At 68.4% G+C, this 57,671-nt stretch carries 29 protein-coding genes and 2 pseudogenes (2 of these 31 cut by a window edge); 14 read left to right on the plus strand and 17 right to left on the minus strand.

All coding sequences use genetic code 11. The features are described from left to right. Positions 1 to 109 carry the 3' end of a glycosyltransferase family 9 protein gene (locus tag PGN37_RS06150; RefSeq protein WP_335330141.1) on the plus strand. The gene continues 842 nt to the left of window position 1, outside the view, so only the last 109 of its 951 coding nucleotides appear in the window; its start codon lies beyond the left edge, outside the window; the stop codon is at positions 107 to 109. Continuing rightward, a complete protein-coding gene (locus PGN37_RS06155) occupies positions 106 to 1,407 on the plus strand; it encodes a UDP-glucose dehydrogenase family protein (protein WP_335330142.1) in 1,302 nt (433 codons plus the stop codon). The genes PGN37_RS06150 and PGN37_RS06155 overlap by 4 nt, the downstream gene beginning before the upstream one ends. A gap of 11 nt (positions 1,408 to 1,418) precedes the next feature. Here the strand turns inward: PGN37_RS06155 and phoU are convergent, their stop codons facing one another. Further along, positions 1,419 to 2,084, minus strand: coding sequence for a phosphate signaling complex protein PhoU (gene phoU, locus PGN37_RS06160; protein WP_335330143.1), 666 nt, complete (start codon positions 2,082 to 2,084; stop codon positions 1,419 to 1,421). 236 nt (positions 2,085 to 2,320) lie between these two features. On the opposite strand from phoU, the gene PGN37_RS06165 reads away from it, so the two are divergent. Next, positions 2,321 to 4,123 (plus strand): CheR family methyltransferase, encoded by a 1,803-nt coding sequence (locus tag PGN37_RS06165; protein WP_442932870.1) that lies wholly within the window; start codon positions 2,321 to 2,323, stop codon positions 4,121 to 4,123. Here PGN37_RS06165 and PGN37_RS06170 read toward each other — a convergent pair. Both PGN37_RS06170 and PGN37_RS06175 read right to left on the minus strand, forming a co-directional pair. Then, on the minus strand, positions 4,120 to 5,229 hold the full coding sequence (locus tag PGN37_RS06170; RefSeq protein WP_335330145.1) for an Rv2629 family ribosome hibernation factor: 1,110 nt from the start codon (positions 5,227 to 5,229) through the stop codon (positions 4,120 to 4,122). The genes PGN37_RS06165 and PGN37_RS06170 overlap by 4 nt on opposite strands. A 36-nt stretch (positions 5,230 to 5,265) precedes the next feature. Further along, complete coding sequence (locus PGN37_RS06175) at positions 5,266 to 5,925, minus strand: UdgX family uracil-DNA binding protein (RefSeq protein WP_335330146.1); 660 nt, start codon at positions 5,923 to 5,925, stop codon at positions 5,266 to 5,268. A 241-nt stretch (positions 5,926 to 6,166) separates the two neighbouring features. Here PGN37_RS06175 and PGN37_RS06180 point away from each other — a divergent pair, with 241 nt between their 5' ends. Together PGN37_RS06180 and PGN37_RS06185 are read left to right on the plus strand one after the other, a co-directional pair. Then, positions 6,167 to 6,955 carry a SigB/SigF/SigG family RNA polymerase sigma factor gene (locus PGN37_RS06180; RefSeq protein WP_335330147.1) on the plus strand — a complete coding sequence of 263 codons (789 nt, stop codon included), beginning with the start codon at positions 6,167 to 6,169 and terminating at the stop codon, positions 6,953 to 6,955. A 62-nt stretch (positions 6,956 to 7,017) separates the two neighbouring features. Beyond that, positions 7,018 to 9,369: a Tex family protein gene (locus PGN37_RS06185; RefSeq protein ID WP_335330148.1), complete on the plus strand. Its 2,352-nt coding sequence runs from the start codon at positions 7,018 to 7,020 to the stop codon at positions 9,367 to 9,369. A gap of 25 nt (positions 9,370 to 9,394) precedes the next feature. Here PGN37_RS06185 and PGN37_RS06190 read toward each other — a convergent pair whose 3' ends face one another. Further along, entirely contained in the window at positions 9,395 to 10,060 is a 666-nt protein-coding gene (locus tag PGN37_RS06190) for a hypothetical protein (RefSeq protein WP_335330149.1), read from the minus strand. A 240-nt stretch (positions 10,061 to 10,300) separates the two neighbouring features. Here PGN37_RS06190 and PGN37_RS06195 point away from each other — a divergent pair, with 240 nt between their 5' ends. Both PGN37_RS06195 and PGN37_RS06200 read left to right on the plus strand, forming a co-directional pair. Further along, positions 10,301 to 11,329: a hypothetical protein gene (locus PGN37_RS06195; RefSeq protein ID WP_335330150.1), complete on the plus strand. Its 1,029-nt coding sequence runs from the start codon at positions 10,301 to 10,303 to the stop codon at positions 11,327 to 11,329. Between the two features lie 36 nt (positions 11,330 to 11,365). Further along, positions 11,366 to 12,535: an acyl-CoA dehydrogenase family protein gene (locus PGN37_RS06200; protein ID WP_442932871.1), complete on the plus strand. Its 1,170-nt coding sequence runs from the start codon at positions 11,366 to 11,368 to the stop codon at positions 12,533 to 12,535. A gap of 11 nt (positions 12,536 to 12,546) precedes the next feature. Here PGN37_RS06200 and PGN37_RS06205 read toward each other — a convergent pair. After that, positions 12,547 to 13,805, minus strand: a pseudogene (locus PGN37_RS06205) (DUF222 domain-containing protein). 172 nt (positions 13,806 to 13,977) lie between these two features. Here PGN37_RS06205 and PGN37_RS06210 point away from each other — a divergent pair. Then, on the plus strand, positions 13,978 to 14,844 hold the full coding sequence (locus tag PGN37_RS06210; RefSeq protein WP_335330152.1) for an EamA family transporter: 867 nt from the start codon (positions 13,978 to 13,980) through the stop codon (positions 14,842 to 14,844). A gap of 18 nt (positions 14,845 to 14,862) precedes the next feature. Beyond that, entirely contained in the window at positions 14,863 to 15,219 is a 357-nt protein-coding gene (locus PGN37_RS06215) for a hypothetical protein (RefSeq protein WP_335330153.1), read from the plus strand. Positions 15,220 to 15,221: 2 nt separating this feature from the next. Here the strand turns inward: PGN37_RS06215 and PGN37_RS06220 are convergent, their stop codons facing one another. From PGN37_RS06220 to PGN37_RS06235, 4 genes are all read right to left on the minus strand, one after another. After that, complete coding sequence (locus PGN37_RS06220; protein WP_335330154.1) at positions 15,222 to 16,079, minus strand: ABC transporter permease; 858 nt, start codon at positions 16,077 to 16,079, stop codon at positions 15,222 to 15,224. Next, the gene (locus PGN37_RS06225; protein WP_335330155.1) at positions 16,076 to 16,951 is read right to left on the minus strand and encodes an ABC transporter permease; all 876 of its coding nucleotides are present in this window, start codon (positions 16,949 to 16,951) and stop codon (positions 16,076 to 16,078) included. Before PGN37_RS06225 ends, PGN37_RS06220 begins: the two co-directional genes overlap by 4 nt. 4 nt (positions 16,952 to 16,955) lie before the next feature. Then, the gene (locus PGN37_RS06230; RefSeq protein ID WP_335330156.1) at positions 16,956 to 18,140 is read right to left on the minus strand and encodes a polyamine ABC transporter substrate-binding protein; all 1,185 of its coding nucleotides are present in this window, start codon (positions 18,138 to 18,140) and stop codon (positions 16,956 to 16,958) included. A gap of 71 nt (positions 18,141 to 18,211) precedes the next feature. Next, positions 18,212 to 19,333, minus strand: coding sequence for an ABC transporter ATP-binding protein (locus tag PGN37_RS06235; protein WP_335330157.1), 1,122 nt, complete (start codon positions 19,331 to 19,333; stop codon positions 18,212 to 18,214). A 370-nt stretch (positions 19,334 to 19,703) separates the two neighbouring features. Here PGN37_RS06235 and PGN37_RS06240 point away from each other — a divergent pair, with 370 nt between their 5' ends. Then, the gene (locus PGN37_RS06240) at positions 19,704 to 20,144 is read left to right on the plus strand and encodes a type II toxin-antitoxin system Rv0910 family toxin (RefSeq protein WP_335330158.1); all 441 of its coding nucleotides are present in this window, start codon (positions 19,704 to 19,706) and stop codon (positions 20,142 to 20,144) included. A gap of 23 nt (positions 20,145 to 20,167) precedes the next feature. On the opposite strand, the gene PGN37_RS06245 is transcribed toward PGN37_RS06240, so the two are convergent. Beyond that, positions 20,168 to 21,595, minus strand: a complete 1,428-nt coding sequence (locus PGN37_RS06245; RefSeq protein WP_335330159.1) for an MFS transporter — start codon at positions 21,593 to 21,595, stop codon at positions 20,168 to 20,170. 111 nt (positions 21,596 to 21,706) lie between these two features. Between PGN37_RS06245 and PGN37_RS06250 the strand changes: the two genes are divergently transcribed. Together PGN37_RS06250 and PGN37_RS06255 are read left to right on the plus strand one after the other, a co-directional pair. Beyond that, positions 21,707 to 23,116 carry a purine-cytosine permease family protein gene (locus PGN37_RS06250; protein WP_335330160.1) on the plus strand — a complete coding sequence of 470 codons (1,410 nt, stop codon included), beginning with the start codon at positions 21,707 to 21,709 and terminating at the stop codon, positions 23,114 to 23,116. Positions 23,117 to 23,155: 39 nt separating this feature from the next. Continuing rightward, the gene (locus PGN37_RS06255; RefSeq protein WP_335330161.1) at positions 23,156 to 23,635 is read left to right on the plus strand and encodes a TspO/MBR family protein; all 480 of its coding nucleotides are present in this window, start codon (positions 23,156 to 23,158) and stop codon (positions 23,633 to 23,635) included. Here the strand turns inward: PGN37_RS06255 and PGN37_RS06260 are convergent. Together PGN37_RS06260 and panD are read right to left on the minus strand one after the other, a co-directional pair. After that, on the minus strand, positions 23,632 to 24,939 hold the full coding sequence (locus PGN37_RS06260) for a lysine N(6)-hydroxylase/L-ornithine N(5)-oxygenase family protein (RefSeq protein ID WP_335330162.1): 1,308 nt from the start codon (positions 24,937 to 24,939) through the stop codon (positions 23,632 to 23,634). The genes PGN37_RS06255 and PGN37_RS06260 overlap by 4 nt on opposite strands. Continuing rightward, complete coding sequence (gene panD, locus PGN37_RS06265) at positions 24,939 to 25,346, minus strand: aspartate 1-decarboxylase (RefSeq protein WP_335330163.1); 408 nt, start codon at positions 25,344 to 25,346, stop codon at positions 24,939 to 24,941. Before panD ends, PGN37_RS06260 begins: the two co-directional genes overlap by 1 nt. A gap of 215 nt (positions 25,347 to 25,561) precedes the next feature. Here panD and PGN37_RS06270 point away from each other — a divergent pair, with 215 nt between their 5' ends. Continuing rightward, positions 25,562 to 26,554, plus strand: a complete 993-nt coding sequence (locus PGN37_RS06270; RefSeq protein ID WP_335330164.1) for an iron-siderophore ABC transporter substrate-binding protein — start codon at positions 25,562 to 25,564, stop codon at positions 26,552 to 26,554. 50 nt (positions 26,555 to 26,604) lie between these two features. Here the strand turns inward: PGN37_RS06270 and PGN37_RS06275 are convergent. The 4 genes and pseudogenes from PGN37_RS06275 to PGN37_RS06290 form a co-directional block, all read right to left on the minus strand. Further along, positions 26,605 to 52,242 (minus strand): annotated as a pseudogene (locus tag PGN37_RS06275) (non-ribosomal peptide synthase/polyketide synthase); the annotation flags it as partial. Positions 52,243 to 52,308: 66 nt separating this feature from the next. After that, the gene (locus tag PGN37_RS06280; RefSeq protein WP_335330166.1) at positions 52,309 to 54,081 is read right to left on the minus strand and encodes an ABC transporter ATP-binding protein; all 1,773 of its coding nucleotides are present in this window, start codon (positions 54,079 to 54,081) and stop codon (positions 52,309 to 52,311) included. Next, positions 54,078 to 55,793 (minus strand): ABC transporter ATP-binding protein, encoded by a 1,716-nt coding sequence (locus PGN37_RS06285; protein WP_335330167.1) that lies wholly within the window; start codon positions 55,791 to 55,793, stop codon positions 54,078 to 54,080. Before PGN37_RS06285 ends, PGN37_RS06280 begins: the two co-directional genes overlap by 4 nt. Then, entirely contained in the window at positions 55,790 to 56,029 is a 240-nt protein-coding gene (locus PGN37_RS06290; protein ID WP_335330168.1) for an MbtH family protein, read from the minus strand. The genes PGN37_RS06285 and PGN37_RS06290 overlap by 4 nt, the downstream gene beginning before the upstream one ends. A 130-nt stretch (positions 56,030 to 56,159) precedes the next feature. On the opposite strand from PGN37_RS06290, the gene PGN37_RS06295 reads away from it, so the two are divergent. Further along, the gene (locus tag PGN37_RS06295) at positions 56,160 to 57,104 is read left to right on the plus strand and encodes a methionyl-tRNA formyltransferase (protein WP_335330169.1); all 945 of its coding nucleotides are present in this window, start codon (positions 56,160 to 56,162) and stop codon (positions 57,102 to 57,104) included. Here the strand turns inward: PGN37_RS06295 and PGN37_RS06300 are convergent. Then, positions 57,088 to 57,671, minus strand: partial view of an ABC transporter ATP-binding protein gene (locus PGN37_RS06300; protein WP_335330170.1) — the 3' portion only. The gene runs 223 nt beyond the window's last position; the window shows 584 of its 807 coding nt (coding positions 224-807); the start codon falls outside the window, past its right edge; it ends in the stop codon at positions 57,088 to 57,090. The genes PGN37_RS06295 and PGN37_RS06300 overlap by 17 nt on opposite strands.

Consider the following 57,671-nt stretch of genomic DNA (forward strand, 5'->3'; position numbering starts at 1 on the left):
CGGTGATCGCGGCGACCCGCACAGCGACGTGCCCGACGCGGGCCTGCTGCTGCTGACGGTGCCGCGGGTGCTCGACGCCGCCCGAGCCGCCCTGGTGGCCTGCCGGTGACCACCTCGTTGCGCATCGGTGTGGTCGGCGTCGGCTACGTCGGCCTCACCACAGCGGTCTGCCTGGCCCGCCACCACGACGTCGTCGCCGTCGACATCGACGAGCGCAAGGTGGCGACCCTCGCGTCGGGCGTTCCGATCATCGACGAGGCCGACCTGCCTGCACTGCTGACTCGCATGCTGGACTCCGGCCGCCTCGCCTTCAGCACCGATCACGAGGCGCTGGCGGACCGCGACGTCGTGTTCGTCTGCGTCTCGACCCCCAGCGGCCCCGACGGCGCCGCCGATCTCCACGCGCTCGACGCTGCCACCACACAGCTTGCCGACGTCATGCGGTCAGGGGCCGTCGTCACCGTGAAATCCACCGTTCCGGTGGGCACCACACGGCGAATCGCCTCGCGCCTGCGTCGCCGCGGGATCGGCGTGGTGACGAGCCCCGAGTTCCTGCGGGAAGGCCGCGCGATCGCCGACTTCACCCACCCCGACCGCGTGGTCGTGGGAGCGGACTCCGACTCCGATGCCGCGGCGGTGTGCGCCGCCTACGGTGCCGACCCCGCCACGGTGCTGCGCATGAGCCCGGAAAGCGCCGAACTGGCCAAGTACGCGAGCAACGCCTTCCTGGCTGTCAAGCTGTCCTACACCAATTCCCTTGCCCAGCTCTGCCACTCCTTCGGCGCCGACGTCGGCGACGTGACCGCCTGCATGGGCGCCGACGCGCGCATCGGCGCCGGCTTCCTGCAGCCCGGACCCGGCTGGGGTGGCTCCTGCCTGCCCAAAGACACAGCAGCGCTGGTGCATTCGGCACGCGAACGCGGAATCGCCGTGGCCGAAGTGGAAGCGGCGCGCCACACCAACGCCGCTCAGCCCGCCCGTATCCTCGCCGCTCTGCAGCAGGCGATGCCGTGTGCGGTCGACGGTTCCCGGATCACCCTGCTGGGGCTGACATTCAAGGCGGCGACCAGCGACACCCGCGACTCGCCCGCGCTGGCGGTCAGCGCCCACCTCGCTGCCGCCGGCGCCCACGTCTACGGTCACGACCCGCAACTGCATGCCATCGATCCGGCGGTGCTCGACGCCGCAGGAGTCACCGGCGTCGACGATCCGTACCGGGCGGCGAAGGAGGCCGACGCCGTCGTCGTGCTGACCGAATGGCCCCAGTTCCGGGACCTGGACTGGACGGCGATCGCCGACGGCGCGCCCGCCGCAGTGGTGGCCGACACCCGCAACCTGCTCGACCCCTCGGCCGTCACTGCGGCGGGGCTGCGCTACCTGGGCAACGGCCGGGCCGACGGTTTCTAGGCCGACGGTCTCTAGGCCGGGCGCGCCGGATCCGCTTCCATCGCCACGCCGGTGGACTGGAAGTAGACGCGTCGGGCGATCTCGACGGCGTGGTCGGCGAAGCGTTCGTAGAACCGGCCCAGCAGCACCATGTCTGCCGCGACCATCGGCCCGTGCCGCCACTGCGGTGCCGCGACCCGCCCGAACAGCTCACGGTGCAGCGCGTCCATCCGTTCGTCGTCCGCGCAGATCCGTTCGGCCAGCGCCGCGTCGAGCGAACGGACCGCGTCGCGTGCCTCGTCGGCCATCCGCACCGCCGTCGCGCCCATCTCGGTGAACAGATCGGCGATCTCCGCGGGCGTCGCACGCTCCGGGTGATTCCGCGCCGCGGCACGGCCGACATGCGACGCCAACGCGCCCATTCGGTCGGCGTCGGCGCCGATGTGCAGGGCCGCCACCACGGTCCGCAGATCCCGTGCCACGGGCGCCTGTAGGGCCAACAGTCGCAGGGCGCGGTCGTTGACCGACGCCCCGAGCGACGTCAAGTCACGAAGATCCCCACGTAACCGCTGCGCCCGGGCGGCGTCAGCGTCGAGCAGCGCGACCGTGGCCGACTGCATCATGGCCGAGGCGCGATCGCACATCTCGGCGAGATCGCTCACCAGAGAGTCCAGTGTGTCGTGGAATTCGTTGCGCATGGGCACCTCGAGATCGACCGATGCGCGACCATTACCCGAACGAGTCGACGCCAAACCTCCTTTCGATGCGAGTAAATTCCTCCGTGTCGAACGGCTCCGACTGAAGATTGGTACCCGCGGATGTTCCGGCTAGGTGATGTGTGAGCGATAGCAACGGCAGCAATGGCAACGGCGGCGATACCACCGGCAGCGATCCCAATAACGAAGCCGAGACTTTCGAAGATCTTCTCCGCTATCTGCGCGACGCACGCGGGTTCGACTTCACCGGATACAAGCGCACCTCGCTGATGCGGCGCGTGCGACACCGCATGGAACAAGCCGGCTACAGCACTTTCGAGGAGTACCTCGACGCTCTGCAGGCCAGCGCCGACGAGTTCTCGGCACTGTTCAACACGATCCTGATCAACGTGACGAGCTTCTTCCGCGACATGGAGGCGTGGGACTACGTCCGCGACGAGGTGATTCCGGCGATGCTGGCGCAGCGCGGTCCCGGTGACCCGATCCGCATCTGGAGCGCCGGCTGCGCATCAGGCCAGGAGGCGTACACGCTCGCGATGCTGCTGGCCGAGGCGATGGGAGTCGACGACTTCCGCCAACGCGTCAAGATCTACGCCACCGACGTCGACGAGGAGGCGCTGACCGAGGCACGGATGGCCTCCTACGACGCGCGCGCGGTGGAATCGGTGCCGCCGCCGCTGCTCGAACGGTATTTCGATCCGGTCAACGGGCGTCACGTGCTGCGCAAAGATCTGCGCCGCTCGGTGATCTTCGGCCGCAACGATCTGGTCAACGACGCCCCGATCTCCCGGGTCGACCTGCTCGTGTGCCGTAACACGTTGATGTACTTCAACGCCGACACCCAGGCCAACGTGCTCAGCAGGCTGCACTTTTCCCTCGCCCCGCGCGGCGTGCTGTTTCTCGGGCACGCCGAGATGCTGCTCAGCCACACCGATCGCTTCACCCCGATCAACCTCAAGCACCGCTTCTTCCGGAAGTCGCCGTCATCGGTCGACGCGGTCGCGTCCTACCGGTCACCCGCGTTCGGCGATCGCCGCTACGAGGTGTCGGCGCTGGACTCGATCCGCGACCTCGCCTTCCACGCCAGCCCGGTGGCGCAGATCGTCGTCACGGGGGACGACACCGTGGCAATGGTCAACCAGCAGGCCGAGGCCACGTTCGGGCTGTCGGGCCGCGACATCGGTCGGCTCCTGCGCGACCTCGAGGTGTCCTACCGTCCGGTCGAGCTACGCGGCTACGTCGAGCAGGCGAAGGTGGAACGACGGTCGGCCCGCATCCCCGACGTCACCTGGCAGCGTCCCGGCACCGACGACATCTGGTTCGAGATCCACGTCAACCCTCTGGTCGACGGGCAGAACGGGCTGGTCGGCATCTCGATCGTGTTCTTCGACGTGACCGCAACCCGCGCGCTGCTCGACAAGGTGGTCCTCACCAACAGCCGGCTCGAAACCGCCTACGAGGAGCTGCAGTCGACCAACGAGGAACTCGAGACCACCAACGAAGAGCTGCAGTCGACGGTCGAGGAACTCGAGACCACCAACGAAGAGCTGCAGTCCACCAACGAAGAGCTCGAGACCATGAACGAGGAGCTGCAGTCCACCAACGACGAGTTGCACACGATCAACGATGCGCTGCGCGAGAGCAGCCTCGAACTCGACGAGACCACAGCGTTTCTCGACTCGCTGATCACCTCCGTACGGTTCGGTCTGACGGTGGTGGACCGGCAGACCCAGGTGCTGGTGTGGAACCGTGGCTGCGAGGAACTGTGGGGGCTGCGCGCCGACGAGGTGATCGGCCGGCCGTTCGCAGATCTCGACGTCGGGCTCCCCATCGAGGCGCTGAAGCCGCTGATCGGGCAGGTCTTCGTCGATCCCGACGTACTCGAGGAGACGACCGTCGACGCCGTCACCCGGCGCGGACGCGACGCGCGAGTGCTCGTGTCGTGCTCGGCATTTCGATCCGCCGACGGCGCGGTCAACGGGGCGCTGCTGCTGATGCGGGTGACCGAGCAGAACGACTAGGAGGCCGGTGTGCGCGGGGCGTAGCGCAGGATCGCGGCGACGCCCTCCCGCGGGCTCAGCCGCTCATCCATGCCGATGAGATCGGCGTCGATGGCCACCGCGGCGAAGGGGAGTGCCTCGTCGGCGCGCACCGTGGTCCTCGCTGCAGTGCCCAGCTCGGAGAGCACCTCCGGGGTAGGGGCGACGGTCAACGCCGATTCCCCGATGACCACGGTGGATTCGCCGAGATCCCCGATGATCAAGGTCTCGACCGCACCCTCGCGCAGGGCCGCGCACACCCCGGCGAGGCCTTCGGTGGCAAGCCCGGATTCGCGGTTGATCTCTCCTGAAAAGCGTTGTGCTGCGGTATCGATGAGCTCGACCCGGCGCAAGCGTAACCGGGTGTCGATGTCGTGGGCCAGAGCGTCGACGTCGACGCTGCCCCGCGCTCCGGCGTTCACCTCGACCGCCCTCTCGGCAACCCGCTGCGGCAGGACGGCCAGCAGATCGGCTCGGGAGCGTATCTCGCCGACGACGAACACAAAGTCCGGATCGGCGTCGTCGACGGCCGCAGTCACCTCGTCGGCGACCTCTTGAACGTTCTTCGTGCGGGCGCCCTCGGCTGTCCTCTGCGGGTCACCGTAGCCTGCGTTCTCGGCTCCCGCGGCCTTGTGCACCGGATAGCGGTCGCCGTCGACGGTCGTCGCGTGGGTGCGCCCGGCCCGGTGGACGGTGATGTCGGCCCCGGCGTGGTCGACGGCCACCGTCAGATACGGCGGGTCGTCGACGCCGTGCACGACGATGGGCACCAGGTAGGGCAGGGGTGACAGCCGCACGATCGTCGCATCTGGCGGTCTGATGAGCCGCTGATCGAGATGGACTGCGGCGCGCGTGGCGATCACCGCGCGGCCGCCGCGGCCCACCGTGACCGGCGCGCCGGTGAGAGTGGTGCGGACCGTGCCGACCAATGCGTCGTCCGCGCCTTGGCTCATGAGGTCCTCCTCGATGGCGCGCCAGCGCAATTCGGCCTGCTTGGCGGCGTCAGCGGTGTTGTGACTGTCCTCGACGCAGACGGAAGCGAAGGGCCCCGGTGCGTCGATCAAGGTACGAAATCTGGTGGGCTGCATATCGGCGGGATGCCCGGCGCACACCGGCACAAACGATCACCTGCGCAGCTGACCCGCGGCGACCCGGAGATCGGAGACCAGCGACGCCAGAGAGTCCTCCCGCGCCTCCGCGGGGCCGCGCAGTACGGCCGACGGATGCAGGGTCGCGACGACGGCGGGATCGTTTCTCGCGCTGACGTCGCCCGGAAGCCGCAACACCTCACCGCGGTGGGCGGTGAGTCTGAAATCGTTGCCCAGCAATGACTTCGCCGCCGTCGCGCCGAGGCACACGATCACCTCCGGGGCCACCGCATCCAGTTCGGCGAGCAGCCACGGCCGGCACGAGACCACCTCGGTGCGACTGGGCGTCTTGTGGATGCGGCGGGTGCCGCGTTCGGCGGGCACGAACTTGAAGTGCTTGACGGCGTTGGTCACATAGAGCGGTTCGCGGTCGATACCCGCTTCGCGCAGCGCCGTGTCGAGCAACCGCCCGGCAGGACCGACGAAAGGTTCACCGCTGCGATCCTCCTGATCGCCGGGCTGTTCACCGACGAGCATCATCCGCGCCCCGGCCGGTCCTTCACCGAAAACGGTCTGGGTGGCGTCGGAGAACAGATCGCAGCCGCGACAGGCACCTGCCGCGGCTGCGAGATCGTCGAGGTCGGTGCTCGACGGCAGGAAGTCGGCGGCGGTGACCGTGGGCGCACGGGAGGGCATGCCGTCGGGGTACCCACCGCGCGGAGGACATCACGAGAAGTCCGTCCTACGAAGCGTTCCCCGCCGCGTGGGGGATCCTGCGACGTCGTCGGGGCCACTTTGCGAAGTCGTCACCATCGCCCGAGCGAAGTCACGCAAACAGGACATACTTGTCCGAGGAGGGTCCTCGGCCCTTCGCGCGGATGGTTCAACACCGAAGCCGCCCGCCTCTGACGACGTACTGCACAGGAGGCGCCCGAGAATGACACACGACCCCGACACCGCGACTCTGCACGACCTCTTCATCGCTCTGCATGGACTCCCGGATGATTCGCCGCAGCGGGAGCGGCTGCGCACCCGCATCATCGAGCAGTGCCTGCCCATCGCCGAACGCATCGCCCGCCGCTACGACCGGCGCGGCGAAACGCACGACGACCTCGTCCAGGTGGCGCGCGTCGGATTGATGAACGCGGTGAACCGGTTCGATCCCACAGCCGGCCCCGAGTTTCTCTCCTACGCCATTCCCACCATGATGGGTGAGGTCAAACGCTATTTTCGCGATTGCAGCTGGTCGGTGAACGTGCCGCGCCGCCTCAAAGACCTCTATCCGGCGATCGGCCCGCTCACCGCTGAGCTGACCCAGCGGCTGGGGCGGGCCCCGACGGCACGAGAGCTCGCTGACGCGCTCGGGGTCGATCACCAGGAAGTCGTCGAAACACTCACCGCTGCAGCGGGTTTCAAGCCGCGGTCGTTGGACTACACCACATCGCGCGACGAGGACGACGGGCCCACGTTGGCCGACCGGCTCGGCCAGCCCGATCCCGGGATCAGCTTCGTCGAGGACCGCGACGCGCTGCGCGCACAGCTCGAGTTGCTGCCTGCCCGGGAGAACCGGATCATCGTGCTGCGCTTCTTCGAGTCGCTGACACAGAGCGAGATCGCCGAACAGATGGGTATCTCGCAGATGCACGTGTCCCGGCTGCTCAGCCAGTCACTGCGTCGGCTTCGCGACGGCATGCTCGATGATCGCCCGCAGACGAAGGTGGCCTGACCGAAGAACACGCGCCCGTGTGCGGCGCGGTGTTGTCGGGTCGGTTCGGTAGGGTCTGCGCCGTGACAACGAGCTCTGCAACGATTCGCCGCCCGAAATCCGTAACCGCCCGTCTCGCTGCAGAACTGGAGGTCGCCGAAGGGCAGGTCAGCGCCGCGGTTCGATTGCTGGACGAGGGCGCGACCGTGCCGTTCATCGCCCGCTACCGCAAAGAAGTCACCGGCAGTCTCGACGACGGTCAACTGCGCACCCTCGCCGATCGGCTGACCTACCTGCGCGAGCTCGACGAACGCCGCGACGCGGTGATCACCTCGATCCGCGAGCAGGGCAAGCTGACAGACGCTCTCGCCGACGCGCTGATGGCCGCCGACACCAAGGCCCGCGTCGAGGACATCTATCTTCCCTATAAGCCCAAGCGCAGGACCAAAGCGCAGATCGCGCGCGAAGCCGGGCTCGAACCACTGGCCGATCGGTTGCTCGCCGATCCCACGCTGGCTCCCGAGCAGGTCGCCGCGGAGTTCGTCGGGGCCGCGGTGTCAGACGCCGCCGCAGCGCTCGACGGAGCCCGGCACATCCTCGTCGAGCGGGCCGCCGAGAACGCCGAACTGGTCGGCCAGGTGCGCGAGCAGTTCTGGCAGCACGGCACGGTGCGCACGCGCGCTGCCTCCGACGCCGTTGCGGCGACGCCGAAGGCGCAGAAATTCTCCGACTACTTCGACTTCGCCGAGCCGCTGACCGCGATGCCGTCACACCGGGTGCTCGCGGTTCTGCGCGGCGAGAAAGAAGAGGTGCTCGCACTGACCGTCGACGGCGGCGACGAGGCCGAGTACCAGGCCATGATCGCCCGCGCCCTCGATGTGGACCTGACCGCGGGCTCTGCCGCCACCTCGTGGCTGGCCGGCGTCGTCGGGTTCGCCTGGCGTACGCGGCTGTCGGTGTCGGCATCGGTGGACGCGCGGGTCCGGTTGCGTCTGCGTGCCGAAGCAGACGCGGTCACGGTGTTCGCCCGCAACTTGAAGGACCTGCTGCTCGCCGCCCCGGCCGGCAACCGCACCACACTCGGTCTTGACCCCGGTTTCCGGACGGGGGTCAAGGTGGCCGTCGTCGACGGTACCGGCAAGGTGCTCGAGACCTGCGCCGTGTTCCCGCACCAGCCGCAGAAACAGTGGGACACCGCCAAGGCTTCTCTGGCCGCATTGGTCGCGCGGCACGGTGTCGAGCTGATCGCCATCGGCAACGGCACCGCATCCCGCGAAACCGATGCGCTCGCAACCGAATTGATCGCCGACATCCGGGCAGCCGGTGCGGCGGCACCCACCAAGGCCGTCGTCAGCGAAGCAGGCGCCTCGGTGTACTCGGCGTCGGCCTACGCCGCACACGAGCTGCCCGAACTCGACGTCACGCTGCGCGGAGCGGTGTCCATCGCGCGGCGGCTTCAGGATCCGCTGGCTGAGCTGGTCAAGATCGAACCCAAGTCCATCGGTGTCGGCCAGTACCAGCACGACGTGACCCCCGGCATCCTGGCCCGCAGTCTTGGCGCCGTGGTCGAGGACGCCGTGAACGCGGTCGGCGTGGACGTGAACACGGCCTCGGTACCCCTGCTGGCCCGGGTGTCCGGTATCACCGAGACGCTCGCCGAGTCGATCGTCTCGCACCGGGACCGCACCGGTCCCTTCCGTAGCCGTCGCGCGCTACTGGAGGTTCCGCGTCTCGGCCCCAAAGCGTTCGAGCAGTGCGCCGGCTTCCTCCGGATCCGCGACGGTGAGGATCCGCTCGACAGCTCCGGCGTGCACCCGGAGTCCTACCCGGTGGTGCACCGCATTCTCGATCGGGCAGGGGTGAGTCTGGCCGAGATCATCGGCAATCAGCGTGCGCTGCAATCGGTTCGGCCCACCGAGATCGCCGACGAGCGGTTCGGCGTGCCCACCGTGACCGATATCCTCGCCGAACTCGAGAAGCCCGGCCGCGACCCCCGGCCCGAGTTCACCACGGCGAGTTTCGCCGCGGGCGTGGAGAAGGTGGCCGACCTCAAAGAGGGGATGATCCTCGAAGGTGTGGTGACCAACGTCGCCGCGTTCGGTGCCTTCGTCGATGTCGGAGTGCACCAGGACGGACTGGTCCACGTCTCCGCCATGTCCGATCGCTATGTGTCGGACCCGCACGAGGTGGTGCGCTCGGGCCAGGTGGTCAAGGTGAAGGTGGTCTCCGTCGACGTGGAGCGTCAGCGGATCGGGTTGACTTTGCGGCTCGACGAGAAGACCCGTGCGCCGCGCAAGGAGTCGGGTCCGCGGCAGGCACCGCGGCGTGGGTCCGAGCAGCGGCCGCGACGCGAAGCGGGAACCCAGAAGAAGGGAAGCAGCAGCGCGGGTGGGTCCATGGCGGACGCTCTACGCGCCGCCGGCTTCGGGCGGTGACACCCGCCCGGCTCACTCCGCTCGCTCAGCCGAGATAGACGGGGCCGGCGGGATAGCCGCCGCCCAGCGTGGCGATGTGCACGTGGTTGTAGTGGTTGGCGTTGTCGGAGCCGAGATCGGTCATGCCATGCGGGGCGCCGTGCGTCGGATACATCGTCTGCCGCCAGATCACGTGCGCCACCCCGAGCCGGTCGGCGTTGCTCAACGCGAACGCCACGATGGAGTCGCCGAGAGCGATGCCTTCGGGGGAGCTGTAATCGGGGATCATCACGTCGACCGCCAGGCCGTCGGGATGCCAGCGCAGCGAGTCGGGGCGCACCCCGCCGATGCTCTGGATCTCCGGGAAGATCGCGCTGACTGCTCGGGCCACCAAGATGGTCTTCACCTGCATGCCCGCCTCGGAGCCAACGGTGCCGGGCAGCGCAGCGTCGAGAGTGCGGTGCATCGACCGCGAGCTGGCGAGCCGCAGGCCCTCGTCGGCGGGGATGCTGCGGTACTCCGCGATCGGCGACGCGAGAGCGATGACCGAGGCGCAGCACGGCGCCGTCGCGAGGGGCTCGACGGTGGTTGATTGCGGGGTGCGGATCGAATCCGCGCCGGAGCAGAGCAACGCCAGCGCGGGCACAGCGACGGCAGCCGACGACGCCGCCCACCGAGGACGGCGCTTAGTAGCTAAGCGGTGTCTGCCCACGGGCCTGCACCTTACCGCGCCATCGGGGGTGTCCAGCAAATTCGGCACAGCGCCCGCTCGTCACGGCCGGCGAGCCCGATAGCCGTAAGGGGGCGCGAAATCCCTGGTCACGCGCTCGGCGCGCGAGATCTCGCCGTCGGCGTTAGGCTCCTCGTCGGCGCCTCCTGTGGCCGGTGTAACACCGGTTATGAGTCGCCCGATGAACCACAGACACCGGCTTCGACACCCGAAGGAGATGCCGTGGGCGCAGTTCTGGGGTTGTCGTTGACCAGCACCGAGGTGACCTGGGCGCTGGTGGATGAAGCCGACCGTACTGTCGTCGATCACGACTCACTGGAGCTCGACGCGGGCCCCGATGCCGAGTTCGACACCGATACTGACATCGCGCGCCTCGCCGCCCGCGGTGGCCACGGACTGGCCCGGGCGTGCGGGCTCGACGTCGATCGCCTCCGTCTGGTCTGGACCCCCGATGCAGAAGCGTGCGGGCGGCGGTTGCGCGCCGACCTCAGCACACTCGGGGTGACCGTCGACGCCGTGCCGCTGACGTGCGCGACCCGCGTGCTCATCGCTCCCGACGACAGCGACATGCCGCCCCTGGTGGCACTGGCCTACGGCGCGGCGCTCGCCGACGTCGACCCCGCCGAGGCGATCACCGTCGCGCTGCCCCGGGCGGTCCCGCGCAGGAAGCGACCCACGCGTGTGCTCGCCGCCGCGATGGGGGTGGCTGCTGCGGCCGCCGTCGGCGCGGTCTTCTTGACTGCCGGTTCGGTACCCGACATCCAGCCGGCAGCGGCTGCGGCGGCAGCCACCGCACCCGCCGCCGATCCCGGATGGGTCAGCGTCACCGCACCGGTCGACGCTGCCGCCGAGCCGGCGCGCAAGATCGTCACCGCCCCGTCGCCGTCGTATGCCGCCGCTCCCGTCTATGTCGCCGCGCCCGCTCTTGTAGCGCCGGTCGCTGCGCCCGCGCGGGCGGCTCTGTCTGCGCCGGCGGCGGTCCCGGCCGTCGACGCGCTCCCTGCACCCAATGCGCTTCCCGGCCCCGTGCCTGTGGCGGCTGCAGAGGCGCCGGCGGTCGAATCGCTCCCGCAGGCGGCCGTGGACGCGGCGGCACCGTCGGCCGAACCGCATCTTCCGGTTGCCGCTCAACAGCACCTGCCCGGCGCGGAGCCGCTTCTCGCGCCGCTGCCCGGCCCAGACGCCGAGATCCCTGCGCTGCCCGACCCGGAGATGACAGTTCCGGCGAATGTGTTCACTGCGTTGCCCTGAGGGGTTACCGTCGAGGCCGTGACAGCGGTCCCGCAGATGACACGTGACGACGTCGCCGAGTTGGCTCGTGGCATGAGAGAGCTGGTGCGCGAGCAGGCTGCCGAGTCGGAGCGTCAGCGCACCCTCAGCAGCAGCGTCGTCGACGAGATGTGGTCGACGGGTTTGATGTCGGCGTTCAACCCCGCACCCGCGGGTGGGGTGGAGCCGTCGTTCGCCCAGATGATCGAGACCTGGATCGAAATGGCATGGCAGGACGGCTCTTTCGGCTGGGTGGGGATCGCGAATCTGCCGTCGTCGTTCGCCGCGGCGACCTACCTGCCCGACGACGGCTTCGCCGAGGTGTTCACTGCGCACGACAATCACGTCACGATGGGCGGGCAGTTCTTTCCCAACGGCCAGGGCGTCGCGGTCGACGGTGGGTACCGGCTCACAGGCTCGTGGAGTTTCGGGTCCGGTACCGGGCACGCCGAGTACGTCGCCGCGGGCTTCCTGCCGATGGTCGACGGCGAGATGCAATGGATCAGCGAGGGCGTGCCCGACATGCAGGTGGCGATCGTGCCGCGCGCCGAGGTCGAATTCACCGACGGCTGGCATGTGCAGGGGCTCAAGGCCACCGGGTCCTACGACTACGCCATCAACGACGTGTTCGTACCCCACGGCCGCACGTTCGCGCTGTTCACTCGCGAGCCTCAGCGGGGCACGTCACCCGCGACGCGAATGGGCATGATGCCGGTGACGGCCGCCGGTCATGCCGCGTGGGCGTTGGGGGTGGCCAAGAGCATGCTCGACGATGTCGCCGAGCTGGCCGCCACCAAGTTCCGGATGAGTGACATGGCTGCACTCGCGACGCGACCGACGTTCCAGAAGGGGCTCGCCCGGCACGTCGCCGCGTGGCGGGCGGCCCGACTGCTGGTCCTCGACGCGTTCAGCACCGCGGAGGCGGCGGTCGCGGCGGGTGACGAACTCACGCCCACGATGCGGGCTGACATGCGCGTGGCCGCGGTGCACGCCACCGATACCGCCCGGGAGTGCGCGGAATGGGCGCACCTGGCCGCCGGCACCACGGCAATTCGCGAGGGCAGCCGCCTCGAACGCGCGTTCCGCGACATCTACACAGGCACCCAGCACGCGTTCATCAGCGAGAAGGTCGCGATCGACGCCGCTCAGGTGTGGCTGGGCATCGTCGAGGACCAGTTCGGACTCTGAGTCAGTCTGACTCAGTCGTCGGGTGGGCGTGGTTCGTAGGGTTGGTACCACCACCAGTTCGCGCGTTCGCCGGTGGGACCGGGACAGGGTGCGACCTCTGGTGGTGGTCGGGTGGGTGTGCGGGCCAGGGAGACGGAGGCCAAGGCGCGGCCGGCGGCGTCGGTGACGACGAGCTGGTCGGCGGGGCCGGTGATCGTGATCAGGCCGCGGTGATGTGCCCGATGGTGAAACGGACACACCAGCGCCAGGTTCCACAGCTCGGTGGGTCCGCCGTCCTCCCAGTGCACGAGGTGGTGAGCGTGCAGCCATCGCGTGGCCCCGCAGCCGGGCACCACGCAGCAGCGGTCGCGATGCTCGAGCGCGCGGCGTAGCCGCCGGTTCACCGTGCGGGTCGACCGGCCGGCGCCGATCACCTGCCCGTCGCGACGGAACCACACCTCGCACGTGGCGTCGCAGGTCAGGTAGCGACGGTCACCCTCGGGCAGAACGGGCCCCAGATGCAGCGCGGCCACCTTGTCCGCGACATCGACATGCAGAACGACGGTGGTGCGTTGCCCATGCGGCCGCGCGGAAGCCTCGGCGTCCCAACTCATGTGGACCAGGCGCAGGAATGCCGCCGCCATGCTGGGATCGGTGCCTGCGCATCGGGATCACCGGTATTCCATTCCGCGACAAGGGCGTCGCGATGGGAACCCAGCGCCGCTTCGAATGCCGCATTCTCGACGTGGGGGAGCGCGATTGTCCAGTACGTGTAATGCTCGTCGCCGCGCGAGCTGATCGACGGCGTCGGCCCCGGATCTGGCACGGGCACCGGCTCGTCCTCGTCCTCATGGTTGTCGTCGACGGCGGGCGCGGGCTCGGGTTTGGGTTGCATGCTCAGCGCACTGCGTAATTGGGTGACGGTCGCGCACTGGGCCAGCGTCGCGAAATGATCGTCGGAACCGGGCAGGCCGCGTTCGGCGATGACCCCGACCTGGTCCACCGAGAACCGGCCTTCCCGCAATCCCTCGATGCAGGAGGGGAATTCGTCGTAGCGCGCTGCGATCGCGGCGATCGTGTGCGCTCGCGACGGCGACACTCCGGCCTTCCACGCCAGCCACCCCGCCGTCGACCGCGCTCCGGCGGCCGCCCACAACTCATCGCGATCGATCTCCGCAGCGATCTCGACGATCCGCGCATCGATCGCATTGCGCTGCCCCGTCAGCTCCGCCAACTCCTCGTGCAGCACCGACAACCGTTCGTCTATGGCCAGTGAACTGATCGGGGGCATGCCCTCAACCTGCCCCCGCCATCCGACATCCCGCCGCGCACCGCCCGACCGTCACCGTCCGCCTGTGGATGAAATCGGCTCTGGGGATAAGTTCCATCGTCCGCGAAATCCGAACGATATGTCCGTGAGAATCAGGTGGACCGCAACGGTCGGCGTCCCGTTCAATGCAGACATGACTTCGGAAGGGGCACGCTCGGGCGCCATGATGGCGGTCGGTGCGATGGCCTGCGTGCAGCTCGGCCTGGCGTTCGCCGTGACGTTGATCGACGACATCGGCGTCGAAGGTGTCGCGTGGCTGCGACTGATGTGGGCCGGCGTCCTCCTGCTCGTTCTGGTCCGGCCGCGGTGGGCGGCGTTCACGCGCCGGTCCTTCCTGATGTGCGTGGTCCTCGGCATCGTCACGGCCGGAATCACGTTGCTGTACATGGCTGCTATCGACCGCATTCCCCTCGGGACGGCCAGCGCGCTCGAATTCCTCGGCCCGCTCTCTGTCGCCGTCGCGCGCGGACATGGCCGCGGCCGTCTGCTGTGGCCGGGCCTCGCGGCGGTCGGCGTCGTGCTGTTGACCGAACCGTGGAGCGGCACCGTCGATCAGGTCGGAGTCGCCTACGCACTCGGCTCCGCCGTGTGCTGGGCCGGCTACATCCTGCTCACCCAGAAGGTGGGGGACGAGGTCGCCGGCATCGCCGGTCTAGCGGTGTCGATGCCGGTCGCGGCGTTGTTCGCCACCGCGGTTGTCGGTCCGGCCGTGATCCCCAGGATCGACGCCGACATCCTGCTGCTGGGCCTCGGATTGGCCATCCTTCTTCCTGTGGTGCCCTTCGCCCTCGAGCTGTTGGCACTGCGCCGACTCACCACAGCGGCGTTCGGCACGCTGATGAGCGTCGAACCGGCGTTGGCGATGGTGGTTGGTCTGGTGATCCTGCACCAGGTGCCGGGGCCGCTGAGCGTGTTCGGCATCGCCTTCGTGGTCGCCGCCGGCGCCGGCGCTGCCCGCTCGGGAGCCCGTACGCAACCTGTGCCTCTGGAGGTCGGCTGAGCGGTTACCGTGGCAGTCATGGGTAGAGGAATCTTCGGCTCACCCGTGGTGGGCCTCGTCAACGGCGGCGCGGCTCGCCTGATCCACGCCCCGGTGATCGGTCCGTTGATGCGGCGCAACATGGTGGTGATCAGATACGCCGGGCGGCGTTCGCACCAGACGTTCCAGACGCCGGTCAGCTATCAGCGCTCCGGTGACGACGTCGTCATCCGGGTCATGGCCCCCGACCAGAAGACCTGGTGGCGCAACTTCACCGGCGACGGCGGTTCCATCACGCTGACCGACTTCGACGGCGCCGACCGCACCGGTTACGCAGTGGCGCAGCGTGATGACCGCGGCCGCGTGACGGTGCGGGTGCGTCTCGACGCGAGCTGAGCTCAGGCCTCGAAACGCTTGCGCCGGTACAGGGTTCCGATCGCGAGCAGAACCAGGCTGATCAACAGGATCGCGGTGGCCAGCACGTTGATCTGCGGCGGCACGGCGGCCTTGACCGCGGCGTTGACGTAGAGCGGATAGGTCACCGTCGAGCCGCTGACGAAGTAGGTGATGATGAAGTCGTCGAGCGACAGGGCGAACGACAGCATCGCCGCTGCGATGATGCCGGGCACGATCAACGGCAGGGTGACCTTGAAGAACGTGCGTGCTGGGCTCGCGCCCAGATCGAGCGACGCGTCTTCGAGCGTCCAGTCGAAGCCTCGCACGCGTGCCCGCACGGTCATCGCGATGAAGCTGACCTCGAAAGCGATGTGCGACAACAGGATCGTGGTGTACCCGGCGGCCCAGCCCAGATCGAGGAACAGCGTGAGCAGCGCCGCGCCCATCACGACCTCGGGGGCGGTCAGCGGCAGAACCAGGAAGGTGTCGACCGCGCCCTGGCCGCGCCAGCGCTGGCGTACGAGAGCGATCGCGACCAGCGTGCCCAGGACCAGCGCGACAGCCGTCGACACCGCGGCCACATTGAGGCTGAGCTTGAGCGCTTCGGTCAGCGGCGGGTATTTGAACGGATGTGCCCAGTTGTTCAGCGTGAAGCCCTGCCAGCTGTAGTTGAACTTGCCGGCCGGCTTGTTGAACGAGAACAGGATGATCACGAAGATCGGCAGGAACAGATAGAGCAGCACCAGACCTGCCACGATCCGCAGCAGCAGGTCGCCGACATTGCGCCGTGCCTTCACCTTTTTCGCGGTGGGCGTCTTCTGCGCCGCGGTGGCGACCGCGGCGCCGGCCTGGGTCGTCATACCAGGTCCTCCGTCCCCAGCGCCCGGGTGTAGAGCAACACACCGACGAGGATCAGCACCATCAGGCCAAGGCTCAGTGCCGCCGCCGCCGGGTAGTCCTTGACCACCAGGAACTGCTTCTGGATGACGTTGCCGATCATCGTGGTCTGAGTGCTACCCAGGTAGTCGGCGTTGATGAAGTCGCCGACCGCGGGAATGAAGACGAGCATGCTGCCCGCCAGCACGCCCGGCATCGACAGCGGCAGGATGACCTTGCCGAAGCTGCGCCCGGCCGAGGAGTAGAGGTCCCTGGACGCCTCGAGCAGCCGTGGGTCGATCTTCTCCAGGCTGACGTAGAGCGGCAGGATCATGAAGATGATCCAGTTGTAGGTCAGGCCGCCGATCACCGCCCAACTCGTCGAGAGCAGTCGTCCTTCGTCGGGCAGCAGACCCACCGCGCCGAGCGCGCTGACCACCCAGCCTTCGTCGGCGAGGATCGTCTTCCACGCGATGGTCCGGATCAGGAACGTCACGAAGAACGGCAGGATCACCAATCCCAGCAGCAGATTCTTGTAGCGGCCTGCCTTGAACGCGATGACGTACGCCAGCGGGAACGCCAGCAAAAGACACAGGATCGTCGCGGCGAACGCATAGCCGAACGATCGGAAGATCTGATCCTTGTACAACACGAACGCGTCGGTGAAGTTGCCGAAGTTCCAAGCGAATTCGAGCGTCGGCATGAACACCGAGCCGCCTGTGGTGGACAGCGAGGTGCGGGCCAGAGAGAAGAACGGCACCACGAAGAACACCGCGAGATACACGAGCGCGGGCAAGACCATGAGGTAGGGAGCGATCTTGCTCCGCTGCCTGCTGCTGCTGGCTACACCGGCCATCGGCTCAGCCGCCGGTGACGGCGGCGTAGGCGGTGTTGTACTCCTGCGTCTGCTCGTCGGTCAGCGGAGCCCAACCCTTCGACTTGTCCAGCGTCTCCTTCGACGGGTTGATCAGCGGGTTCTTCGCCGCGGCCGGATCGACCTTCTCCAACTCTTCGGTCATGTCCGACAGCACCGGCACGTACTGGACGAAGGCGACCAGCTTGGCGTAGTTGGCCCGGTCGTAGACGTAGTTGATCCACGCCTCGGCGGCCTTCTGGTTCTGGGTGGTGTAGGGGATCACCATCGTGTCGACGAATGTGGTGGCGCCGGATTCCGGAACCACGAACTGCAGGTCCGGATTGTCTGCCTGCAGCTGCACCACGTCGCCCGAATACGCTTGTGCGACAGCGATGTTGCCGGCAGCGAGGTCGTCGGCGTAGTCGTTGCCGGTGAATCGGCGGATCTGGCCCTTATCGTTCTGTTCGCGCACCAGGTCGATCGCCTTCGTCACGCTGTCGGTGCTGGGGTTCTCCGGTGAATTGCCTTGCGAGAGCATGATCATGCCCAGTGCATCCTGCGAATCGGAGAAGAGACTGACCCGGCCCTTGAACGCCGGGTCCCACAGGTCATTGATGGACGTGATGTCCCGGCCCGTGGCCGCGCGGTTGTAGGCCAATCCGACGAGCCCCGACATGTAGGGCGCGGTGAACTTGCGGCCCGGGTCGACGCTGGCTTCCAGCAGGTCGGGGCGGATGTTCTTCTTGTTCGGCACGCCCTCGTCGCTGATGTCGTTGAGCCAGCCGAGTTGATGCAGACGCGTTGCCATGAACGACGTCGGCACCGCGAGATCGCAGCCGATGTCCTGCTTGCGCGACAGCGGTTCCTTGACCTTGGCGAACCACTGCTCGTTGTCGTTGAAGTCTTCCTTGTAGTCGACCGTGATGCCCGAGGCCGTCTGGAATGCGGCGACGAAGCCGTCGGCCATGTACAGCGGCCAGTTCGAGACGCGCAGTGTGCCACTGGCCGGGCCGCTGTCCTGCGTGCTCGAACTGGCGGTGTTGCTGTCGGATCCGCCGCAAGCGGCCAGAACGGTCGAGCCGAGGCCCAACGCCGCGGCAGCTGCTGCGCTGCCGCCGAGGAAACGGCGGCGCGACGTACGGCTGGCGGTCAGACGGGCGATCATGCGGGTGTCGAACTCGGGGGACATGGCGAGGCGTACCTTTCGTCGGGTCCAGAGAAGGGGTGGGGTCGAAACGGGTGGGTCGGCCCGCGGGACGATCACGAGTCGTCGAGCATCTCCTCGAGATCCTCGGTGGTGGGGATGTCGTCGCCGGGCAACACCAGCGACGCCTCAGGTGCCCAGCCCACATAGACCTCGTCACCGGGGCGCAGCATCGGCAGGTTCTGCTCGGGCCCGACGTGGGCGATCACCGTGGACTGATCGGGCGCAGCCAGCGAGAGTCGCACCACCGGTCCCTGGAAGGTCAGATCGGTCACCGTCGCGCGGACGGACGCCACGTCGCCGGCCGGGGCCTCCATCGATACCCGAACGCGTTCGGGACGCACCATCAGCGTGGCGTGACCACCGGATTCGATCGTCGTGTCGCCGGGCCGGGCCTTGAGTGTCGAACCCAGGACATCGATCTCGACGAAATCGCGATTGGCGCGGCCCGTCTGCCGTCCTGCCCAGAGGTTGGCCTGGCCGATGAAGCTGGCCACGAAGACCGTCGAGGGGCGGTCGTAGATCTCGGTCGGAGAGCCGATCTGGTCGACGTTGCCGGCGTTCATGACCGCGATGCGGTCACTCATCGTCAGCGCCTCTTCCTGGTCGTGGGTGACGTAGATGAACGTGATGCCGACTTCGCGCTGGATCCGTTTCAGCTCGAACTGCATCGCGTGGCGCAGCTTGAGGTCCAGAGCGCCCAGCGGTTCGTCGAGCAACAGCGCGCTGGGGTAGTTGACCAACGCCCGCGCGAGCGCGACGCGCTGCTGCTGCCCACCCGACAACTGGGCGGGCTTGCGCTCGGCGAAGTCGGTCAGCCGGACGATCTCGAGCAGTTCGTCGACGCGCTTGCGGACTTCCTGCTTGTCCTTCTTCGTGCTGCGCGGTCCGTACGCCACGTTGTCCCACACCGTCATGTGCGGGAACAGCGCGTAGTGCTGGAAGACGGTGTTGACGTTGCGCTTGTTCGGCGGCGTCTTCGACACGTCGCGGCCCTCCAGGCGGATCGCGCCCTGGGTCGGTGTCTCGAATCCCGCGATCATCCTCAACGTCGTCGTCTTGCCGCAGCCGGAGGGGCCCAGCATGGAGAAGAACTCGCCCTGGGCGATGGTGAAGTCAGCCTCGGAGACGGCGACGTAGTCGCCGAAGCGTTTCGTCACGTGGTCGATCTCGATCACGGGGCCGGTCTTGGCGCGGGCCGCGTCGCGTCCCGCGGACCCTGACGTCTGGTCTGCTGCGGTGGTGTGTGTGCCGGTCAGCGCGGATCCTCCTCGAACGTCGGCCGTCGTGGCCGTAGTAAACCTTCGCGGATCACGCCGCCGTTGGCAACCGTTTCCGCAACGAATTTACATTCTTACAATGGAATCCTTCGCCCAAACCGCCCTCAGTTGCGAGAATCGGCGAGATTCTGGTTCCGCCAGACGCGGAGCACCCGCGCCTGGCCGGAGGCTCTCCGGCCGGCGGACTTCGTTATCTGTACGAGTCTGCCGCTCGGCTGTGGTCTTCGTCGCCGTTTACCAGACGGAGTCGGCGGGGTAGTGAAACGCCATGGCCACAGTCGACGTATCCGTGACCTCGGATCTGAGCCCCGCACAGGCATGGACCCTGGCGTCAGACCTCAAGCGATTCGACCAGTGGCTGACGATCTTCGGTGGCTGGAAGAGTCCGGTGCCCGACGAGATCGGGGTCGACACCCAGGTCTCCTCGCTGATCAAGGTCAAAGGATTCCGCAACATCATCCACTGGCGGGTGACGCGATACGACGAGCCCAAGGCGATCGAGTTGATGGGGAACGGACGCGGTGGCGTCAGCATCGGGCTGAGTCTGACCGTCGAACCCCACGACGCCGCCGGAACGCAGGGTTCGTCGTTCCGCGTGGTGGCCGATCTGTCCGGCGGCCTACTGAACACCCCGGTCGGAAGCGTCGTCGCCCGGGTGATCAAGGGCGACGTGAAGCGTTCGGTGTGCAACCTCGCCGAGCTGAGCTGAGGAGTTCCGCCCAGAGTCAGGGGCTAGCCCCACTCGTGGTTCATCGCCCGAGTCTCGAAGCGCGCGTCCGGTGCGGGTGACGTCCGCGGCCGCGAGGCGGCGATCAACACCATCGCGAGCAGTGCGGTGACCGCACCCGCCGCGAAGATCACGACGAAGCTGCTCTCCAGCGGTACACCAGCCGCGTCGGTACGGCCCAGCAGCACGGCGACCACCGCCGCCGCGGTGGAGCTGCCGACGGTGCGCGCGATCGCGTTCATGCCCGTCGCCACGCCCGTTTCGCCGGCGTCACTGTCGCCGACGACCAACGCGGGCAGCGCGCCGTAGCCGAGACTGATGTAGCCGTTGGCCAGCACGCTTGCGATGATCACCTGCCAGGGCGTGGAGTGCACGAAGGCCGCCAACACGAATCCGACGATGCCGGCGACTGCGGCGACGACCAACACCGGTCGGGCCCCGAACCGATCGATGAACCGGCCACTGACCAAGGCGACGACGAAGCCGGTGACGGCTCCGGGTAACAGGTAGACCACGCTCGCTTGCAGCACCGTGGCACCGAATCCGTAGCCGTCCGGACCGCCGGGCATCTGGACGAACTGGGTGAGGCCGAGGAACGCGAAGTACAGGCCCATGCCAACGAACACCGTGGCCACGTTGGTCAGCAGCATCGAGCGCCGGGCCAGCATCCGGGTCGACACCAGAGGCTGGCTCACCCGTCGCTCCCACTGCCACCAACCCACGAGCACGATCACGCCCCCGGCCAGGCAGGCCACTGTCCGCGGCGAGCCCCACCCCCACGAATGCCCTTGTGTGATGGACAGCAGCACAGCCGACAGGCCCACCGCGAGGCCCAGCGCGCCGACCCAGTCGATCGTGCCTGCGGCGGAACGGGGTCGGTCGGGCACGACAGCGATCACGATCGCGAGGACGAGCACGCTGAAGCCGGTCGTCAGCCAGAACACGCGGTGATATCCGGCGTCGCCGTTCATCAGCAGGCCCACCACGACCAGGCCTGCACCACCGCCGAACCCCAGCGTGCCCGACAGGACGGCCATCGCTGATCCGATGCGATCCTCGGGAAGCTCCTCGCGCAGGATCGCGATGCTGATCGGATACAGGGCGAACGAGGCCGCCTGTAGGACGCGCGCCAGGACGAGCAGTGGCAGCGACGTCGTCGTCGCCGCCAGCAGAGAGCCGGCGAGGACCACAGCGAGCACCGTGAGGAGTACGTGTTTCTTGCGGTGGAGGTCGGCGAGGCGGCCGATCAGCGGTGTGGCCGCGGCCGCGGCGAGCAGGTTCGCGGTGACGACCCAGCTGACCGCGACCGTGGATGCGCCCAACTGGTCGGCGATCACCCCCAGCACCGGCACCACCGCGGTCTGCAACACCGCGACGGTCAGGACGACGACGCTGAGTCCGACGACGAGCAGACGGGGCGCACTGTTGGCCACGCCCCCTCCGATCGTTAGCACGTCTTGGTTCGTGGTCGATTATGGACTCTCGCCCCACGAGGTCGGCAACCCGGGCCGCTGCGGTCGAGGCATCCGTGATCGAATGTGGCCATGGCTCAGGGAAGCTCGCCGCAGGTCCGATCCGCCGCGCTGACCGGGCCGGTCTTCACCGGCCATCGACCGTCGGGCGCCGGCGATCTGTCGATGGAAACCCACGGCATCGCGCCCATTCCGACCGATCAGCGCTACGGCGGTCCCGGCCGGCTCTTCACGGTGTGGTTCGCGCCCCAGGTGAACATGACCGGAGTCTTCACCGGCACGCTCGCCATCGCACTCGGCCTCGGATTCTGGCTCGGCATGCTCGCGATGCTGATCGGAACTCTGCTCGGGTCCCTCGTCGTCGGCTACCTATCCACCTGGGGCCCGCGGACCGGTGCCGGTCAGATGCCGAACGCCCGGATGGCTTTCGGCGGGACGGTCGTCGTTCCGGCTGCGCTGCAATGGATTTCATCCATTGCGTGGGACGCGCTGGTCGGCTTGTTCGGCGGCGAGGCGTTGTCGGTGCTGCTCGGGATTCCGTTCTGGGCGGCGGTGCTGATCGTGCTCGGGGTACAGGGTGTCGTCGGCGTCTTCGGCTACGAGTTGATCCACCGGTTGCAGGCCGTGCTGACGGTGGTGCTGTTCCTGACGTTCGTCGTGTTCACGATCAAGCTGATCGGCGGTCATGACATCGTGGCGCCGGCCACCGCGGCGGGGCCGGACCTGGTCGCCGCGTTCGTCCTCGAGGTGACGATCGCGTTCAGCCTGGCGGTGTCGTGGGCGACCTACGCCGCCGATTTCAGTCGCTATCTGCCCGCCGATGTCTCGCGCGCCAAGGTGTTCGCGTTCACCACGGCCGGACTTTTGCTCGCCTATGCGTTCGTGCAGGGCATCGGGATCGCCGCGGCCGAGCTGGTGGGTGAGCAGACCGCCGAGGGAGTGCGCGCGGTGATGGGCGGGGGAGCGTTGGGAGCGGTGGCGCTGCTGGTGATCGCGATCGCATCCATCGGGTCCGGGGTGATGAACGACTACAGCGGGTCGCTGGCCCTGCAGACGGTCGGCGTCCGGGTGCGCCGGCCGATCTCCGCGGTGATCGTCACCGTGCTCGCCTTCGCTCTGATCCTGTGGCTGCACGCCGCGGACACCGCGCAACGCTTCACCGATGTCCTGCTGCTCGTCAGTTACTGGATCCCGGCTTTCGTCGTGGTGCTGGTGATCGACTGGCGGCGGCGAATGGCTGGGCGCGACACCGTCGATCCGGCCGAGGAGTCGACGAACCGGCGCGACGCGGCCGCGGCGCTGATCGTGTTCGTGCTCGCCTACGTCATCGCGGTGCCGTTCATGAACACCACGCTGATCCAGGGGCCGATCGCGACAGCCTGGCACGGCGCCGACATCGCCTACTTCGTCAACGCGGCGGCAGCGGCCGTGCTCTACGGCGGCTACCGAATCGTCACCGGGCGAGGTGCTGCGCTTCGGTAGCGTCGGTGGAGGTAGACCGCCGCCGAGAAAAGGATCCAGATGCCCTCGAAGACCCTCGCCACAACCGCCGGTGCAGCGCTCGCCACTGCCGTCGTCGGCGGGCTGGCCAGCAGGCCCGCCCAGTCACCGTGGTACACGCGCCTGAAGAAGCCGTCATTTCAGCCTCCGCGACAAGCGTTCCCGATCGTGTGGCCGATCCTCTACACCGACATCGCGGTGGTGTCGGCCTCGACGATCGACACTCTCGAGGAGCAGGGCCGCCACGACGAAGCACGCGCCTACACCCGAGCGTTGGCGGCCAATCTGGTGCTGAACGCCGGGTGGAGTTGGATCTTCTTCAACCAGCGCCGACTGGGCAGCGCCGCGGTCGCGGCGGCGGCATTGGCGGTCAGCAGTACAGATCTGGCCCGCCGGGCCGCGTCGGTACAGCCTGCCGCCGGTGCGGCGCTGGCCCCCTATCCGCTCTGGTGCGCCTTCGCGACGGCGTTGTCGGGCCGCATCTGGCAGCTCAACCGCTAACGGCGGCTCAGTTCCACGTCCCGCCGATGGGCCGACACCGATCGGTCGGCGTCGACCGACGCCAGGATCTCTCCGCTGCGGATCGCGATGTTCGACAGCAGCGACGAGGTCAGCCCGTGGGTGTGTTCGGTGTTGCCCTGCACGTAGAGCCCGCCTGCGGTGGGCGGCTCGGTGACGAGCCGGTAATCACGCGAGACCGCGGGACGCCCGTCGTGATAGATAAGATCTGCGTGAAGGGGGCCCAGGATCGCACCGAGCGCGGCGGGGAGGAAGCCGGTCGCGTAGATGACTGCGTCGCAATCGATTCGGTCGATCCGGCCGGTCGGGTGGTGCCGGATGTCCACGGAGATGCCGTCGTCGTGTTCGTCGGTGCCGCACACGCTGGACGCGCCGCGCAAGTACAGCCGCCGTGGTCCGGTGACACGTTCCGCGTACTCCCGGGCGTAGAGATCCTCGATCAGCGGCATGTCGACAGCGGAGTAGTTGGTGCTGCGGTGGTAGTCGAGCAGTTGGCGCCGGACCGGCGGGCTGGCGGTGTAGAAGTCGTCGACGGCGTCGGGATCGAACACGCGGTTGGCGAACGGGCTGTCGTCGGCGGGACTGTAGCCGTACTTGGCGAAGACGCCGTGCACCTCGACGGAGTCGATGTCGTGCAGGTAGGCGCACACCTCGGCTGCGCTCTGCCCGGCGCCGACGACGACGAACCGGTTGTGGCGTCTGGTCGGTAGGCGGTCGAGGTCGTGAAGGAAGTTGTGGTTGTGGATCTTTCGCGCCGACGGCGTGACATCGGGCGGCAGCTGGGGGTGGAGCCCGCCGGCGATCACCACGTTGCGGGCCCGCAGCATCCCGGCGCGCGCGCCCGTCACCTCGACCTCGAAGAACTCACCGGCGTCACGCACCGCCGTGACGCGTGACCCGTAGCGCACGGGCGCCGCGACCTTGTCGGCCGCCCAGCGCAGATAGTCGTGGAACTCCACGCGCGTCGGGAAGAACGTCTTGTAGTTGATGAACTCGGTGAGGCGACCCCGGTCTGTCAGGTAGTTCAGAAAGGTGAACTCACTGGTCGGGTTGCGCTGGGTAGCGAGATCCTTGAGGAACGAGATCTGCATGGTGGCGCCCGGAATCAGCATGCCGGTGTGCCAACCGAACTCCGTCTTCGCTTCCACGAACTGGGCCGTCAGCGGCACCGCGGCGGTGTCGTTGTGTTCGCGCAGCGCGATGGCCAGCGCGAGGTTGGACGGGCCGAAGCCGACGCCCACGAGGTCGAGCACCTGCTCGGCCGACGGTTGCTCGAACGTCGTCATCACGCTCCTGCCATCTGGTCGAGCGCGCCGGGGACGGGTTCGGACGGGTCCGTTCCCAGGCCGACGATGTGGTTGGCGGTGTCGACGTGAACGACCGCACTGCGGTGACGCTCCAGGTCGGACTGCGCGACACCGACGAACGACATGATGATCACCAGGTTGCCCGGAGAAATCAGATGTGCTGCGGCACCGTTGATTCCGATGATGCCCGAGCCGGGCCTGCCGGTGATGGCGTAGGTGACCAGCCGTGCGCCCGAGGTGACGTCGACGACGTGCACCTGCTCGCCGTCGATGATTCCCGCGGCGGACATCAGGTCCGCGTCGATGGTGATCGAACCCACGTAGTGCAGGTCGGCCTGGGTGACCGTCGCCCTGTGGATCTTGCCTCCGAGCATTGTGCGCAGCATTCCACCTCCAATTGTCAAGATAAGGCTAGCCTATGTTTACCGATCTGCAAGACCTACGTCTGTGTGGATATGACGCCAAAACTGTTGGCGGCCAACGCGGCCGAACGCCGACCGGCGCACGGGGACGGCAAAGCCACGCCACCAGCGGCTAGTAACTTATGCGAGCCTAAGCTAATCTGCTCGCGCGAACTATACCGAACGAAAGGGACATCAGCGTGACCGAGCAGCAACATCGAGGGCGCCACAGAGGGCGTGCCGCGGCGACCGTACTGGCAGCGTTGCTGCTCATCGCCGGGCTGGTGGGGTGTGGGTCGTCGTCGACGACCGAGACACCGCAGGCGCAGACGGTGACGATCGCCCACAAATTCGGCGAGACGAAGGTTCCTGCCGACCCGAAGCGCGTCGTGACCGTCGGCTGGACCGATCAGGACTTCGTGCTGCCCTTCGGGGTGATTCCCGTCAGCACGCGGGAGTTCTTCACCGAGTACAACGGCTACCCCTGGGTCAAGGCGGAGACCGACGGCAAGGGCGTCACCACCTGGGGTGCCGACACGATCGACTTCGAAGCCATTGCCGCACAGAAGCCGGACGTGATCTTCGCGATCTACGAGACGATCGACCGCCAGACCTATGACCGGTTGTCGTCGATCGCGCCGACCGTGATCCAGTCCGGCGACTACGCCGACGAGGAGACGCCGTGGGATGTCCAGCTGCTCACCACCGGCACCGCGCTCGGGAAGAAGGACCAGGCGGAGAAGCTCGTCGCCGAGGTCAAGGGCAAGATCGCCGACGCGCGGACCGCTCACCCCGAATTCGAGGGGAAGACCCTTGTCGTGGACTTCGGGCCGGAGAACGGCGGGCACTACCTGCTTCCCGAAAACGACCCTCGCCGTTCGCTGTTCACCGCTCTGGGCTTCAAGACCCAGGACGTCCATGGTGATGTCAGCGAGGAACGGCTCGACCTGCTCGACCGCGACGTCTTGTTCGTCAACGGCGCCACGCAGGAGCAGATGATGTCGTCTCCCGCGTTCTCCCGGCTGGGTGTGGTCCGCGACGGGCGCACGCTGTACACCACATTCGAGTCGAACCTCAGCGGTGCACTGACCTACAGCGGCCCCCAGGCGCTGATGTACGCGCTCGACGTGCTCACCCCGCAGTTGGCCAATGCCCTTGCGGGACGGCCGGTCGCGGACCTCGCCAACGCCTGACCGCAGCCCCGATTCACCCCGCCGGCCCAGTGCCGGCGGGGTGAGTCGTATCAGGACCCGTCCTCGCGCGTCAGCATCGCCACCAGCGCCGGGCCGTACTCGTCGAGGGCTGCGATGTCGAGGAGGTCGGAGTGTCGGAACGGCGCCGACACCACGGTGAATTCGCCACCGATGTGCGGCCGCCAGGCCGGTGATGCCGTTCCCCACTGATCCACTTCCTCGGCCGCATCGACGAAGAACACGTCGCCGTCGTAGTGGCCGTAGTCGGCGCCTACCGTGGCGTGTTCTGCGGCGATGTAGTTCTCGATCGCCGCCGCGATATGCCGGTCGTCTAGCACGGTGATCGCATCGCCCTGGGACTTCATCAGCTCGATGGCCTGCTCGACCGTCACTCGACTCCCGGGGTCGACCGGGAAGCCCATCTCGACCAGTACCCGTGCGAGAACCGCGTCCTGATCCAGCGTGGGGTCCGCCTCCCCATCAGCGGGGGTGATTTCGGGGTAAGAGTCCAGCATCCCGAGGAATCCGATCCGCCGACCACGCCGACGGAGCGCCTGCGCGGTCATCAGCGCGACCGCGCCACCGAACGACCACCCGAGAAGACGGATCGTCCCGCTGGGAGCGATCGCCTCGATGCTGTCCGCGTAGCTGACCGCCAGCGTGGCGAGGTCGCCGGGCAACTCGCCGCCCGAGAACAGCGGCGACTGCAGCGCATACAGCGGGATGTCCCGCGGAAGAACATGTTTGAGTGCCGCGTATGGCCACCCCAGACCACTGGCCGGAGGAAGGCAGAACAGCGGAGCTGCGGTGCCCGCTTCTCGGAGCGGCAGAACCGCCGCGAAGCTTCCTGCGCCACCGCCGGACTGGCCGGACAGCAGAGCATCCACCGCCGCAACGCTCGAGGCGACCATCAAGTCGGCGACCGACAGGTCCTCTGCCGCACCGGCGAACTCGCGGCGCAACGCCGTGGCCAGCCGCACCAGGAGCAGAGAATGTCCGCCCAGTTCGAAGAAGTCGGCGTCGATCGATTCCACCGACGCCCCCAGGACGTCACCGAAGAGGTCGCACAGTCGACGGTGCCGGTCAGTGCTGGGCGGGCGACCGGCGCCGGTGACCACCGGGTCGGGTAGGGCATTGCGGTCGAGTTTTCCGCTGGGGGTGAGCGGGAAAGCATCGACCCTGACGAACGCCGCCGGCACCATGTGGCTGGGCAGCCTACGTGAGGCGAAGGCGCGCAACGTGTCCGAATCGACGGGATCGGCTGCCGCGTCCGCGACGTAGTAGGCGATGAGTCGGTTGTTGTGGACGGTGATGTGGGTGGTGGTGATGGTGGGGTGTTGGGTGAGGGTGGTGGCGATGTCGGTGGGTTCGATGCGGATGCCGCGGAGTTTGATTTGGTCGTCGGTGCGGCCGAGGTAGTCGAGGACGGGGGTGGAGGTGGGGTCGCCGGGGGTGTGGTTGCGCCAGCGGACGAGGTCGCCGGTGCGGTACATGCGTTGGCCGGGTTGGTGGGGGTTTGCGATGAATCGTGTTGCGGTGGTGTGGGGTTGGTTGTGGTAGCCGTGGGCGAGTTGGGTGCCGGCGAGGTAGAGCTCGCCGGGGGTGTTGTCGGGGACGGGGTTGAGGTGGTCGTCGAGGACGTGGGCGGTGGTGTTGGCGCCGGGGGTGCCTAGGGCGACGGGGCCGTCGTCGGGGGTGTTGTGGGAGGTCCAGCCGAGGATGTCGACGGCGGTTTCGGTGGGGCCGTAGAGGTTGTGGAGGGGGGTGTGGGGGAAGTGGTGGTGGAAGCGGTGGAGGAGGGTGTCGGTGAGGGCTTCGCCGCCGACGGTGACGCGGGTGAGGGTGGTGATGTCGGTGATGGTGGGTTCGTCGAGGAAGACTTCGAGCATGGAGGGGACGAAGTCGATGGCGGTGATGCGGTGCTCGGTGATGGTGTGGGTGAGGTAGTGGGGGTCGCGGTGTCCGCCGGGGCGGGCGATGACGGCGGTGGCGCCGGCGGCTAGGGGCCAGAACACTTCCCAGACGGAGGTGTCGAAGCTGATGGGGGTTTTGACGAGCATGCGATCAGAAGCGTCGAGGGGGTAGGTGTGTTGGAGCCAGGTGATGCGGTTGGTGATGGCGGTGTGGGGGATGACCACGCCTTTGGGGGTGCCGGTGGTTCCGGAGGTGTAGAGGATGTAGGCGGGGGTGTCGGGGTGTACGGGGGGTAGTGGTGCGGGTTCTGGATCGTGTTGTGCGGCAACGATGTCACTGACGTCGGTGAGCACGACCGCCGGTGCAGCGTCGGTGATCATGTGGTGCAGGCGTGCGGCGGGGTAGTCGGGGTCCAGGGGTAGGAATGCTGCGCCGGTTTTGGTGGTGGCGAGAAGGGCGATGACGAGTTCGAGGGATCGGGGGAGCTGGATGCCGACCACGGTGCCGGGGCGGGCGCCCTGGTCGTGTAGCCGTGCGGCGAACCGATCCGACCACGCCTCCAGCTCGCCGTAGGTGACCTCCACACCCTCGAACGACAACGCCACACCCCGCGGACTGAGTTCGGCGCGTGCGCTGACGAGATCGCCCAGCGTGGTCACGGGTATCGGATGAACGGTGTCGTTGCGTGCTGCCAGCTCGGACCGCTCGGCGGCGGTGATGAGCTCCAGATCACCGACCCGGGCCGTGGAGTCGCGAGCGAGCTGGGTGAACAGAGACACGAGTCTCGTGCCGAGCGTGTGCACCGTGTCCCGGTCGAACAGGTCGGCGCTGTACTCGACGGTGAGTGTCGCGCTGTCATCGGCGTGTTCGGTCAGCGTCATGCCGAGGTCGAACATCGCCGTCTGCGCCGTGTGTTCGTGCCACCGGATCGGAAGTCCGAACAGCGTTGTGTCGTCGTCGGTGTCGCTGTGGTGGGCGATGAAGACGTTGAACAGTGGGTTGCGGCCCGGAATGCGGGGTGGGTTCACCGCTTCGACGATCCGGTCGAACGGCAGCTCGGTATGGGCGAACGCGTCGAGATCCTCGGTGCGGATACGGGCGAGCAACTCGGTGAACGTCGGGTTTCCCGAGACCTCGCTGCGCAGCACCACCGTGTTGACGAACAAGCCGACGAGGTCGGCTAAGACGGCCTCGTCCCGACCCGCGACAGGGGATCCCACCACGATGTCGGTGCCCGCACCCAATCGGCGCAGCAGAACCGCGACCGCGGCATGCAGCACCATGAGCATGCTGGCCTGCTCACCGGCAGCCACACCCCGCAAGGCCTGGACGCTGGCGGAATCGAGGGCGAGATCCACCGTGCCGCCGGTTCCGGAGGGTGTGGCGGGGCGGGGACGGTCGGTGGGCAGGGTGAGTTCGTCGGGGGCGTCGGTAAGGGTGTCGGTCCAGAACCGCAGATGCTCGTCGGCGGTCTGGTCGAGCAGATCGCGTTGCCACAGGGCGTAGTCGGCGTACTGGACCGGAAGCGGTTCCCAGGTCGGTGCCTGCCCGGAATGGCGGGCGATATAGGTGTGTTCGAGGTCGGTCAGCAGGGGTGCGTCCGACCATTCGTCGGTGGTGATGTGGTGCAGCAGCAGCACGACGGTGGTGGCGTCGTCGCGGTGACGAATCAACGTGACGCGCAGCGGAGTCTCACAGCTGAGGTCGAACCGGTGCGCGGTGTGCCGCTCGATCTGCTCGTCGAGGGGTGTGCCGTCGTCATCGCGAACCTCGATCGCAGCACTGGCGTCGGGGGCCAGGATGTGTTGAGCGAAGCCGGTGTCACCCTCGGTGAACACCGTGCGCAGAGATTCATGCCGCGCCACCACATCACCCACCGCAGCGGAGAACGCCCCGACATCGAAGCCCGCATCATCGACGGTGAACGCCAGCGGATAGTTGTACGCGACACCGGTTTCGGGAAGCCGGTCGACGATCAGCATGCGTTCCTGAGCCGCCGAGACAGGCACCAGCGCCGGCCGGTCCCGGGCGAGAAGCTCCGGACGAGTGTGCGTCGGAGCGGACGCACCGTCGATCAGGTCGGCCAACCCCGCCACCGTCGGATGATCGAACACATCCCGCAGCGACAGATCCACCCCGAACACCGACCGCACCCGACTGATCAACCGGATACTCGACAACGAATGACCGCCCAGTGCAAAGAAACCGGCGTCGATGTCGCTTACGTCGTAGTCCAGCACCGCGCCGAAGAGGTCGCACAGCTGACGCTGCGTCTCGGTGAACGGAGCCCGGCCGGTCCCGTCGATCGGAACCGGGTCGGGGAGAGCACGGCGGTCGAGCTTTCCGCTGGGGGTGAGGGGGAAGGCCTCGATCGGGACGAAATGCGTCGGCACCATGTGCGCGGGAAGCAGCCGAGACGCGAAGTCGTGCAGTGATTCTTGTGCCGGCTGCCCGCTGGGCACGTAGTAGGCGATGAGTCGGTTGTTGTGGACGGTGATGTGGGTGGTGGTGATGGTGGGGTGTTGGGTGAGGGTGGTGGCGATGTCGGTGGGTTCGATGCGGATGCCGCGGAGTTTGATTTGGTCGTCGGTGCGGCCGAGGTAGTCGAGGACGGGGGTGGAGGTGGGGTCGCCGGGGGTGTGGTTGCGCCAGCGGACGAGGTCGCCGGTGCGGTACATGCGTTGGCCGGGTTGGTGGGGGTTTGCGATGAATCGTGTTGCGGTGGTGTGGGGTTGGTTGTGGTAGCCGTGGGCGAGTTGGGTGCCGGCGAGGTAGAGCTCGCCGGGGGTGTTGTCGGGGACGGGGTTGAGGTGGTCGTCGAGGACGTGGGCGGTGGTGTTGGCGCCGGGGGTGCCTAGGGCGACGGGGCCGTCGTCGGGGGTGTTGTGGGAGGTCCAGCCGAGGATGTCGACGGCGGTTTCGGTGGGGCCGTAGAGGTTGTGGAGGGGGGTGTGGGGGAAGTGGTGGTGGAAGCGGTGGAGGAGGGTGTCGGTGAGGGCTTCGCCGCCGACGGTGACGCGGGTGAGGGTGGTGATGTCGGTGATGGTGGGTTCGTCGAGGAAGACTTCGAGCATGGAGGGGACGAAGTCGATGGCGGTGATGCGGTGCTCGGTGATGGTGTGGGTGAGGTAGTGGGGGTCGCGGTGTCCGCCGGGGCGGGCGATGACGGCGGTGGCGCCGGCGGTCAGGGGCCAGAACACTTCCCAGACGGAGGTGTCGAAGCTGATGGGGGTTTTGACGAGCATGCGATCAGAAGCGTCGAGGGGGTAGGTGTGTTGGAGCCAGGTGATGCGGTTGGTGATGGCGGTGTGGGGGATGACCACGCCTTTGGGGGTGCCGGTGGTTCCGGAGGTGTAGAGGATGTAGGCGGGGGTGTCGGGGTGTACGGGGGGTAGTGGTGCGGGTTCTGGATCGTGTTGTGCGGCAACGATGTCACTGACGTCGGTGAGCACGACCGCCGGTGCAGCGTCGGTGATCATGTGGTGCAGGCGTGCGGCGGGGTAGTCGGGGTCCAGGGGTAGGAATGCTGCGCCGGTTTTGGTGGTGGCGAGAAGGGCGATGACGAGTTCGAGGGATCGGGGGAGCTGGATGCCGACCACGGTGCCGGGGCGGGCGCCCTGGATGTGTAGCCGTGCGGCGAACCGATCCGACCATGCCTCCAGCTCGCCGTAGGTGACCTCCACACCCTCGAACGACAACGCCACAACCCGCGGTGTCCGTGCAGCCTGGGTAGACACCATAGACGCGAGGTCAGTCTGCGGCACAGCATGTTTCGTGTCGTTGCGCTCGATGACGATGCGTGTCCGCTCCTGGGGAGACAGGATGTCGACATCGCCCACCCGGATGCCGGCGTCGCCTGCGACGGCGTCACACACCAACTTCAATCGTCGACCGAGCGCGACCGCAGACTCTCGATCGAACAGGTCGGCGCTGTACTCGACGGTGAGTGTCGCGCTGTCATCGGCGTGCTCGATCAGCGCCACACCGAGGTCGAACATTGCGGCGGTGAGGACAGGTTCGTGCCAGCGGGCCGGAAGTCCGAAGGCCGTGGAGTCGTCATCAGTCCTGCGGTAATGACCGATGAAGACGTTGAAGAGCGGGTTGCGGCCCGGAATGCGGGGTGGGTTCAGCGCTTCGACGATGCGGTCGAACGGCAGCTCGGCGTGGGCGAACGCGTCGAGATCGTCGGTGCGGATACGGGTGAGCAACTCGGTGAACGTCGGGTCACCCGAGACCTCGGTGCGCAGCACCACCGTGTTGACGAACAAGCCCACGAGATCGTCGAGTGCGGTGTCGTTGCGGCCGGCCACGGGGGTTCCGACGACGATGTCGGTGCCCGCACCCAACCGGCGCAGCAGAACCGCGACCGCAGCGTGCAGCACCGCGAGCATGCTCGCGTGATGTGTCGCCGCGAGATCGCGCAGCGCGGCAGCGGTCTCGGCGCCCAAGTCCACGGCGATGCTGCCGCCGGTTCCAGAGGGTGTGGCGGGGCGGGGGCGGTCGGTGGGCAGGGTGAGTTCGTCGGGGGCGTCGGCGAGGGTGTCGGTCCAGAACCGCAGATGCTCGTCGGCGGACTGGTCGAGCAGATCGCGTTGCCACAGGGCGTAGTCGGCGTACTGGACCGGCAGCGGTTCCCAGGTCGGCAACTGACCCGAATGGCGCGCGGTGTAGGCGTGTTCGAGGTCGGTCAGCAGGGGTGCGTCCGACCATTCGTCGGTGGTGATGTGGTGCAGCAGCAGCACGACGGTGGTGGCGTCGTCGCGGTGACGAATCAACGTGACGCGCAGGGGAGTCTCACGGCTGAGGTCGAACCGGTGCGCAGTCAACCGCTCGATCTGCTCGTCGAGGGGTGTGCCGTCGTCGTCGCGAACCTCGATCGCAGCGCCGGTGTCGGAGGCCAGGATGTGTTGGGCGAAGCCGGTGTCGTCCTCGGTGAAGATCGTGCGCAGGGATTCATGCCGGGCGACCACATCACCCACCGCAGCGACGAACGCCTCGACATCGAAGCCCGCGCCGATCGTGACGACGAGCGGATAGTTGTAGACCGTGCCGGTTTCGGCGAGCCGGTCGACGATCAGCATGCGTTCCTGGGCCGCCGACACCGGCACCAGCGCCGGCCGGTCCCGGGCGACCAGCTCCGGACGGACGCGCGCCGGGGCGGACGCACCGTCGATCAGGTCGGCCAACCCCGCCACCGTCGGATGATCGAACACATCCCGCAGCGACAGATCCACCCCGAACACCGACCGCACCCGACTGATCAACCGAATACTCGACAACGAATGACCGCCCAGTGCAAAGAAATCTGCGTCGACCCCGGTGACCGGGACCCCCAGGATCTCGGCGAACAGGTCGCACAGGTCGTGCTCCGTTGCGGTGCCGGGTGCCCGCCCGGCGTCGATCTCGGGAGCGATGTCGGGCAGCGCCCGCACGTCGAGCTTGCCGTTGTCGGTCAGCGGCAGGACGTCGACCACTCCGGTGGCGGCCGGCACCATGTGTTGCGGCAGTGTGGATTTCAGATGGTTCCGCAATTGCGCGGGGACGTCCGCGGCGCCGGGTGCGACGACGTAGGCGAGGAGCCGGTGCGACCCCGTCGGATCGGGGGTGGCGATCACCGCAGCCTGTGCGACGGCCGGGTGATCGTGCAGCGCTGCCTCGATCTCACCGAGTTCGACACGGTAACCCCGGATCTTCACCTGGTCGTCGGACCTGCCGAGGTAGTCGATGTTGCCATCGGGCCGCCGGCGGACGACGTCACCGGTGCGATACATGCGGTCACCGGACCGGAACGGGTTCGCGACGAATCGCTGGGCGGTCAGCCCCGCGCGACCGCGGTACCCGTGTGCCAAGCCTGCACCCGAGATGTACAGCTCGCCGGCCACCTCGTCGGGCACCGGTCGCATCCAGGCATCGAGGACGTGCACCCGGGTGTTCCAGATCGGTGCGCCGATCGTGGGTGTCGCGCTGTCGTCAGTGCCGGCGCCCAGGGTGTTGATCGTGTACTCGGTCGGTCCGTAGAGGTTGTACCCGTAGGTGGTGTCGCTGTCGCGCAGTCGATTCCAGATCGCCGCGGACACCGCCTCGCCGCCCAGCAGCACGAGGACCGGTGGGTGCGGCGGATCGAGCAGACCCTGCTCGAAGAGCAGACCGGCATAGGTCGGTGTCACGTTGACGACGTCGATCTCGTGGCGCTGGCAGTACGCGACGAGCGCCTCGGCGTCTCGGCGCAAGTCCTCGTCGCAGATGTGGACTTCGTGACCCTCGATCAGCCACAGGAGTTCTTCCCATGACATGTCGAACGAGAACGACACCGTGTGCGCGATGCGCATGCGACGGCCTCCGGCCCGGGCGATCGCCGGACCGAAGATCGCGTCGCGGTGATTGAGGTGCATGTTGGTCAGACCGCGGTGCGGGGTCGACACGCCCTTCGGGGTGCCGGTCGAACCCGAGGTGTAGATCAGGTAGGCCAAGGCATCCAGCGGCGGCGTGTAGCCGTCCCACTCCGCCTGCGCGGCGGCCACCGTCGCAGCGACAGCGGGGTCGTCGAGGACCAGCGTTCGGCAGTCCTGCCCCGACAGCGGTCCAATCCGATCGGCCACCGCACCGGTGGTGAGCACGCAGGCGGGGCGGGCGTCGTGAAGCATGACCCGCAACCGGTCGTCGGGATAATCCAATTCCAGTGGCAAGTACGCCGCGCCGGAGCGCAGGACGGCGAACAAGGCGACCACCGCGTCGATCGACCGCGGAATGGCCAGCGCCACCGTCGCGCCCTCGCCGATGCCGTTCTCGCGCAGTGTCCAGGCCAGCTGGTCGATCGCGGTCTGAAGTGTTCGGTAGTCGATCCGGCGGTTCCCGCACACCAACGCGGTCAGCTCCGGCGACTCCTGTGCCCGCTGTGCGAGGAGGTCGGTGACCGGCGCCGGCGGCAAAGGCCGCTCTGTCGCGGTGTCAGCTGACGAGAGCTGTGATCGCTCGTCGGTCAGCAGCAGCGGAACGCTGCCCAGGAGGTCGGCTCCCCGCGCCAGTGCGAGGAATTCGAGCACCTGCTGCAACCGGTCGAGGAGTCGTTGCGCGTGATCGCGGTCGACGACGTCCGGGCGGTACTCCAGCTTGACCCACAACCGTCTGCCCGGGGACGCAACCCAAGTCAGAGGGTAGTGCGAGGCGTCCACGGAGTCGTGGCCGACGATGCCGTGCTCGCTTTCCAGATCGGTGAAGGTGTCGTCGTCGAGGAAGTTCTGCAGCACGAACAGGCTGTCGAAAAGCGGTGTTCCCGAGGCGAACCCGGCCGTTGCGGACAGGGCGCGCTGGATGTCGCCCAGGCCGAGGTACTCGTGATCCATCAGGGCCAACCGGTCGGACTGCACGGCTCGCACGGTGTCGTCCAGTCGGCGCTCCGGAGACAGCCGCACCCGGGTGGGGACGGTGTTGAGGAACAGGCCGATGACGTCGGCGATCCCGTCGATCTCGGTCGGTCTGCCGGCCACCGTGGACCCGAACACGACGTCCGAACTGGCTGTTTCGTAGCCGATGACCATCGCCAACGCAGTGCTGATGACCGCATTGAGCGTCACACCGCTCTCGCGCGCCCGGGCCCGCAGCGCGCTGGTCTGATCGGGGGAGAGGAAGAACTCCAGCCGCAACGCGAGCGTCGGCTCGGTGCCTACCGCGGACGGCACCAGCAACGAGGGGCCGTCCAGACCGGCCAGCGCTTGCGCCCATCGGCGAGTCGACTCGTCGGTGTCGCGCTCGGCGAGCCACGCCAGGTAATCGGTGAAGTCGGCGGTGGCTGCGGGCAGGTCAGCCGATTCGCCCTGGCGCGCAGCCGAATACGCGCTGAACAGTTCCCTGAGCAGCTGCTCGCGGGACCATCCGTCGAGAAGCAGGAAGTGGTAGCTGAAGATCAACCGGTCGCCCCGCGCGGTACGGACCACCGTGAACCGCGCCAGCGGTGGCGACGACAGGTCGAACACACGCTCTCGGTCTGCGGCGGTGATGCGGTCCAGTTCCGAGTCGACCGACCCGTATTCGGCCAGGTCGATCACATCGACAGCCACCGGCGGATCGACGGCGATCGCGGCGACGGGTTCGGGCACCCCGTCGGCCCAGAATGCCGACCGGAGAACGGGATTGCGCTTCATCACCAGTGCGTAGGCACTCTGCAGCGCGGCGACGTCGACAGGTTCGGCCATGTCGAAGACGTTCTGCACGATGTACACCGCGGCCGGTGAATACCGCGCCTGGAAGTACACCCCCTGCTGCAGCGGCGACAGCGGCCAGATCGTCTCGACGGGCACGGGAACGGCGCTGAGCACCGCGTCGACCTGATCCTGGTCGAGTGTGACCAGCGGCAGGTCCGACGGCGTCACAGTGCGTTCGACGCTCCCGACTGCGTCGCCGAGTTCCCGCAGCACGTTGACCCAGTGGCCGGCGATCCCGGTCGCGTCGCCTTCGCAGAACTCCCCGTCGGCGTAGGTGAACACCGCACGCAACCGCGGGCCCGCCGCGGTGTCGTCACAGTGGGCGTTGACCTCCAGCAGATACGGCGTGCCGAGATCGGGGTCGGGATCGGTGCGCAGCGTTTCCGTTGCCGGCTGCCAGTCGCCGTCCCCGTCCGACGACCGCCCGAGATAGTTGAACAGCACCTGTGGTGCTGCCAACCGGCCGAGCGCGGCGGCTGTCCGCGGGTTGCAGTAGCGCAATAGCCCGAAGCCGACGCCGCCGTCGGCGGCCGATCGCACCGCTTCCTTGACATCGCGCAGCGCCGTCACCAGATCGGTGTCACCGCAGGGCAATCGAACGGGTGCGATGGATGTGAACCAGCCGACGGTGCGAGACAGGTCCAGGTCCTGCCCCCAGCGGTCACGACCATGACGTTCGAGGTCGACGACCAGGGGTGCCTCACCCCGTTGGCTGGCTGCCCGACCGGTGGCACGCCGCCACCTGGCCACCGCGACCGCCAGCGCGGCCACCAGAGTCTCGGTCACGTCGGCGTTGGCGAGCGCGGGGACCATGGTGAGAAGCGGTGTGGTCTCGGAGACGTCGAGTGTCACCTCGTGGTCGCGCGTCGCGCCCACGGTGAGTCCGACGGTCAGCACATCGGGATCGAGTTCCGCACCGGGAGCCAGCGTGGCGGACCAGTGCTCGAACTCCGCGAGTCGCGACGCCCGCTGGGCCTCCTCGTTCACCGCACGCGCATACGTGCGATACGTGGTCGGCACCTCGGGCAGCGCGTCGGCTCCGCGACCGGGCTGGCGGCACGCTTCGGCGAGATCGTCGATCATGATGTGCCAGGACACCGCGTCGACAGCCAGATGGTGAATCACGAGAACGAGGCGGCCCTGCGCGTCGGAGCCCCGGTCGAACCACACGGCCTGCAGGATCGCCGAGGATTCGGGATCCAGGCGGTCAGCCGCGGCATTCGACTCGGTCGCGATGGCCTCGGCGAGCTCATCGTCGGTCAGGGCCGATGCGTCGACGCGAATGAGTGGCGCGGTGCCCTCGGCGAGCGTCTCCAACGACCACAGGCTGGGCACCGGGCGCAGCAGGTGTATCCGGAGGGCGTCGTGGCGGGCGACGACCGCGCGCAGCGCGGACTGGAGTACCTCGGCGGTGAGGCCGGGCGGTGTGCGCAGGATCTCGCTCTGGTTGAAACGGGTGATGGTGCCGCCAAGTTCGGCCTGACGCATCACGATCGGCGTCAAGGGGACTTCGCCCGCCATCGCGGCAGGGTCGAGGGTCGCTGCCGGGGGCGCGTCGGTAGCAGCCACCTCGGCCAACGCCGCGGGGGTGCGTGCGGTGAACACCTGCTGGGGGGTGATGCGCATACCGGCCCGCCGAGCGAGGTTGACGAGCTGGATGGCCACGATGCTGTCGCCGCCCATCGTGAAGAAGTCGTCGTCCACACCGACGGGTACGCGCAGGATCTGACTGCACAGGTCGGCGATCCGGGTCCCTGTTCCGCCCAGTCGGGGATCGACGGCTCCGGTGGCGTGATCGGGAGCAGGCAAAGCGGCGCGGTCCAGCTTGCCGTTGACCGTCAAGGGGAGTTCCTCCAATGTGACAAACGTCGCGGGCACCATGTAGCCCGGAATGCGTTGCGCTAATGCAGTTTTGATGTCCGCCAGGGCAAGTGGTCGGGCAGTGACGAGATATCCGACCAGCGACGTCCGTCCCGAGTCGTCCGTGTGTACCGCGGCGGCGGCGTTGCGGACCTCGGGCAGGGTCGCCAGTGCGGCCTCGACCTCCCCGAGTTCGATGCGGTAACCGCGGATCTTGACCTGGTCATCCGAGCGCCCGACATAGACCACCTCACCGGTGGCAGTCCGCATCGCGGTGTCCCCGCTGCGGTAGAGCCGGCGTCCCGTGACGTCGTGCGGATCGGCGACGAACCGACTGGCGGTGAGAGCGGGTTTGCCGACGTACCCGCGGGCGAGTTGAGCGCCGGAGACGTAGATCTCACCGACGACGCCGACAGGTACGGGCCGGAGCTGCTCGTCGAGCAGGTGCATCGTCAGACCGGGAAGTGCGCCACCGATGACGCCGCGTTCGGCGGCATCCCGCGGTGTCAGACGCCGGTGGGAGACGTGCACGCAGGTTTCGGTGATGCCGTACATGTTCACCAGGGCCGGCCCTGCGTCGTCACGGTCCAGCCACCCGTCCAGCCGCGAGGCGTCGAGTGCTTCACCGCCGAAAATCACGTAGCGCAGCGCCAACTCGGGACGCAGCCGCCGCTCGGCATCGACGAGCGAATAGAACGCCGACGGTGTCTGGTTCAGCACGGTCACCCGCTCGGCGGACAGCAATCGCAGGAAGCGTTCGGGGTCCCGTGCGTCAGCGCTGCCGACCAGCACCAGACGGGCACCGTGGCGCAGGGCGCCCCACATCTCCCAGACCGAGAAGTCGAACGCCGAGGAGTGGAACATCGTCCAGACGTCGTCGGCGGTGAACTCGAATCGCGCTGCCGCACCGGCGAAGAGCGCGGCGACGTTGCGGTGGCTGACCTCGACCCCCTTGGGGACGCCCGTGGAGCCCGAGGTGTAGATCACGTAGGCGGCCTGATCGACCAGTCCGGGCTCGGGTTCTGCGTCGACCGAGGTGTCCACCGAGGACTTCTCGGCGTCGGACAGAACCACGGCAGGAACACCGACGTCGGGTGGTCGATGGTTTCCATCGGTCAGGACGCACACGGGTGCGGAGTCGCGCAGGATGTGACGAAGCCGCGGCTCGGGAGAGTCCGGATCCAGCGGAACGTAGGCGCCGCCGGCCTTGACGACGCCGATCAGCGCGACGATCAGATCACGCGAGCGCGGCATCGCCACGGCCACCCGCGACTCGGGGCGCACGCCCAGCCCCCGAAGGAAGGCCGCGACCCTGCTCGCCCGAGCATCCAGTTCGGCGTAGGTCAGCGACCCGTCCTCATCGGTCACTGCGACGGCATCGCCGTGCCGGGCGGCGACGTCCGAGAAGACCTGCGCCAGAGTATGTTCGACCGCCGGTGTCGGTGCGGTGATCGTCTCGGTGGTAGTGCCCAGATCCAGTACACCGATTGCGGTGTCGGCGTCGTCGGCGCACGCGGCGAGAATCTGCTCGAGCTGATCGGCGTAGCGGTCAGCCTGGTCGCGGTCGATCACTGTGGTGTCGTAGGAGATCTCGAAGGTCAGCTGCTCGCCGAGGTAGGCGACGACGGCCACGGGGTAGTGCGGGGCGTCGGCGCCGACGAAGCCGTCGAACGACAGAGCGTCGGGGCGTGCTGACGACGCTGTGGCAGGGAAGTTCTCGACCACGACGAGGGTGTCGAACAGCTCGCGGGCGCCTGCGATTCTCGCCAGCTCGGTCAACCCGAGATGGTGGGCGTCGAGCACGCTGCTCTGCCGGTCTTGCAGGTCGGTCAGTGCAGCACCGATCGGGGTGTCCTGCTGCCACGACATCACGACGGGAATGGTGTTGATCAGCAACCCGACCACGGATTCGACGCCGGGCAGATCACCGTCGCGACCTGAGACCGTGGACCCGAACACCACGTCGCGACGATCGAGAAGGCGGCCCAGCAGGATTCCCCAGGCGCCGTGCACGATCGCCGACATCGTGACGCCGCGGTCGCGGCCGACTCGGGTGAGCGCGGCCGTGAGCTCGACCGACAGATGCCGGGTGATGCCGCGGTGTTCGCCCGTCGCTGCTGCGCTCCGGTCGCCCAGCAGATGCGTGGGTGTCGCGTCGGCCAGCGTCTCGCTCCACACCGCGACGGCCGCGTCGTGGTCGCGAGCGAGCACCGACTCGATGTGGTCGCGCAGCGTCACCGGAACCGCCTCGAGGCCTGCCCGCTGTTCGACCGCTGCTCCGGCTCCGACGATGGCATTGTGCGCAGCCACGATGTCACCGAAGATCACCGGGTAGGACCACCCGTCGGCGATGATGTGGTGCATCGTCTGGATCAACCGGTGATCGTCCTCGGCCAAGGACAACAGGGTGTACCGCAGCAGCGGTGGCTGCGCCAGGTCGAAGGGACGGGCCAGCTCCTGACGGGCGATCTCGTCCAGATCGCCGGTCGCCGTGCGGAAGTCGACGTCCAGATCCGACCAGATGACCTGCGCGATGCGGCCATCGTCGAGCTCCGTGAAGCCGGCCCGCAGCGCCTGGTGTCGATCGACCACGCTCTGCACGGCCTGTGCCAGCGCGCGCGGATCGAGGGGTCCTGACAGCGTCGCGATCTGCTGGATGCGGTACGTGTCGACAGACGAACTGTCGCCGAACACCGCGTGGAAATACATGCCTTGCTGCAGTGGGAGAAGCGGGAGAACGTCCTGCACGGCGCCGCTGCGCTCCAGGGTGTCGACGTCGCCCTGGCTCAGCGCCACCAACGGAAAGTCCGACGGGGTGCGGCCTGTGAGCGCCGAACAGCGCGCGACCGCGTCCAGAGCGTGGCGCCACAGCTCGGCTAGTTCGCCGACGTCTTCTGTGTCGAGCAGCTGCTCGGGGCAGGCCAGGGTGATGCCCAGTGATGGGCCGTCGCTCGAGTCCTCGGCGAGCACGGTGATCTCGAGGGCGACTGCAGGATTCGTGGGGTCGACGCCTTCTCGTAGGGCGCCGATGGTCGGTACGGGGTCCCACTCTCGGCCGGTGCCCCCGGCGAATCGCCCGAGATAGTTGAACAGGATCTGCGGTGCCGGTGCGGTGAGTCCGGCATCGGTGTGCAGGTGACGCAGCACGCCGTAGCCGATGCCGCGATCGGGGATCGTCCTGAGCTGTTCCTTGACGGCTTTCACCGCGGCGGCCAGGCGATGGCCGGCGGCCAGCACGTCGTCCCACGAGAGGTCACCGGGATCCAGGCGCACCGGATAAATTGAGGTGAACCAGCCGATGGTGCGGGACAGATCCAGGGGGAGGCCCACGGCGTCGGCTTCGCGGCCGTGTCCCTCGACGTTGATCACAGCGGCGGAGCCGGCCGCGCGGTCGCGGGTGCGGCGCCACTGGTGCAGCGCCATCGCCAGAGTCGCGAGCAGCACGTCGTCGACACCGCCGTGGAAGGCCGCCGGGACCGCCGACAGCACCGCGGTACTCGTGCTCGATGACAACGAGAACGACTGTGCTGCAACGGTATCTGCAAGATCGACGTCCGGATCCAGTGGCCGCGAGCCGAGATCGGGGTCGGGGGTGGCGAGGATGTCGGCCCAGTACGGCGCCTGATCCGCGACGGAGGTGGAGGTGCACAGCGCGTCGGCCCAGGTCCGGAACGGGGTGGGCTCGGCCTCGATGAGAATCGGTCTGCCGGACTGCGCGTGTGCCCACGCTCGGCGCAGATCGTCGGCCAGCACCCGCCACGACACACCGTCGATGACGAGATGGTGGATCACGAGCAGGAGCTGCCCGGGCTCGTGCCAGACGGCCTGCACCATCACGCCGTCAGCGGGGGACAGCCGCGCGGCCGCATCGGCGGTCACGGCGGTGATCGTCTTCTCGTCGAGTGCGACAGAGGTGCGGGTGAGAATCGAGGCCGGGTCGGGCCCGCTCTCGGGGACAACCAACTGCCAGCCGTCGGTGTGGTCCCGCAGTCGCGCCCGCAGCATGCCGTGCGCGTCGAGCAGGGCAGCGAGCATCTCCCGCAGCTGCGTCTCGGTCAGCGCGGGTGGAGTCACCAGCACCATCGCCTGATAGAAGTTCGCCAACGGCGTCTGTGCCGCAGCGGTTTCGGCCAGCATCGGGGTCTGTGCGACATCGCCGGTGACGACGACAGGAGCGGTGTCGACGGGACCCGAGGTGGCCTCGGCGGCGGCGGCGAGTGCGGCGACGGTGCGGCGCCGGAACACGTCGCGCGGGGTGATGTGCAGTCCCGCCGAGCGGGCCCGCCCGCACAGGCCGATCGAGGAGATGCTGTCGCCGCCGAGGGCGAAGAAGTCGTCATCGGGGCCCACACCGTCGAGATCGAGAACGGCCGCGACGATCTCGAGCAGCACCGCTTCCCGCTCGGAGCGAGGCTCCCGGCTCTGAGTGCGGGCCGGAGCGACGGGCTCCGGCAGGGCAGAGGTGTCCAATTTGCCGTTGACCGTCAGCGGCAGCGTGTCGACCACCCCGTAGCGGGTCGGCACCATGTAGGCGGGCAGCATCGAGGAGAGGTGGGCATGCAACCGCCCCGCGAGTTCAACCGGGTCGGCCGGTGCAGTCGACGGAACAACGTATGCAGCAAGCATTTTCACCGGCGGATCGCCGGCCCGGGTGCGCACCACCACCGCGCAGCGGGCCACCTCGGGCGCGCCGCCGAGCACTGTCTCGATCTCACCCAGTTCGATCCGATAGCCGCGGATCTTGACCTGATCGTCGGCGCGGCCGAGGTAGTCGAGCAGTCCGCCCTCGGGCCGATGCCGGACGAGGTCGCCGGTGCGGTACATCCGTCCGCCGGGGACGAACGGGTCGGCCACCATCGAGGCCGCGGTGAGCGCAGACCGGCGGTGATAGCCGCGCGCCAACCCCGCGCCTGCGATGTAGAGCTCGCCGACGGTGCCGTCGGGTACCGGCCGCAGCGCGCGGTCCAGCACGTAGGCCCGGGTGTTCCAGATCGGTCGGCCGACAGTGGGGGTCACGCTCTCGTCGGTTCCGCCGCCGAGGGTGTTGATGGTGTATTCGGTGGGGCCGTAGAGGTTGTAGCCCGCGGTCCCTGGATGTTCGCGCAGCACCGTCCACACGTGCTCGCTGACCGCCTCGCCGCCCAGCAGCACCAGCGCCGGGGTGTGGGTGCCGAGCAGTCCGGCATCGAGCAGGTGGTGCGCGTAGGTGGGTGTCACGTTGACGACGTCGATGGCGTGCTCGCGGCAGTAGTCGACCAGCGCGGGCGCGTCGCGCCGCAGATCCTCGTCGCAGATGTGCACGCGGTGGCCGTCGACGAGCCAGAACAGCTCTTCCCACGACATGTCGAAGGAGAAGGAGACGGTGTGGGCGATGTCGAGCCGGCTCCGACCGGCGCGGCGCACGGTCGGGGCGAAGATCGCGTCGCGATGGTTGAAGTACATGTTCGTCAACCCGGCGTACCCCGTGATGACACCCTTGGGGGTGCCGGTGGAACCCGACGTGTAGATCAGGTAGGCCGGATGCTGCAGACGGCCTGTGCCGGTGGCGAAGTCGCCCAGCTCGGCAGCCGTCAACGGATCGGCTGATGTGGCCGCCAGCGATTCGCGTGTCGCGTCGTCGTCGAGTACCAGGAGATCGGCGCCGTGCTCGCGGCCGCACTCGGCCAGCTCGTGTTGGGCGGAGGTGGTGAGCAGCAGCGTGGGTCGGGCGTCGGCGACGATGGTGCGCAGCCGCCCCAGCGGCAGGTCGAGTTCCAGGGGCAGGTACGCCGCACCGGCCCGCAGCACCGCGAACAGTGCGACCACCATGTCGAGGGAACGGGGCAAGGCCAACGCGATGAATGTCTCCGGGGCGGCACCGCGCTCGCGCAGGACGCGCGCCAGCTGGTTCACCCTGCCGTCGAGCTCGCGGTAGGTCAGATGGGCATCACCGAAGACGAGGGCGACGTCGTCGGGACGGCGCCGCGCCTGCTGCGCCAGCAATTCCGCGACAGTGACCGGCTGCACCGGTCGTGGCGCGCAGTGGCGTTGCGGCGCAGGCATCATCGGTACCGCACCCAGCGTGGTGGCAGGGGATGTGGCGAGTGCGTTCAGCACGGCGAGAAGGCGGTCGACCATCTCCTGCGCGCGCTGGTCGTCGATTACCCGGTACTCGAGTTTCACGGTCAGACGCTGCCCCGGCGTCAGCACCCACGTCAGCGGGAAATGGGTGGTGTCGTGGTAGTCGACGTCGACGATGCCGTGCGCCGCATCGAGATCGGCGAAGGTGCCCTCGCCGAGGAAGTTCTGCAGCACGACAAGGGAATCGAAGAGCGCGGCACCGGAATCACCTGCTGCTCGTTGGATCTGACCGAGGCCGAGGTGGTCGTGGGCCATCATGGTCAGCCGCTGCTCGGCGATCGCACCGATCACGTCGGCCAGGGTCTTCGCGGGGGCCAGGTCGACTCTGACCGGCACCGTGTTGAGGAACAACCCGATCGTCTCGTCGATACCGGCGAGTTCGCCGGGTCGTCCGGCCACGGTCGTGCCGACAACGGTGTCGGTGGTGCCTGCGTGATATCCGGTCACGACGGCGACCGCGGTGGTCACGACAGCGTTGAGCGTGACACCCAATGCCGCCGCCGTGTCGGCCAGTCCGGTCGTGATCCGCTCGTCTGCTGTGACGACGATGCGTCCCGGTTCGGTGTCGGCGGGGGCTTCCGTGGGCCGGTGTCCGCTGGCCGACGTGGGCCCGTCGAGTCCGGAGAGCAGATCGGCCCATGCGGTCAGCGCGTCGGTTTCGCCGGTGCGTTCGAGCCAGCGCAGGTAGTCGGTGACCACACCCGGCCGTGGCTCCAGCGCCCCGCGCTGTCCGTGAGAGTCGTAGAGCGCGAACAGCTCTCGCAGCACCAGTTCACGTGACCAGCCGTCGAACAGCAGGAAGTGGTAGGTCAGCAGCAGCCGGTCCTCGCCCCCGGGGAGGCGCACCACGGTGAGCCGCAGCAGCGGCGGGGCGGCGAGATCGAACGGCGTCGTCCGATCCGCGTCGACGACGGACTGCAGGGCGATGGCAGCGTCGTGCTCGTCGTGGTCGGCGAGGTCGACCACGCGCATCGACGAGGGAGGTTGGGCCACCACGACCTGGACCACGGCGCTCGCATCGGCCGCGGGGTGGTCTTCGGCGTGCTCGACGGTGCGGAACCCGGCCCGCAGCTGGGGGTGGCGGGCCAGTAGTGCGGTGAATGCGGCCTGCATCGCCGCGACATCGATGCGGCGGTCCACGGTGAACACGTTCTGCGCGAGGTAGGTGGAGGTGACGTCGTCGCCGAGGGTGCACTGGTAGTAGACACCGCGCTGCAGTGGTGAGAGCCCCCAGATGTCGTCCAGTGCCTCTGCCGCGGTCAGCCGCTGCAGAGTCTCCGACGACAGACGTACCGTCGCGAACTCAGGCGTCGAGTCCGCGTATGCCGTGCCCTCGGCGGCCAGTGCGGCGATGCCGATGGCGGTGCGGCCCCGGAACACGTCCTCCGCGGTGACGGACACACCGTGACGGGCAAGCCTGCTCGTCAGCCGGATCGCGGCGATGCTGTCGCCGCCCGCGGCGAAGAAGTCCGTATCCGCCCCGAGATCGGATACCTCGGAGCCGAGGACACCGGCGATCGTCTCGACGATCAGCTGCTGTCGTGCATCGGCGGGGACAGCTCGCGTGGCCGTCGACCGGGGTCGAACCACCTCGCGGAGCGCTGCGTGGTCGCGTTTCCCGTTGGGCAGCAACGGAATGACGGACACGGCGGTGATCGTCGCGGGGACCAGGTGAGCGGGGAGCTCACCCCGAAGCGCTGCCTGCAGGTGGTCGGTGTCCGGTGCGTCCGGGGTGAGGACCACCACCGCAGCCAGGGTGGCGCCGACACCGACGACAGCCGCGTCGACCACACCCTGCTGGCGCCGCAGCGCCGCCTCGATCTCGCCGGGCTCGACGCGGTGGCCGTTGATGCTGAGCTGATCGTCCGAGCGGCCCGCGAAGACCACGGTGCCGTCGGGCTGCCACGCCCCCAGGTCGCCGGTGCGGTACATCCGCTGCCCGCCCGGCGCGGCGACGAACCGGGTTGCCGTCTGCGCAGGCCGATCCAGGTACCCGCGCGCCAGTTGTGTTCCGCTGACGTAGATCTCGCCGATCACGCCGGTGGGCAGGTCGCCCAGGTGCCGATCGAGGATGCGGACGTGCGCACCGGGTACTGGCGCCCCGAGGGTGACGGTGTCGGCGAGTTGTTCTCCGGCCAGGACGTCACCGGTCACCTCGGACGATCCGTAGGAGTTGACGACGGCCGCGCCAGTTCGGCGCAGTGACACGAGGTCGTCAGCGGTGAGCGGTTCGCCGCTGACGATCCACCGGCGCACTGCGGCGACGTCGTCGCGGTGGTCGTCGGCCAGGGCCGCCGCCAGCGACGGGACGGCGAGCATCTGGTCGACGGCGTGGTCGGCGATCAGTCCGGCCAGCGCGCGCCCGTCGCGGGCGGAGCGGTCGTCGGCGAGCACGGTGCGCGCACCGGCGGCCAACCCTGCGAGCAGCTCGGTGGTGCCGTCGATGAACGACAGTGAGCTCTTGGCCAACCGGCGTTCGGCCGGCCAGGCGCTCACCGCCCACCGCAGGCGGTTCGCCAGCGCCCCGTGGGTGCCGACGACCGCTTTGGGCTCACCTGTCGAACCCGAGGTGTACAGCACGGAGACCGCATCGGTCGGACCGACGGGGATGGGATCGACGGCCCGGCTCGTCTCGGCGACGGAGGCGACGTCGACCAGCGCGGTGCCCTCGGGCAGCGCGGAGCGCAGGACCTCGCGGCCGGCGGCGTCGACGAGCGCCGCGCGCGGGCGGGCGTGACCGAGCATGAAAGCGATTCGCGCCGCGGGGTATCCGAGGTCGACGGGGAGGTAGGCCGCACCGGTCAGTGTGATCGCCCACAGTCCGGCGACGAGGTCGGTGGACCGCGCCATGGCCAGGGCCACCACGTCACCGCGCCCCACCCCCGCCTCGAGCAGGTGTGCGGCGATGGCGGCGGCGCGGTCGCGCAGGGCGCCGAACGTCACAGCGCCGTCGGCGGTCAGCAGCGCGACATCGTGCCCATGGGTGCGGGCAGCGGAGTCCAGGAGTTCGGTGAGGGTGCCTTCGGTGAGTCGCGCCTGCTCGGGTGACGGATCTGCTGGCGGGACGATCGGAATTCGGGCGCAGGGCACGTCAGGGTCGGCCGCCATGGCCGTCAGCACCTCGGCGAACGCGGCGGCGACAGTGTCGGCGAAGTCGTCGGAGATGTCACGGCGCGCGTTGGTGACGGTCATCGACAGTGCATCGCGGACGGTGATCATGACCGTCAGCGCGTAGTGGGGTGCTTCGACGACCGAGATGTCGCCGAAACGCAGGGCGTCACCGGAAAGGTCAGCGGCGCCGAGGTTCTCGATGACGACCAGCGAGTCGAAGAGTTCCTCGACGCCGGTGATGCGGTGGGCCTCCGGCAACGGGAGGTGGTGGTGACCGAGCAGTGCGGCCTCCTGCTCGCCGAGGCGGGCGGCGACTGCGCCCGCGGACTCCTCGGGTGCCCACGGGACGCGAACGGCGACGGTATTGACCAGCAGCCCCACCATCTGCTCGATGCCGGGCAGGTCTGCGTCGCGGCCGGACACCACCGAGCCGAACGTCACATCGGTGCGCCCCGTCAGCCGCCCGATGGTCAGTGCCCACGCGGTGTGCAGAAGCGTGCTGACGGTCACGCCGGCGGCGGATGCTGCGGCCGCGACCGCGCGACGATCTCCCAGAACCCGCTCGCGGCGGCCGAATCCCACGGCGGCGCCGTGGGCGGTGCCGCCGGCGGCCGCGATTCGGGTCGGTGCGTCGACGCCGGCCAGCACTGGTGCCCACGCGGCACGATCGGCGACGGTGTCCCGCTCAGCCAGCCACATCGTGAAATCTCTGAAAGACACTGCAGGCGCGGTGAACTCGGCACCTTGGTAGGCGGTCAGCAGGTCCTGCAGCACCAGGGGCACCGACCAGCCGTCGGCAATGAGATGGTGCACCGTCTGCACCATCGTGGTCCGCTCGTCGTCGCGCCGCACCAGGGTGTACCGGGTCAGCGGCGGGCGGGTCAGATCGAAGCCGCGGCGCCTGTCGGTGGCGGCGCAGCGCTCGACCACCGCGTCTGCGTCTGCGCCGCGAGCGTCCACGACGGTGAAATCCGGTGCCTGCGTGGGGGCGTGCACGGCGACCGGTGTGCCGTCGGCGAGGGTCACGAAAGCCGCCGACAAAGCGAGGTGGCGCGCGGCGACGACGTCGGTCGCCTGTTGGAAGCGTTCGACATCCAGTGGCCCGTGGATGTCGACGATCTGTTGCACGAGATACGGATCGGCATGCCGGGACGTCGAGTGGACGTAGATGCCCTGCTGGACGGCCGTCAACGGCAACACGTCGCTCAGCCCGGGATATCTGCGTTCCAGGTCGACGACGTCGGGATCGCTCAGCGCCACACCGCCGAAATCTGACACGCTGTGACCGTGGACGTCGTCGCTGTGGGCGATCCGCTCCAGCAGCGCGATCCACCGCGTGGCAAGAGCATTCACCTCGGCGGTGTCGAGCAGATGGCTCGGCCAGCTGAAGGTGGCCCGCAGCACCGGCCCGTCACCGGTGTCGGCGGCTTCGGCGTTGATCTCCAGCAGGCGCGGCAGCGGCATCGCGGGGTCGCGACCCTCCAGCACCCCGTGGTCGTCGAACGTCCACGGCCGGTCGGTGGCATCGAAGCGGCCGAGGTAGTTGAACAGCACCTGCGGTGTGACCGCGAGCTCGGTCACGCCCCGCAGATGACGAAGTGCGCCGTAGCTCAGACCGTGCGAGGGGACGGCACGCAGTTGGTCCTTGATGGAGCGCACCACGGCACCCAGGGCCGGGCCCCCGGCCAACGCGCCGCGCCAGTCGGTGCCGCCGTCGCGCAGCCGGACCGGATACAGCGTGGTGAACCAACCGACGGTGTCGGACAGGTCGATGTCTCCGATTCGGCCGGCCTCGCGGCCGTGGCCTTCCATCTCGATCGTGACCGTGTCGGCGTCGTCGATCCCGCGGTCGCTGAGCCACTCGCGCAGCGCGAGGTACAGCGCTGCCACCAGTGCGTCGTTGACGTGGCCGTGGATCCGCCTGGGCACCGACGAGAGCACAGCGTCGGTGGCAGTCGGGGACAGAGCGACGGTCAGGCTGGCTTCGGTGGCCACGGTGTCGCGTCGGGGATCCAGAGGCGAAGTCGCCCAGCAGTGTTCGTCAGCCGCATCGCCGGCGACGCTGTCGAGCCAGTAGTCGCCGTCGGCGTCGAACACGCCGTGTTCGACGGCCTCGACCAGATGTGCGGCCCAGGCGCGGAACGCGGTACGGGTCGGTGGGAGTTCGAGTTCGGCGCCCGCGGCGAGCTGCCGATGACCGGCGGCGAAGTCGTCGGCCAGGATGCGTAGCGAGATGCCGTCGACCACCACGTGGTGAGCGACGACGACGAGGCGGCCACCAGTGGTGTCGCCGTTCAGCCAGCCGACCGCCACCATGACCCCCGCCGCGGGATCGAGAAGCTGGACCAGACGGTCGCGCATCGCCGGAACACCCTCGGTCAGCGGCGCGGTCAGCAGCGGAGTGCGCGGGGCGGTGGCGGGCACCTGCAGATGCGCAGCCGCCCCCGGTGTCGAGGCCCACAGCACCGGATGGCGGGCGATCACGGCGTCCACGAGCCGGCGGACGTCGGCCTCGTCGAGATCGGGCGGGGTGATCAACGACATGCCTTGGTAGAAGCCGGACATCGCCGTCGCGCCGGTTCCGCCGGTGGCGGCGACCTCGTCGAGCCACTGCAGGATCGGCGTTGCGAGCAGAGGCCCGGTGGGATCGACCGGCTCGGCGTCGGCGGGCACTGGTGCCGCGTCGACGAGAAGCGGCGCGAGGGCGGCGACGGTGCGGTGGGTGAACAGGTCACGGGGTCGCAACGAGAATCCATGCGCCCGTACGCGGCCGACGACGCGGATCGCGACGATGCTGTCGCCGCCCAGTCCGAAGAAGTCGTCGTCGACGCCGATCTCGTCGAGGTCCAGAGCATCCGCGAAGGCCCGGCAGAGAACCTCTTCGCGAGGAGTGCTCGGTGCGCGCCGGCGGCGATCCTCGTGCACCGGTGGCGCGGGCAACGCTGCGCGGTCGGCCTTTCCGTTGGCAGTCAGTGGAATCGCATCGAGTGCGACGAAGTCGGTGGGGACCATGTACTCGGGCAGCCGCGACAGGCACCACCGGGACACCTCGGCATGGAGGGAGGTGTCGTTGACGGTGCCGGGTTCGGTGACCAGGTAGCCGATGAGGCGGTCGGCGGTGCCCTGCCGGTGCACCGCCACCACCGCCCGCCGCACCGCGGGATGGTCGGCGAGATTGGCTTCGATCTCTTCGAGTTCGATGCGGCGACCGCGGATCTTCACCTGATTGTCGGCGCGGCCGAGGAACTCCAGCGAGCCGTCGTCGGTCCAGCGAGCGAGATCTCCGGTTCGGTACATGCGTGTGCCGGTGGCGTCGAACGGGTTTGCGACGAACCGGGACGCGGTCAGCGACGGGGCGTTGACGTATCCGCGGCCCAGCAGGAAGCCCGCGGCGTAGAGCTCGCCGCCGACACCCGGCGCAACCGGTTGCAGCGCGTCGTCGAGGACGTAGAGCTGCGTGTGCGGATTGGGGCGGCCGATCGACGTCGCGATCCGCTCGGCCGTGTCCCGGTATATCACATGCGAGACACCGATCGTCGCCTCGGCGGGGCCGTACCCGTGGTAGAGCGTGGTGTCGAGTTGGCGCCGGAACCGGGCGAACAGGCCCGGGGTGAGAACCTCACCGCCGCACCACACGTGGCGCAGCGACGTCAGGGCCCCGGGTGCGCCGTCTGCGCTGTTGAGTCGATCGAGTTCGAGCAGGGTGTCCAGCATCGACGACACCAGGTAGACGAACGTCACGCGCTCGGTGGCGATCAACTCGAGCAGATACTCCGGGTCTTTCTCGGCGTCCGGGGCGGCGATCACCACGCGACCGCCGCTGACTAGCGGCAGCAGGATCTCGTTGACCGAGATGTCAAACGACAGTGGCGCTTTGAACAGCGCCGCGTCATCGGGGCCGAATCCGAGGATGTGGTCGCGTTGCCAGAGCAGGCGTTCGGCGATCGCCTCGTGGCGGATCATCGCGCCCTTGGGTTTGCCCGTGGACCCCGAGGTGAAGATCACGTAGGCGAGCCCCGTGGACGGGATCGACACGTCGGGGACCGTCGTCGGCTGGTCGTCGAGGTGCCAGTCGTCGAGGTCGATGGCGACGGTGTCGACGCCCCAGTCGCTGTGATCGCTCGGGGTGGTGACCGCGCATCGGACGCCGGCGTCTGCGAGCACCTGGCGGCGGCGCTGCGCCGGCCACGCGGGGTCGACGGGAACGAAGGCCGCACCGGCGATCATCGTGGCCAGCACGCAGACCACCATCTCGGCAGACCGCGGGAGGCCCACAGCGACAACGTCTTCGGATGTCATCCCGCGGTCGATCAGTGTGTGCGCCAACGCGGCGGTGCGCGCCTCGAGTTCCCGATAGGTCAGTCGCCGGGTCCCGTCGACGATCGCCACCGCGTCCGGGGTCTGTGCCCACTGCGCGGTGATCACTGCGGGCACCGTCGTGCGCCGATCCGGCGTCGAGTGGTTGTTCCACTGGTCGAGCAGATCGACGACGTCCAGCGACTCGGCGGTCACGAGGCCAACCTCTTCTTCGTTAGGGGGTGAGTGGGTCTAGCTGTGTGCACGCCAGGCGCGCCAGAGGCGGGCGTAGCGGCCGTCGTGAGCCAGCAGCTCGTCGTGGGTGCCGCGTTCGACGATCCGCCCACCGTCCATCACGAGAATCTGGTCGGCGGTCGCGGCCTGCGAGAGGCGATGTGCGACAACGAGTGTGGTCCGTCCCTCGGTGGCGGCCAGCGCCGCCGCATCGAGTTCCCCGGCGGCGGCGCTGCCGGCTTCGGCGGTCGCTTCGTCGAGCACGACGACGCGCGGGTCGGCGAGCACCAACCGCGCCAACGCAAGATGCTGCGCCTGAGCCGCGGTCAGTTCGATGCCGTGCTCGCCGACGAGGGTGTCCAACCCGTCGGCGAGACCCTCGACCCAGTCGCGGGCGCCGACCCGGGCCAGCGCGTCGAGTACCAGCTCCGGCGACGCGTCCGGGGCGGCCAAACGCAGGTCGTCGAGGACCGTGCCGGAGAACACGTGGACTTCCTGGGTGACCGTCGCCACCCAGCTGCGCAGCCGATCGTCGGCGATGTCGGCGACACAGACCCCACCGATGAGGGTCTGGCCGCTGTTCGGTACGAACAACCCCGCGATGACCGCGGCGAGCGTGCTCTTCCCCGCGCCGGTGGTGCCCACCAGCGCGCATCGGGACCCGGCCGGAATCGAGAGAGTTACGTCCTGCAGGACAAAGGGTCCAGCTCCGTACCGGAAGGACACGTCGCGCACCTCGACGTCGGCCGAGACCGGCTCGGCCGCCGAGGCCGGCGAAGCGTCCGTGGCCGCGGGCCGCAGGTCGATCACTCCGACGAGGCGGGCGAGGCACGCCGCGCCCGCCTGGATCTCGTCGAAGTTGTACATCATCATGCCGATCGGGTTGAAGAGCCGGTGGAACATCAGCGCCGCGGCTGTCGTCTGCCCGACGGTCACGGTGCCGCTGCGGACGAGGAGGAAGCCGACGATCAAGGTGGCGCTCAGGCCGATGAATTCGGCTCGGTTGACACGCCCGACGAATCTGGTGAACAGGCCGAAGACGGTGATCTCGACGTCGCGGGCGCGGGCCGAGGCGTTCTCGATGACGCGCAGATGGTCGGCATGCACCTCGTAGGCGTCGATGGTGCGCGCCCCCTGAATCGACTCGACGGTGGCCTGAGCGCGTTCGGCGAGCGCGATGCGCTGCTGCGCGTACAGCGGCGCCGATCTCGGCAGGTACCACCACAGCCCGGCGATGTAGGCCGGAATGCACAGTGCGCCTGCGACTCCCAGACGCCAGTCGATTCCCGCCATGCCGATCACGGTCACGACACCGAGGAAGAACGCGTTCAGCATGTCCGGCAGTACCTGGGAGACGGCTTTGGCGACCGCGGCGACGTCCGCGCCGACCCGGGACAGCAGATCTCCTCGCCCGCTGTCCTCGATCGTCGTGGCGGGCAGGTCCAGTGCGTGTCGCAGCACGTCTTCGCGAAGGTCCGCGACGGCGGACTCACCCAGGCGGGCGATCAGGTAGGAGGACAGGCCCGTGCCGAGCCCGCCGCTCACCGCGCTCACTCCGATCACCACGGCCAGCCCGACGAGCCCGGTGGAGCGGCCCTGGTCGACGCGGTCGACCAGCGAGCCCAGGAGGTAGATCGGTACGGTCGCGGCTGCCGCCGCGGCAAGGCCGACCGCGAGTGCTGCAGCGCTGGCGGCCTTGCGCCTGCGTGCTTCGCCGGCCAACCACGTCCACGTCCGTCGCATGGAGGCGACCGGCAGGACCGGTGTCGTCGTCGAGGTGCTGATCGTCATCGGTGCACCAACTCCCGGTATCCGTGATGGGAGTCGACGAGGTCGTCGTGAGTGCCTTCACCCCGCACCTGCCCGTCGTCGACGACGATCACCCTGTCGGCGGCCGCCAGGAGTGCCGGACTGGTGGTGAACACGATCGTGGTGCGCCGACGTGCTACTCGCAGTGCACGGATGCCGTCGGCGATCGCCTGTTCGGTCACTGCGTCGACGGCGGTGGTCGGGTCGTGCAGCACGAGGACGTCGGGGTCGGCGGCCAGGGCACGAGCCAGGGTCCATCGCTGCCGTTGCCCTCCGGAGAGGCTCGCGCCCCGCTCGATCACCCGGTGTGCCAGTCCGTCGGCGTGCTGGGCGACCACGTCGTGCGCGCACGATGCGGTCAGTGCGGCGGCGATGACGTCGGCGCCGGCTTCGGCGCCCGGCATCGCGAGATTGGATTCCAGGGTGCCGCTGAAGAGATCCCCGCGGTGGGCTTCCACGATCACGGCACGGTGCCGCTGTCCGTAGGGGATGTCGGGCAGTGCCCGGCCACCGACACGCACGGTGAGGCCTGCGCCGCGGTCGCGGTCGGCCAGCGCATCCAGCAGCGTCGTCGCATCGCGCGGGTCAGGAGCCAGAACCGCCACCATCTCGCCGTGCTGCGCCCGGAACGTGAGGCGCCCGGCGTCGTCGATCACGTCGAGTGCAGCGTCGCCGGGAGCGGCCGCGACATCCGACACGGGGTCCTCAGAGCGTCGAGCGGGCGCGGACAGGACGTCGGCGACCCGGTTGGCCGAGGCCCGCGCTTCGGCCACCGAACTCGGCAGAGTGGCCAGCAAGGTGAACGGCTCGGCCAGGAACTGGGCCAGTCCCACCACCGTGATCAGCTGGCCGAGGGTGAGGTCGCCGGAGAGGGCGAAGTACGCGGCCGCCACGGCGACGGCCATCGCGGTGAGCGCGCCCGCGGCACCGGCCGCACCGGCGTGCGCGCTTTCCATGCGCGACGCGTGCAGCGTCGCCAGGAGTGAGCGCCGGCTCGCGACGCGGTATCGGTGTGCGGCATTGCGTTGCGCACCGATGCCCTGCAGGGGTCGCTGACCGCTGATCAGATCGGTGGCCAGCGCGGTGGCTCGGCCGATCTGCGACTGCTGCTCCTCGACACGGCGCGCGATGATCGGCGCGGTGAGCTGCAACCCGATCATCACCACGGGCACCCCGACGAGCACCATCACGCCCAGGGGTGCATCGATGTGGAGAAGGACCGCGCCGCACGCGATCGTGGCGACCGCAGCGCCGACCATGCGCGGCACGTAGTCGAGCAGGTAGGCCGTCTCCTCGGCGTCGGTGGAGGAGATCGACAGCAGTTCTCCCGCTTGGTATTCGGTGACCATGCCACGGGGGTCGAGAATCCGGCGACACAGCTCGACGCGCAGCAGGTGGCCCTCCTGAGCGATGGCGGCCATCAGCAGGCGCGCACCCACGCGGTAGACGGAGGTCAGCACCACGAAGAGGGCGGCCAGTACCGCGATCCAGCTGACGATGGCGGTGACGGAGCCGGTAGCCACGGCGCGATCGACGATGACGCCGATCAGGATCGGGACGGCGACTTCGCAGAGCTGGTGCGCGGCGATGAGCACGGAACCGCCCAGCAGCCGCGTCCGCTGCCGTGTGACGGCGCGGCGCAGCACTGCAGTCCCCGACCAGTGTGCGGCGCCGTCAGTCGACGGCGTGCTCACGCCCGCGCGGACTCGGCGCGGTCCATCTGCTCGCGTAGCGTTTTGGGCCGCATGTCGGTCCAGTTCTCCTCGACGTAGGCCAGTGCGCTGTCGCGATCGGTGCCCTCAGGTCCGCCGAACACCGTGTGCCACCCGGCGGGTACCTCGGCGAACGTCGGCCACAGCGAATACTGCTCTTCGTCGTTGATCAAGACCAGGAACCGGCCGTTCGGATCGTCGAAAGGATTGCTGGACAACGTGTTCTCTCTCTCCTGAAGATCCCTGTGTCGGTCGCGGCCGCACCGGTAGGGTGTGGGAACCGACCGACGGCATGCTATCAAAGGTTAGGCTAACCACAGTGGGCTAGCCGAAACTCTGGAGGTCGTCGTGCGCGTGGTCATGTTCGGGTATCAGACGTGGGGCCATCGCACCCTGCAGGCGCTGCTGAAGTCGCGTCATGACGTCGAGCTGGTGGTCACCCATCCGACCAGTGAGCATGCCTACGAATCGATTTGGGCGGACTCGGTGGAAGACCTGGCCCGCAGTGAGGGCATCGAGGTCTGCCTGGCGAAACGCCCGGACGCCGACCTGATCGACCGCGTGCGCGCGGTCGACCCCGACGTCATGGTGGCCAACAACTGGCGGACCAGATTGCCGCGCGACCTGTTCGCCATCCCGCGGTTGGGGACGGTGAACCTGCACGACTCGCTGTTGCCGAAATTCACCGGGTTCTCGCCGGTGATCTGGTCGCTGATCAGCGGCGCCACCCACACCGGGCTGACGGCGCACCTGATGGACGACGAGTTGGACACCGGCGAGATCCTTGTGCAACGTGCGGTGGAGATCACCCCGTCGAGCACCGGCACCAGCTTGGTCTACGACACCCTCGACCTGGTCCCCGAGGTCCTCGAGGCCGCGCTCGACGGACTCGAACATCAGACGCTGCAGGCGGTGCCGCAGGATCTCGCGGATCGCACGTTCTTCCACAAGCGATCCGAGCAGGACAGCCTCATCGACTGGCGCTGGCCCGCGGCCGACATCGAACGCTTCGTCAGGGCACTGTCGGACCCATACCCCAACGCCTACAGTTACTTTCGTGGCGAGCGACTTCGGGTGATCTCGTCACACGTGTCGCGCTGCGTCTACGGCGGCACGCCGGGGCGGGTGTTCATCGAGGAGGACGGCGGCATGGTCGTCGTCGCCGGCGCCGACGCCTATCGCGGGCAGTCCACGGGGCTCGTCCTCGACGTGGTGCGAACCGATGACGGCGTGAACCATTCGGCGCTGGACTTCTTCGGCAGGGGCGGCGGGTATCTCACCTCCCAACCGTGAGATAGGGGGAGGCGCGCGGCACGATCAGCGGTGTGCCGGTTTGCGGGTCGTCGATGATCTGGCACGACAACCCGTACACGTCGGCGATCAGCTCCGCGGTAACCACCGTGCGCGGGTCGCCGTGATCGATGATGCGGCCTGCTTTCATCACGACGATCTCGTCCGCGTAGCGGCAGGCGTGGTTGAGATCGTGCAGCACGGCCACCACGGTGTGTCCGTGCATCCGGTTCAGCATCGCGAACAGGTCGAGCAACTCCACCTGATGGGCGATGTCGAGGTAGGTCGTCGGTTCGTCGAGAAGCAGGACGGGGGTCTGCTGCGCGAGCACCATCGCGACCCACACGCGTTGGCGTTGCCCCCCGGACAGTTCGTCGACGAGTCGGTCGGCCAGCTCGCTCACCCCGGTCAGTGTCATGGCCTCGGTGACCGCCTTCTCGTCGTCGACGGACCACTGCCGCAACAGCTTCTGATGCGGGAAGCGACCGCGAGCCACGAGGTCGGCGACCGTGATGCCCTCCGGTGCGATCGAGGTCTGGGGGAGAAGGCCCAGCCGACGGGCGACCTCCT

Source organism: Mycobacterium kyogaense (genome assembly GCF_036946525.1).
Taxonomy (GTDB): domain Bacteria; phylum Actinomycetota; class Actinomycetes; order Mycobacteriales; family Mycobacteriaceae; genus Mycobacterium; species Mycobacterium kyogaense_A.

Excerpts from the sequence above, each read along its gene's own strand:
- phoU (WP_335330143.1), bottom strand. The coding sequence starts at position 2,084 with ATGCGCAACGAATTCCACGACACACTGGACTCTCTGGTGAGCGATCTC.
- PGN37_RS06170 (WP_335330145.1), bottom strand. The coding sequence starts at position 5,229 with ATGCAGCCCACCAGATTTCGTACCTTGATCGACGCACCGGGGCCCTTC.
- PGN37_RS06175 (WP_335330146.1), bottom strand. The coding sequence starts at position 5,925 with ATGCCCTCCCGTGCGCCCACGGTCACCGCCGCCGACTTCCTGCCGTCG.
- PGN37_RS06180 (WP_335330147.1), top strand. The coding sequence starts at position 6,167 with ATGACACACGACCCCGACACCGCGACTCTGCACGACCTCTTCATCGCT.
- PGN37_RS06200 (WP_442932871.1), top strand. The coding sequence starts at position 11,366 with ATGACACGTGACGACGTCGCCGAGTTGGCTCGTGGCATGAGAGAGCTG.
- PGN37_RS06210 (WP_335330152.1), top strand. The coding sequence starts at position 13,978 with ATGACTTCGGAAGGGGCACGCTCGGGCGCCATGATGGCGGTCGGTGCG.
- PGN37_RS06215 (WP_335330153.1), top strand. The coding sequence starts at position 14,863 with ATGGGTAGAGGAATCTTCGGCTCACCCGTGGTGGGCCTCGTCAACGGC.
- PGN37_RS06220 (WP_335330154.1), bottom strand. The coding sequence starts at position 16,079 with ATGACGACCCAGGCCGGCGCCGCGGTCGCCACCGCGGCGCAGAAGACG.
- PGN37_RS06225 (WP_335330155.1), bottom strand. The coding sequence starts at position 16,951 with ATGGCCGGTGTAGCCAGCAGCAGCAGGCAGCGGAGCAAGATCGCTCCC.
- PGN37_RS06230 (WP_335330156.1), bottom strand. The coding sequence starts at position 18,140 with ATGTCCCCCGAGTTCGACACCCGCATGATCGCCCGTCTGACCGCCAGC.
- PGN37_RS06240 (WP_335330158.1), top strand. The coding sequence starts at position 19,704 with ATGGCCACAGTCGACGTATCCGTGACCTCGGATCTGAGCCCCGCACAG.
- PGN37_RS06250 (WP_335330160.1), top strand. The coding sequence starts at position 21,707 with ATGGCTCAGGGAAGCTCGCCGCAGGTCCGATCCGCCGCGCTGACCGGG.
- PGN37_RS06255 (WP_335330161.1), top strand. The coding sequence starts at position 23,156 with ATGCCCTCGAAGACCCTCGCCACAACCGCCGGTGCAGCGCTCGCCACT.
- PGN37_RS06260 (WP_335330162.1), bottom strand. The coding sequence starts at position 24,939 with ATGACGACGTTCGAGCAACCGTCGGCCGAGCAGGTGCTCGACCTCGTG.
- panD (WP_335330163.1), bottom strand. The coding sequence starts at position 25,346 with ATGCTGCGCACAATGCTCGGAGGCAAGATCCACAGGGCGACGGTCACC.
- PGN37_RS06280 (WP_335330166.1), bottom strand. The coding sequence starts at position 54,081 with ATGACGATCAGCACCTCGACGACGACACCGGTCCTGCCGGTCGCCTCC.